Source organism: Pectobacterium sp. 1950-15, assembly GCF_037136835.1.
In the GTDB taxonomy this organism is placed as follows: Bacteria; Pseudomonadota; Gammaproteobacteria; order Enterobacterales; family Enterobacteriaceae; genus Pectobacterium.
Window position 1 is genome coordinate 172357 of record NZ_JBBBQR010000009.1, and the last position, 46200, is coordinate 218556.

A 46200-nucleotide genomic window follows, 5' to 3' on the forward strand; every position below is an offset into this window, starting at 1 on the left:
GAGCATCTGCTTAATCGCAGAAGAAGGCGCCGACAGTGGCGCCTTATCTTCTCTGGCAGCGCGCTGGGGGCTGGTGTCCGATCCCGATGCGGTCATGGCGCTGGTGCTGACCGCGGAACGTCTGGAACTGCGCAAGCAGGATGAACCGAAGCTCGGGGCTATCTTCGTCGATTTCGTTGCCGGAACCATGGCGCACCGTCGTCGCTTTGGCGGCGGACGCGGCGAGGCTGTCGCTAAAGCGGTGGGGATCAAAAAAGATTACCTGCCGGATGTCGTGGATGCGACGGCCGGGCTAGGGCGCGATGCCTTTGTGCTGGCGGCATTAGGCTGTCGGGTACGCATGGTGGAGCGCAATCCGGTGGTTGCGGCACTGTTGGACGACGGGTTGCAGCGTGGCTATCGGGACGCAGAAATTGGCCCGTGGCTACAAGCGCGGCTGACGCTACTGCACGCGTCGAGCATGACCGCGCTACGCGATATCACGCCGCCGCCGGATGTGGTTTATCTCGATCCAATGTTCCCGCATAAACAAAAGAGCGCGCTGGTGAAGAAAGAGATGCGCGTGTTTCAGTCGCTGGTTGGCGCAGATGACGACGCCGACGCGCTGCTGGAACCTGCCCGCGCACTGGCGAAAAAACGTGTCGTGGTCAAACGACCAGACTATGCGCCGCCGCTGGCGGGCGTACCGGCACAGTCCATGCTGGAAACCAAAAGCCACCGCTTCGATTTCTATCTCCCCGCCTGATCCCTCGCCGCTGTGCCGCTACACGCGTCAGCGGCTAAAAACTTAGCCTGCTTCGCATTTCCTATGCTGTATTTGCAAAGTCTGTAGCACAAATGAGAAGCAAATCGCATAATCCCGCGCATCACCTTTTATGACACTAAGATGACATAATGAAAAAAACACTTCTGTCACTTCTGCTTTGTTTGAGTGCTTCTGCTATGGCCGCTCAAGAACCCGTCAATATTACGATTCTGGGGACATCCGACCTGCACGGTACCTTTGTTCCCTGGGATTACGCCACCGATACCGCCAACATGGCGGGCAGCCTGAGCCAGATCGCCACGCAGGTGCATAAGGTTCGCGCACAGCAGCCGAATGTGATTCTGGTTGATGCGGGCGATACGATTCAGGGCAACTTTGTCGAAACCTTCAAAAATGACAAAACCAGCCCGATGATCCTCGGTTTTAACGCCCTGAATTATGACGTTTGGGTGCTGGGCAACCACGAGTTCGATTTCGGCCTGAACGTGCTTTCCACCTCGCTTGACCAGTTCAAAGGCACCGCACTGGCGGGCAACATTTTTTGGGAGAGCGGTAAACCTTACTTACCCGCCTATAAAATTGTCGAACGACAGGGCGTGAAGATTGGCATCATCGGGATGGATACGCCGATGACAGCGGAATTCGCCAAAGGCACTGACCGCGTGAAAGGGCTGAACTTCATCGATCCCGTCGGGGCAGTAAAAACCGTGATCCAGCAAATCCACGATAAGGTCGACGCCATCGTGCTGGTTGCCCATATGGGCATCGATAACGAGAACCAGCGGCCGGGCACCGGCGTGGGCGACATTGCTCGCGCGAACCCTGAGCTAGCCGCTATTGTCGCGGGCCATATGCACGTAAAAGTGGATAAAGAGGTGATAAATGGCGTGATCGTCACCGAACCAGACAAATACGGCCGCGCACTCTCGCGCATCGATTTGCAGTTTGAACAACAGAACGGCAAATACGTGCTAATCAATAAGGACAGCTATACCTATTCAATTAAGGACGTGGATTCTGACCGCAAGATGGAAGATATCTACGAGCCTTATCACAATACCCTGCGCGCCAACGCCAACCGTCCGATTGCGCAGCTCCTCGGGCACGATCTGGTGCCGCAAGATGCCGTGAAAGGCATTCCTCAGGTACACGTACAGGACACGGGTATCAGCGCCCTGTTCCAGGAAGCCAGCCGCCATTACGCCCCTAAAGCGCAGGTGATCGCGCTGCAAATTGATAACGATCGGCCCAAGCTGAACGTCGGCACCATCTCCGCCAAGGATATTGCCTTTAACTATCAATATGCTGGCGGTGAAATCACGGTTTATCAGCTCACCGGAAAAGAACTGAAGAAATACATGGAATGGTCAGCGGGTTATTTCAACCAGCTACAGGACGGCGATGTGACTTACAGTTTCAATCCGCAGCGCCGCGCGTCCAAATATTCCACCAATGATTTCTTCGACGGCGTGACCTACACCATCGACCTGACAAAACCTGCCGGGCAACGCATTACCGACCTGAAAATGAATAACGGCACGCCGGTTACCGACGACATGCCGATTCGTCTGGGTATGAATAGCTACCGTATGGGCCACCTGACGCAAAAAGGCGGCGTGCTGGAAGGTAAGCAGTTCCCGGTACTGTCAGACACCAAAGCGGAATATGGCGAAGAGGCGGGTACGATTCGTAACCTGACCATCCGCTATCTAACCGAGGTGAAAAAAGGCCAATACGAGGGTACGGTACCGCAGCGCTGGAAGCTGGCTGGATTGCAGGGCTATGAGCGCGAACGCCACATCGTCGAATCGCTGCTCAACAGCGGAAAAATCAGCGTGCCGACGTCAGACGACGGTCGCTACAGCAATGTGCAATCCATCAATGTAAAAGCACTGCTGCTGCCGGATGCCGCGCAGAGGGAGAAACGCGTGGCGGAGCTGACGCAACAGCGCGACAGCGCCACCGACGCGTTGACCAAACAGCGGCTGAACGATCAACTGACGATTATCGCGGCCATTAACTAACCGACGCTTCGCGGGAAGCCGAAATGGCTGACCGCGTGTGTCGAGCGCTGATAATGGAGAGATCGTAGAGATATTGCCTGCCATTGGCAGGCAGTATTATCTCTCGCTGCGGGCTTTCCAGCGTTCGCTCGTCAGGTAACCGTTCACCCCTACATCCAGGAAAGGGCGTGGCGGCAGGTAGTTCGCCTGCCCGAGCGATTGCATATCGCCAATCAGCGGGTTGTCTTCACCCAGCGCCAAATCCGCCAGAATATGTCCGGCAGCGGTTTGCTTCGACAGACCTGCCCCGTTACAGCCTGCGGACGCGTACACATTGTCGCTTAGCTGTCCCCAAATTGGCGCCCCGTTGCGCGTGACGCTAATCAGCCCTGACCAGGTATGCGCCATTTTCACATCACTCAACTGTGGGAACATGCGGGCAAAAATAGCCGCATGACGCCGCGCGTGGCGTCCGGTTTCTACCGCACTATTGACCAGTTCCGGGGCAAATTTCACATGCTCCCGAATCAGGAAACGATGATCACGCGTATAGCGCAGCGTCGCGCTGGCGAGCGCATTGACCGGTGTCAGCCCCCAGTCCGGCATGTCGCCCATACGTGCTATCTGTTCCGCATTCAACGGCTCCGTCAGCGTCGCGAACGTCGCCACGGCAAACACCCGACCATTGAACAGCGGCAGGCCGCGCGCCGCACTGTTAATCGCCATCATCAGCTTATCTGCCTGAATCTCGCCATAGGGCGTTTCCACGCGAATGCGCGAACCTGTCTCGATATTCAGTGCCGGAGAATGGGCATAAACCGTCACGTTCTTTGGCAGATTCGCCACCAATCCGACCACCAGCGCCGCCGGGTTTAGCAGAATGCAATTGGGGGTATACACGGCGCGATGATAGAAAGACGTGCCGAGGCGACGAGCAAGCTCGTCTTTTTCCACCACCTGATAGGATTCACCCAGGTCGTTCAATTCACGGACATAGGTATCGATCAGGCCGTTGAACGTCGAACTGACCGCGCAGTGATATTTCCCCGCCACGCTCCAGTCACACGCGATAGCATGGCGCTCCACCTTCTCTTTCAGATGCGCCACGCCGGACTGCAACAGACGGCGATAAGCCGCCGCTTTTTCCAGCTCAGCCGTCGAGCTGCCGATGTTGTGCGGCAAATCGATGACAAAACCAGAATTACGCCCAGAGGCATTGTCGCCAATCTCGCCCGCATCCAGCAGGATAATGTGTTTATCCGGACGCTGTTCAGCCAGACGCTGTGCAAAGGCGATCCCCGCATAGCCTGCGCCGATCACCAGCCAGTCCGCGGTTATTTTTCCACGCTGCTGTGGGTAATTCGGTTTATCGATAAGATCTGCCGACCAGCCATTACGATTCTGATCGAAAGGAAGATGTTTGATTTTCACAATGGTGTAAGCCTTGAAGAGAACGGGTTGTACCGGAGGTCAGGAACAGAAACCCGACGATACGCAATGCTGATTAAGATAAAGAAAGGCAGGAAGCGGTGTCCAGCAAGAAATGTCGCTAAAACTTAGATAAATAAGTGAAAAGTCAAAGCGCCTGCGAATACAGGCGCTCAAAAGGACTAAGGCGTTACACCACGCCCTGCGCCAGCATCGCGTCGGCCACTTTTACAAAGCCCGCCACGTTGGCACCGCGCACGTAGTTAGTCTGGTTGCCTTCGCCGCCGTACTGCACACATGCAGTGTGAATATCCAGCATGATGTGATGCAGGCGCGCATCCACCTTCTCGGCTTTCCAGCCCAAACGTGCTGCGTTCTGCGCCATTTCCAGCCCGGATGTCGCTACGCCGCCAGCGTTAGCCGCTTTGCCCGGCGCAAACAGCACGCCCGCATCCAGGAACGCATCGGTCGCCGGGATCGTGGTTGGCATGTTGGCACCTTCTGCCACAGCTTTCACACCGTTAGCAATCAGCGTCTGCGCCGCTGGCAGATCCAGCTCATTCTGCGTGGCGCACGGCAGCGCGATATCTACCGGCACTTCCCACGGCGTTTTACCTGCAAGGTAAGTCAGTTTCGCTTCACGCGCATAATCTTCCACGCGGCCATAGCGTTTATTTTTGATCTCTTCCAGCAGCGCCAGTTTCTCTGGGGTAAACCCGTTTTCATCCACCACCGTGCCGTTAGAATCCGATGCTGTGACCACACGCGCACCCAGCTCCATCGCTTTTTCAATCGCATACTGTGCCACATTGCCGGAACCGGACACCGCAACACGCATGCCTTCAAAGCCCAGACCGTGGCGTTTCAGCATCGCTTCCGTGAAGTAGATCAGGCCGTAGCCCGTCGCTTCAGGGCGAATCAGACTGCCGCCGAACGACAGCCCTTTACCGGTGAAGACGCACGCGGTGTTGTTGGTCAGCTTCTTCATCATGCCGGTCATGAAACCGACTTCGCGGCCCCCCACGCCGATGTCGCCCGCCGGAACGTCGGTGTCCGCCCCCAGATGACGATACAGTTCCGTCATCAACGCCTGACAGAAACGCATGATTTCGCCCTGACTTTTCCCTTTCGGGTTAAAGTCCGAACCGCCTTTACCACCGCCCATTGGCAGCGTCGTCAGCGCATTCTTGAACGTCTGCTCGAACCCGAGGAATTTCAGAATCGACAGGTTAACGGACGGGTGGAAACGCATACCGCCTTTGTACGGCCCGATCGCGGAGCTGAACTGGACACGCCAGGCGCGGTTCACCTGTACCTGACCTTTGTCGTCCGTCCACGCGACGCGAAACTGAATCACACGTTCCGGTTCGACCAATCGCTCCAGCAGGCTGTAATCCGCATAGTGAGGGTTCTGCTCCAGAAAAGGCCACAGAGTGGAAAGCACTTCATTAACGGCCTGTAGGAATTCAGGCTGATGCGGATCGCGTTGTTGAACAGAATCAAGAAAACTCGCCAGAGATACGATTTGTGCCATGAACAGCTCCTGATTGAACGAATAAGCTCCCTTCTGCTTCTTTATTTTTAGACACGCAGAAGCTTGTGGGATCGGTGAAAATGATGTTGTGTCCTCTGGACTATAACACTGGCGATGGATATTTAAGCAAGCGTTTTCTTTTCAGATAAACGTTAGAATCCAATGAGATAGGAAGGGTTTTTCGGCGATTTAGGAAGGGAAATTTGCCATAAGTTTTTGTTATATAACAAAAGGCACAGCCTGAAGGCCGTGCCTTTCGTCACTGAAAAAAAATGCAAAAAAAGCTAATTTTTATTCGTCTTCATCATCACGCAGCGGCACGATGAGCATGTCGACATGCACGGTATTAATCAGCTGGCGCGCCGAAGACATCAATTTGCTCCAGAAGTCCTGATGGTGGCCGCACAGCACCAGATCGGCGTCGTATTTCTTAATCGCATCAACCAGCACTTGCCCTAAATCGCCGCTGCCGCTCAGCGTCTCGCTGATGGGGTAGCCTGCGCTCTGTGACAGTTCGGTCAACGCGTTCTGGGTTTCTTCAGAGATACGCTGTTGCATGTCACCCAGATTGACGTCGATAAGCCCCGTGTAGAGATCGGAGTAGTTCACATCGACGTGGATTAACGAGACTTTCGCATTGTACGGTCTTGCCATTGAAACGGCTTTTTCCACTAACACTTTGCTTTCTGGAGAAAGGTCAACAGCAATAAGGATGTGTTTGTAAGCCATAATAAGACTCCTTCCGTAAAGACTAATTAAGGGTTAGCAGCTATTTCTCCTGCCAATCTGATACTTAACAGCGGATTATAGGATAGCACTCATCCGCGGTATCGGACTGTTCAGTCGATCACAACCCGTTTTCAAACCTGTTAATTCTATTAATAAGTGTAGTAGAAACCGCTCCTTTTCACAGTTAAATCGCGCAGCTTCTCCTTTCAGAAAGGGCATTATCTCGCCGAAAATCGTCCTTCATGCCGATTGCGCCTGCCCCTCTGGCACAAAAGAACATTCTTCTTCTACACTACAAGTAGGGGGCGGTGCGCCTGTCCGCCGCCCTCTGGGATGAAAAACGAGAACGGGGCTAGCCGTGATGCTGTTGGCTATCCAAAATGACAATAAAATCGTGCGTAAGCACGTGGCATAACTATTCGTCGTCGAAAAACATCGCAGAAAAATGTCGTAGATAAGCGTCGCTGGTCATCGTAACGCTTGTCATCGGTCACAGGTGGGCAACGGGAATGTGTGGCCATCGAATCTGACGAATAGAACGACCGGGAGGGAAGCATGATTAGTACATTTGCGCTTTTCTGGGCTTTATGTATCGTCTGCATCATTAATATGGCGAGGTACTACTCTTCATTGCGCGTGTTACTGCTGGTTTTGCGTGACTGTGACCCGCTGCTTTACCAATATGTTGACGGAGGGGGATTCTTTACCTCGCACGGCCAGCCAAGCAAGCAAATCAGGCTGGTAGGCTATATCTACGCACAACGCTATCTTGATCATCACGACCCTGAGTTTATTCGCCGCTGCGAGCGGGTGCGGGGACAATTCCTGCTCACGACCGCCCTGTGTGGCCTCATTGTCATCAGCCTGATTGCCATGATGATATGGTATTAAAACATCGTACTTATATAATTATTGGTACTTACACTCTCTGGTATTAACACCATGAACGTCGATAAAAAGTAAAAAGGCGATTCCCCACAGAATCGCCTTTTTTTATGACGAACATCCTTGTCCGTCCCCCCTACGGGCCGCCGCAAGCGGCGTTGAAAAACGTTCCCTACGTTTTTTTATGCGTGATGAATGACCGCAGTTAGATCAGCTTCAACGCCAGCCAGTACAGCGTACCGGACATCAGCATTGAGATTGGCAGCGTCAACACCCAGGCCAGCAGAATGCTTCTTATCGTTTTGCCCTGTACGCCACCACCGTCAGCAATCATCGTCCCGGCAACCGCCGAGGACAATACGTGCGTAGTGGAAACCGGCATACCGGTGTAGCTGGCAACGCCAATCGACAGAGCCGCCGTCACCTGCGCCGAAACGCCCTGTGCGTAGGTCATGCCTTTCTTACCAATCTTCTCACCGATGGTCACAGCCACGCGTTTCCAACCCACCATCGTGCCCAGAGACAGCGCCAATGCGACAGCGACGATAATCCAGAGAGGCGCATACTCAACCGTCTGCAGCATGTCTTTACGCAGGTTGCTCAGGTAGCGTGTATCTTCACCCGACGTTTCTGGCAGCTTGATCACCCGATCCATCGTATCCGAGATACACATCAGCAAGCGACGCACTCTGCTACGATCTTCAGGACTCAACTGGTCGTAACTTTTCAGGTTATTCAGCAGGCCCTGTGTACGTTCAATCGCAATCATCACGCGTGAACTGTCACAGTGAAACTCTTTCTGGCCGTTGCCGGGAATCGTGTTTTCCGGCGCAGGAATCACAGGCGGAGACAGATCGATAACGTGCGTCAACGCGTCGCCGTGCTGCTTGTAATATTCCTGCAAATTGACAACAGCATCGCGGGTACGACTGATGTCATAGCCAGAGGCGTTCATGTTGACAATGAACCCGGCTGGCGCGACGCCAATCAGCACCAGCATAATCAAGCCGATACCTTTCTGACCGTCGTTTGCCCCGTGAGAGAAGCTCACCCCAATCGCCGATAGAATCAGCGCGGTACGCGTCCAGAATGGCGGCTTACGTTTGCCGTCCTGCTTTTCGCGATCGACAGGCGTCAGGTGCACACGTTTACGCTTTTTACTGTTGTTCCAGAACCGACGCAGCACCAGCAGCATCAGGCCCGCAACCACCATCCCCACAATCGGCGATAGCAACAGCGACAGGAAAATGCTGATCATTTTTGGCACGTTCAACGCATCCACGACGGAGGTATTCGTCAGCAGCGCGTTAGTCAAACCAATACCGATAATAGAACCGATCAGCGTGTGAGAACTGGAGGCAGGAATACCGAAATACCAGGTACCCAGATTCCAGATAATGGCGGCCAGCAGCATGGAAAACACCATTGCCAAGCCGTGCGCCGAACTCACGTTCAGCAGTAAATCCGTGGGGAGAAGGTGAACAATCGCATAGGCTACGCTCAGGCCGCCCAGCAATACACCAAAGAAGTTAAAGATACCCGCCATAACAACGGCAAACTCTGCGCGCATAGCGCGGGTATAAATAACAGTGGCAACGGCATTCGCAGTATCGTGAAAACCGTTAATGGCTTCATACATGAGTACAAACAACAAAGCCAATATCAACATCAGGCCGGTGTAGTAATCCAGTCCGGCAAATAAATGTAGCATAAACGTTAGGCCATTTAGTGGTCATGAACGCGGCGCATTATCGGCGACAAGCAGGGGTCGGGAAAAGCAAAATATGACATTTTTTTGACTTAATATGTGATGGGGATCGACGGAAAAATCACTTAATCAATAAAAATCAAATAATTATATATTTTTACTAAAATACGCAAATTGTTACGCTGGTATCGAACAAAAACCAACACTACAATTTGCCGCCCCGCAGCTTATGCCTGCGGCCATCCAAGAAGATCGATTCACTCATCGGAGAAATGCATTGTGGAACAGTTTGACGCTGTCATCATCGGTGCCGGTGCAGCAGGCATGTTTTGTGCAGCACAGGCAGGACAACGCGGACTGCGTGTGCTACTGCTCGATAACGGCAAGAAGGCTGGCCGGAAAATATTGATGTCCGGCGGCGGTCGCTGCAACTTTACCAATATGTATGCAGAACCGGCGGCGTACCTGTCCCACAATCCTCACTTTTGCAAATCGGCACTGGCGCGTTATACCCAATGGGATTTCATCAGTCTGGTCAACAGCCACCGCATCGCTTACCACGAGAAAACGCTCGGTCAGCTATTCTGCGATGATTCCGCACAGCAAATCGTGGACATGCTGGTAACTGAGTGTGAACGGGCTAACGTCACTCTCCGTCTGCGCAGTGAAGTCACCTCGGTAGAGAAATCAGACGATCGGTTCACCATCCAGCTAAACAACGGTACATCATTCCAGAGCGCATCGCTGGTCGTTGCCAGCGGCGGCCTGTCGATGCCTGGTCTGGGCGCGACACCGCTCGGTTACCAACTCGCTGCACAGTTCGGGATCAACGTGCTCCCCACTCGCGCCGCGCTGGTACCCTTTACGCTGCACAAGCCGCTGCTCGAACAGCTGCAAACGCTCTCCGGCGTTTCTGTGCCTACCGTCGTCACCGCAGAAAACGGCGTGACGTTCCGTGAAAATATCCTGTTTACGCACCGTGGGCTTTCTGGCCCGGCTATTTTGCAGATCTCCAGCTACTGGCAAGCGGGTGAATTCGTCACCATCAATCTGCTGCCCGACCGCGATCTCACCCAGCTCATTAATGACGAACGCACCGCTCACCCAAACCAAAGTCTGAAAAACACGCTGGCGCAGTGGCTGCCTAAACGACTGGTTGAATGTCTGCAAGCGTTAGGACAGCTGCCGGACGTCACACTGAAACAGCTCAACAGCGCACAGCAAACGCAGATGGAACAGAGCCTGCAACAGTGGCGCGTACAGCCAAACGGCACGGAAGGCTATCGCACGGCCGAAGTGACCATCGGCGGCGTTGACACCCGCGCGCTGTCCTCCAAAACCCTGGAAGCCAACGCGGTACCGGGGCTGTATTTCATCGGCGAAGTGGTCGATGTGACCGGCTGGCTCGGCGGCTATAACTTCCAATGGGCATGGAGCTCAGCATGGGCATGCGCGCAGGCGCTGCCTTTTAGTAAATAGGCACTATAATAACCATTCAGCGATCTCCTTTAATGCATCGACACGGAGAAAAGGACGTCTCTATATAGGCCTCTGCTGCCAGAAAGGAGATGTGGATGAGCCCCAGACGTAGTAAACATAACATCAATCTATTACAGCTACTGATTGCAGGCATGTTGCCGCTGCTGCTTGGATTGCTGTTCACTTTTGTTGAATCCAGATTAATGGTAAAGCGTGATTTGGAATCCACTGCGCAAATCGCGATGAATCATGCCGAGAATATTTCGACACAGGCATGGAATATGGTGGATCGCCTCCAGCGCTTTCATGGCCAGCCCTGCGACGTCATCGGCGATGAGTTGCGACGTCTTGGTTCCGTCTTTTCTTACTTTCGTGCTATCGGCGTTATCCATAATACCAACGTCTATTGCTCTTCAACGTTCGGCAACACGGTGACGCCAATAAGTCGCATCATTCAACAGCCGTTGCCAGAGAGCTATTCTGAACGCTGGAGCCTGTCAATTGCAGGCTCCGACAACGTGAAAGAACGCCCGGCGCTGATCTTCGTCCAGATGCCTCTTACGGGTTACGGCGCTTACGCCATGGTCGATGCGCAGAATCTGATCGACCTCATGATTGCGATAAGCAAAATTCGCGGCTACCAGCTTATCCTGCAAATGGATAACGGCCACCCGCTTCAAACTGGCCCGGCGATTACGCCCCGCACCGGCCTATTTTCTACCTCTGCGCTTGAAATCAAATCGAATCGCTTCCCGATTACCCTCAATGTCACTGCCCCCGCTTCTCAAGAAATAACCAACTGGAAGCAGGCATTCTTCACGTTTCTGCCACTGGCGATTATTCTCTCTCTGCTTTTCACTACGGCGATGTGGTACTGGCAAAAACGTAAATTATTATTCCGTGACGAAATCCGTAAGGGCATCGCTAACGGCGAGTTTTCCGTCTATTACCAGCCCATCTATGATGCAGAAGCGCGAACCTGCACCGGCGTTGAGACATTGCTGCGTTGGCGACGCAGCAACGGGAAGTGGATCAGGCCCGATATATTTATCTCTGCCGCCGAAGCAGAAAGTATGATTATTCCCATCACCCGGCATTTATTTGATCTGGTCGCGTCAGATATTGCCAGTTGGCAGGTAAAACCGGGGTTTCATCTGGGGCTAAACGTTGCAGCCGAGCACTTGCATCATCCCAATTTTGTCTCAGACGTACACCGCTTCGCCGAGAAGGTCGCCTCTCATTCATTAAGCATTACGCTGGAACTGACAGAACGTAACCTCATCAGCAACGGTCCTGAAATCATACAGCGCCTGCATCAGCTGCGTGAAGATGGCTTTATGATTGCCATTGATGACTTTGGCACCGGACACTGTTCACTCTCTTATCTGCAAAACTTCCCGCTGGATTGCCTAAAAATAGATCAGGGATTCGTTAGCGCCATTTCATCACCGGATGAAGAAGCACCTATTCTTGATGCGATTATTAATTTGAGCCATCGCATCAATCTTCAATCCGTCGCGGAAGGCGTAGAAACCGAGCAGCAGTTCATGTATTTACAGCGGCGCGGCGTCAAATATATTCAGGGATTTCTTTACGCTAAGCCGATGAACAATGAATCGTTTCTCGTCTGGCTTCACTACAATCGCAATAAATCGATAGAAAGTTTTATGAAAAAAAATAAAGAAGGGGAAAAGTAGTAATCACCGGCAGAGGCCTGTCCACCGGTATTCAATAATAGGCAAATCAGAAACGATAACCGACGCCAATATTAAAACCGTCTACGCGCATTTCATAAATTTTCGTGCCTTCGTAGCCAATATCAATCGCCCAGTTTGCTACTGGCGTAATTTGAATACCAGCGCCGTAAGCAAAGCTGGATTTACTTTCGCTACCAGATTGGCGGAAAGTATCCCCGTCTTCTTCCCAACTGGATTTACCACGGCCAATACCCGCCAAACCATAAACGCTGACATAGTCGTTAAAGCGGTAGGATGGACCAGCCATGAGTGAATAGTATTTCAGCTTATAAACATCACTGCTTGAATTCTGATAATACTCAGTTTTTTCCGCGCTCACATAAGTGAAAGAACCGATAATGCCAAGCGCGGAATCACCCTGATAATGGTATTTGGCCGTAATCCCTTTTGGATCTTTGAAGTCATCGACTTTCGCCTGAGCATAACCCAAAGATACCGTTTGTGTTGCCTGAGCAACAGACATTCCCATGGCACAAGCAATCAGAGTGGAAAGCAGCAGTGTTGTTTTTTTCATGATATAAACATCTTCCATGTTTGAATAAAAAGACGATTTCAACAAAGCGGATATATAAATATCGCGAATGTTGGCCGCACATAAACTTACATTTAAATACGGTGAGGTAAAGTCAGTATTATTTTTAAACAACTGGAATGTTTTTTATTTTATTCATTAAAAAACAAAAGGATAAATAATATAAAGGATAATGAACACCCAATTTTCTGTCCGGTTTTTGGGAACATTCTGAACTAAAAGCAAGGAAAATATGGCAATGAGCGACGCCAGAAAAGGTCGAGATAAAACCCTATTTTTATAAAGGACTGATGTGACAAAGGACGATTTTTATAAGCGAACAGTTTTATAAACGAGTAGTGTGAATAGACAATGTTACAAGGGGAGACGAGTGAAGAACGATTGATTTACTAAGGAAGAAAATTGGTCGGCGAGAGAGGATTCGAACCTCCGACCCACTGGTCCCAAACCAGTTGCGCTACCAAGCTGCGCTACTCGCCGAATGCGGGCGCATCTTACTGCTACCCTATTGGAGCGTCAATACCTTTTTAGCAAAAGGATTTCGGCTGCCGCTAAAGTGTCCATCTCTTGCATTGACAGCCTGAAACCGACGTCCTTGTCCGTGATTCATGTCAATTATACCCGTCATACTTCAAGTTGCATGTGTGTTGGCTGCGTTCACTCACCCGAATCACTTACTTAAGTAAGCTCATCGGGATTCCTTCCCTTGCCGCCTTCCTGAAACTCGAATTATTTAGGGTATAGCAGGTTTCTGACACCAGTTATTTTTAGGGTTAATACCGCCGTCAGGCGATGTGTATCCCAGGCATCCAAGAATCGTATCAAACAGCTCTTCATGGCGATGTGTTTTGCCAACGCGTTGCTGAGCTTTCAACTGTTCAAACGCATGCAGGTTATCGGTGTCAGCCAGAAACTTATCCGACGTCCATACCATCATCGGTGAACGGAACTGCTCCGGCGGCGCCATCTGACGCGGCGTGCCGTGCAAATGATAGTTCTCATCAATCGATTCACCGTGATCGGAAGCATAAAACACGATCGCCTTCTTATCCCGAACTTGATCGATCACGCTATCAATAAAGCTATCGGTATAGAGCACGCTATTATCGAAAGCATTAATCAACTGTTCACGCGTACAGGAAGCATCAACGCCCATACACTCAGGCTGATAGCGCGCGTAGCTGCGAGGATAGCGCATGGAATACAGGTAGTGAGAACCCTTGGTATGCAGCACAATCAGGTGCTTGCCTTTGGGATAACGTGCCAGCGACTCCTTGACCTCATCAACCAGCAACATATCCTGCACCGATTTACCGTCATTGTGCTTCTCTGACGCAATCATTTCGCGGAAAGAGTAGTTGTTCGCCTCAATGCTATTGTAGAACCACACCTCACTTTGCATGGCAAACAGCTCGGAGGTAAAGCCCAGTTCTTTCAGTACGGCAAAGATATTCTGCTCTTTCAGCGTTCGCTGCGGGTTGTCTTCCGTCCCACCTTCTCGCACAAACATACAGCGCATGGAAAGCTTGGTGGAGGTATCACATGACTGACCACGGAATGCGACCAGATTTTTTTCTTTCGAAAGCTTTGGCGTCGTATCCCGCTCGTAGCCTAATAACCCCATATGATCCCAGCGGGTTGTTTCACCGATAATGAAAATCACGTAGGTATCATCAATGCCTTTCGGTGGGACATAGGTAAAGTGCTGAGCCGGATCGAAAAGATTGGAAGAGTCCTGACTCTCGTCATACTTGGTGTAGGCAAATAACCCTAACGCAGACAACCAGTTAGAAGGCAGATACGAGTGAGCGACTACGCCGCCATAGCTGGGCAAATCCACATTAGATTCCCGTTCGGACACCGACTGAATGTTGTCCATATAGCGAAGCGGCACCCAAACCAGCGCAACGACGGCAACAAGAACCAGAAGAGGAATTAAACGCTTTCCCGGCGATTTAAGCTGTTCGATTAGCGTATGGCGCAGTGAATTCTTCCAGATCAAAAACAGCGGTAGCGCACTCACCGCCAGCATCCACAGGAAAAAACGAAAACCAATAACTTCTTTGGAAAGATCAATATCTGTGGTCATAACCGCAGCAATGATGCCATAGCCGATCACGACATTAAAAAACGTCATGTAATAGCTGGCGGCAACGGAAATCAGCACCAGGAGAGAAGCAATAATTCGATAAAAACGACGTCCCCCAAGTGAAATAATTCTCATCAGGAAAAAGGTAAATAAGATACTCGCCGTCAATTCGACAAGAGCGGGAATAAACGTTGGAACCTGGTTACCAGCAGAGAGTGAAAAATAATCAAAGCGGCGATAATACACTGAGATATTGAGAAAAAGACCAATATAGATTGCCAGGATAAACGATAATTTGGGTTGCGAAAAAGATGCTACAAACTTCATTATGACAAGTGCTCCAACAAACCTTTCTTATTATCTGAAGCTATACGACAACATCCGTATGCCTGAGTTCAACGGAAATAATCAGACTCACAGGCATTTCTATATCGCAAAACAGCAAATAGGCGCAGACCTTTAATTCGTAAATTTTACTTATGATTAAGTAGGGAGAACAGAAAAAAAGACCCTTTTATGTGAATGAATCCACGAAAAAATAAAAAGCACAATCTCAACCTATCCTGAAAAATCATCACCGCTTATCTATTTATGCCTTCACGAGCTAATCGGGCAATTAATTCCACCACGATAGGGTGCTTCAGGAACGCCATAATCTCTTCAGCCCGTCGTTCTCCAATACCGGAGAACTGTCGCCACTGTTGCGCCGTCCATTGCTGTAACGCTAGCCAATCCACATGATCTAATGCGCTAATTGCAGAACGGGGAACAGGAATACCCAGCGCAAGTAGCCAGCGAGATAGTGGCATCTGCCGTGCCGACTGCAAGCTCTTATAGATATCTCGTGCCCGCTTATCGCCCATGCCATTAACCGCATTAAGCTGTGCCTCCGTCAGAAACAGCCATGACAGCACATCTTCCAGTAAATCATGCTGCATCAAGCGCAGCCACATCCCGTCGCGCACCCCCGCCAGATTTAACCCATGCTCTCCACTCAACCAGACCAAGCGCGCCAGAAATTGTTGCTGGCAAACCACGCTATACCGAAAACAGCTAAAAGCATGGAAATCATGTTCATTGGGGGAAACGATGGCAGGCCGTTCAGTCCCCCGCCATACCACATTATCCAGACGTGGAATCCCCTGTCCTGCCAGACTGACACTCACCCGATCGCCGGGCAACACGTCCCATTGTTTCCAACGAGACAGCGAACCGACATTCACCCGACTGACCGATTTGTCATCCAGTTGCAGAGGATTAAGTTTTAACACCACGGCGATCTTACCCGTCCGCCCGACAGAAAACGCCACATCAGTGACTTCCGCAACCTGATGAACAGGCGGATATTTCCATGCGATCGCCCAGTCGGCCGCAGTATTACGCCAATATCGCCCCTGCGGCTCTTTAGTCTGGCGAATCACCACGCCATCCGTCACGAAGGGCAGCGGGTTGTGATACCAGTGATGACGCCATTTTTCAGCATCGGCAAATGACCCAATAGCATGGGTATAGGCCGCCGTCATGGCAAACCCCATGCCCTTCAATTTCTCCAGACGTTCGGGCATCGTTTTTGGGCCATCCGGCCATTCCCAGACAAACAGACCAATCTGCGACAGCATGGGAGAGGGTTGATGACGACGCATTTCACCCGCCACCATCGAACGGGCATTCACACCACCCTGAATACGCTGCCGATGATCGGTCATCTTCAGGAAAAGCTCGCCTTGTAATACCACGGAGGAAGGTGCATCGGTCAATAAATGAGGGATTCCCGGAATCAGACGAACTTTTTCCGTCCAGTCTTCACCTTGCAGGCCGTTACCCCGACTAACCGCAGAGACAAGCTTGCCGTGCTGATAAACCAGCGTAACGGCCACACCATCGACTTTTGGCTGAACCCATACATCCTCACGCAGGGCGATCCATTGCACCAACTGCCCGCGATCGGACAATTTTTTCAATCCCGTATGGGCAACAGGATGTGGTTGCTTACCGCTATCAGGTAATCGTGCAGGAATGGCGTTTTGGGGCTGGAAACAGCCTAACCACTGATTTAACTGGTCCCGCAGTTGATCGTAAACGTCATCTTCTATCGGGCTTTTCCCTTCGGTGTAATACACGTCATCCCACCGTTCTAACTGATGACGTAATGCATCCATTTCTTTGCTGGAACGCGTGTTATCCCAATCCGGGCAGACTTGGGCCGCTGCCGCAAAACCGCAGAGATCCCCGACAACGATGATGATCAAAAATGCGCCGATCCTGAGCCACATAATCCCTCCAGCCATCCATTAGCGAATGGCCGCAGTACATAGCAATGGAGGGGAAAATACGAGGCACAAAAAAGAGAAATGCCAAACGCGCCGCAAGATGATTTATCGTTTGCAACGCAGGTAAAAAAGACAGGAACACACATCGCAATCTCAAAAAGGCACGTTGGCAAAAAGATTTGCCCGATGGCATAACGAAAAACAGTCGGCGGAGAATTTACGCAACGCGACTGATGACATATTGGCGTGTATAATGCGGGGATATGCGCATCTTCTTGTCGCATATCTACATTCACCATCGTAACCATGAATAAAACTTCATTATGGCTCAAGGCACGTTATATATCGTTTCTGCTCCCAGTGGGGCCGGGAAATCCAGCCTGATTCAGGCGTTATTAAAAACTCAGCCGCTTTACGACACTCAGGTATCGATTTCGCATACCACTCGGGCTAAACGACCGGGAGAAAACCACGGCGAACACTATTTCTTCGTCGAAGTCGATGAATTTAAGCGTATGATTCAGGATAACGAGTTTCTGGAGCACGCTGAAGTCTTCGGTAATTACTACGGTACATCCCGACCGGCAATTGAGCAGGTATTAGCGACTGGCGTTGATGTTTTTCTGGATATCGATTGGCAAGGAGCCAAGCAAATCCGCGCCCAGATGCCGTACGCGCGCAGTATTTTCATTCTGCCGCCGTCAAAAGAAGAGTTGGCTCGCCGACTACGCGGCCGTGGACAAGACAGCGATGAGGTCATTGCCCGCCGTATGTCTCAAGCAGTGGCTGAAATGACGCACTACGGCGAGTATGATTACCTGATTGTGAATGATGATTTCGATCTGGCGTTACTCGATCTGAAAACCATTATTCGCGCCGAACGTCTGCGTTTGAGCAGACAACAGGTTCGGCATGATGCATTAATCACCAAACTATTGGCAGACTGACGCCTCTTTCAGTATGATGCGCAGTCATTTTATTTCCTGTGGAGTAGCACATTATGGCACGCGTAACTGTTCAAGACGCTGTAGAGAAAATTGGTAACCGTTTTGACCTGGTGTTGGTCGCTGCTCGTCGCGCCCGTCAAATCCAGACTGGCGGCAAAGATCCGCTGGTTCCTGAAGAAAACGATAAGTACACCGTGATCGCACTGCGTGAGATCGAAGAAGGTCTGATCAACAACCAGATTCTGGATGTTCGTGACCGTCAGGAACAGCAAGAGCAGGAAGCCGCAGAGATTCAGGCGGTTACCGCGATTGCTGAAGGCCGTCGTTAATCACACCACGAGTCGCCCTTGTACATTTTTGAAAGCCTTAATCTGCTGATTCAACGTTATCTGCCAGAAGATCAGATCAAACGTTTACAGCAGGCTTACTTAGTTGCACGTGATGCTCACGAGGGGCAGACTCGCTCCAGCGGTGAACCCTATATCACACACCCTGTTGCCGTCGCCTGTATTCTGGCGGAGATGCGTCTCGATTACGAAACGCTGATGGCAGCACTGCTGCATGATGTCATAGAGGACACCCCCGCCACCTATCAGGACATGGAACAGCTTTTCGGTAAAAGCGTTGCTGAACTGGTGGAAGGCGTCTCCAAGCTGGACAAACTGAAGTTCCGCGATAAGAAAGAAGCGCAGGCTGAAAACTTTCGCAAAATGATCATGGCGATGGTGCAAGATATTCGCGTCATCCTGATCAAACTCGCAGACCGTACCCATAACATGCGCACGCTGGGCTCATTGCGCCCGGATAAGCGCCGCCGCATTGCCCGCGAAACGCTGGAAATATACAGTCCGCTGGCACATCGGCTGGGTATCCATCACCTCAAAACCGAGCTGGAAGAACTGGGTTTTGAGGCGCTGTATCCGAACCGTTATCGTGTCATTAAAGAGGTCGTCAAGGCCGCACGCGGTAACCGCAAGGAAATGATTCAGAAAATCCTGTCGGAAATCGAAGGACGTTTGACGGAAGCTGGGATTGCCTGCCGCGTCAGCGGCCGCGAAAAACACCTGTACTCCATCTACTGCAAAATGCACCTGAAAGAGCAGCGTTTTCATTCCATCATGGATATCTACGCGTTTCGGGTCATCGTCAAAGAGCTGGACACCTGCTATCGCGTGCTCGGTCAGGTTCACAGCCTGTATAAGCCGCGCCCGGGCCGGGTGAAAGACTATATCGCTATTCCCAAAGCCAACGGCTACCAATCGCTGCACACGTCGCTGATTGGTCCGCACGGCGTGCCGGTTGAAGTACAAATTCGCACCGACGATATGGATCAAATGGCGGAAATGGGTGTCGCCGCGCACTGGGCTTATAAAGAAGGCGAGAGCAGTACTACTGCTCAAGTACGCGCCCAACGCTGGATGCAAAGCCTGTTGGAACTCCAGCAAAGTGCGGGTAGCTCATTTGAATTTATCGAAAGCGTGAAGTCCGATCTCTTCCCTGATGAGATGTACGTCTTCACGCCGGAAGGCCGTATTGTGGAACTCCCCGCAGGCGCGACGCCCGTCGATTTCGCCTACGCGGTACACACCGATATCGGCCATGCATGCGTCGGCGCACGCGTCGATCGTCAGCCTTACCCGCTATCACAGTCGCTCACCAGCGGCCAAACCGTTGAAATCATCACCGCACCAGGCGCCAGACCAAACGCCGCATGGCTTAACTTTGTCGTGAGCTCCAGAGCGCGTTCTAAAATCCGCCAGATGCTGAAAAACCTCAAGCGTGATGATTCCGTGAGCCTCGGCCGCCGTTTACTGAACCACGCTCTGGGCAATGGTCGTAAACTTTCCGACATCCCTGAGAAATCTATTCAGCTTGAGCTCGATCGCATGAAGCTCGCTACGCTGGATGATCTGATGGCGGAAATTGGTATGGGTAATGCCATGAGCGTCGTCGTGGCGAAAAATCTGTTGAATGAACAGTCAGAGCTGGGAACTACCGGGCTGCGCAAGCTGCCGATCAAAGGCGCAGATGGCGTCATGATCTCATTTGCCAAGTGCTGCCGCCCTATCCCCGGCGACCCGATTATTGCCCACGTCAGCCCCGGTAAAGGGCTGGTTATCCACCATGAATCCTGTCGCAACATTCGCGGCTATCAGAAAGAACCTGAAAAATTCATGGCGGTAGAGTGGGATAAGGTGACAGAACAAGAGTTCATCGCCGAAATCAAAGTCGATATGTTCAACCATCAGGGCGCGTTGGCGAACCTGACGGCAGCAATCAACGCCGCGAATTCCAATATTCAGAGCATCAACACGGAAGAGAGAGACGGCCGCGTATACAGCGCCTTTATCCGTCTCACCACCCTCGATCGCGTTCATCTGGCTAATATTATGCGTAAAATCCGCGTGATGCCGGACGTCATCAAAGTTAACCGTAACCGAAATTAATCGTCATGACCCCTCAACGTTATGCACGCATAAAAGAAATGCTCAACTGCCGTCAGCCCGATCTGACGATTTGCATGGAGCAGGTGCATAAGCCCCACAACATTTCTGCCGTTATCCGTACCGCGGATGCCGTCGGTGTGCATCAGGTTCATGCGATTTGGCCCACCAGCCGGATGAAAACGCTGGTTTCCTCCGCCGCAGGCAGCAATAGCTGGGTTCAGGTGAAAACTCATCGCAATATCGGTGATGCAGTCGGCCATCTGAAAGCAGAAGGCATGCAGGTTCTGGCGACCAATTTGTCTGAGCACGCGGTCGATTTTCGGGAGATTGATTACACCCGCCCGACCTGCATTCTGCTCGGACAGGAAAAAACCGGGATTACTGCCGAAGCGCTCAAGCTGGCCGATCGGGACATCATTATTCCGATGACTGGTATGGTGCAATCGCTGAATGTCTCCGTAGCCTCGGCGTTGATCCTGTATGAAGCGCAACGTCAGCGCCAAATCGCCGGCATGTACCAGCGTGAAGACAGCCCGCTGAATGAAGAAGAGCAGCAGCGTCTGCTTTTTGAAGGGGGCTATCCGGTACTGGCGCGCGTCGCAAAACGTAAAGGGCTCCCTCGTCCTTATATTGACCATCAGGGTCAGATTGTAGCGGATACCCCGTGGTGGGCCGCGATGCAATCGTCGGAGTGCTGATGAAAGGCCGCCTGCTAAACACCCAACCGCTGAGCACACTCGCTGGCGTGGGTGCCAGTCAGGCAGCGAAACTCGCGCGACTCGGGCTCGAAACCGTGCAGGATCTCCTGCTGCATCTGCCTTTACGCTACGAAGACCGCACGCACCTTTACCCCATTGGCGACCTCCTTCCCGGCATGTATGCCACCGTGGAAGGTGAAATCCTACGCAACGACATCACCTTTGGCAGCCGTCGCATGTTGACCTGCCAAATCAGCGATGGCAGCGGTATGCTGACCATGCGCTTCTTCAATTTCAATGCGGCGATGAAAAACAGTCTCGCGCCAGGACAACGCGTTACGGCTTATGGCGAAATCAAGCGCGGCAAAATCGGCGCGGAAATCATCCATCCTGAATACCGTGTTCAAGGGGATAATACGCAGGTTGAGCTACAGGAATCACTCACGCCGGTTTATCCCTCCACGGAAGGTATTCGTCAGGCAACGCTACGCAAACTCACCGATCAGGCGCTGGAGTTGCTCGCCGCCAACCACATCGATGAGTTACTGCCTGAATCCCTGAGCCGTTCCCTCATTAGCCTGCCGGATGCGCTGCGCACGTTACATCGTCCCCCACCGGATATGCAGCTCAGCGAGCTGGAACACGGTAAGCACCCAGCGCAGCAGCGGCTGATTATGGAAGAATTGCTGGCGCATAACCTGAGTATGCTCGCCGTACGGGCCGGGGAGCAGCGACATAAAGCCTCGCCGCTACAGGCTCAAGACGCCCTGAAGCAACGCCTGCTCGCCGCGCTGCCGTTCAACCCCACTCAGGCGCAAGAACGTGTCGTGGCCGAGATTGAAGCGGATATGGCAAAAGACTTCCCAATGATGCGTCTGGTGCAGGGCGATGTGGGCTCAGGGAAAACGCTGGTCGCCGCGCTGGCTGCCTTGCGTGCCATTGCTAACGGCAAACAGGTCGCGCTGATGGCGCCCACAGAGCTATTGGCCGAACAGCACGCCCATAATTTCCGCCAGTGGTTTGAACCGCTGGGGCTTGAAGTGGGCTGGCTGGCTGGCAAACAGAAAGGAAAAGCGCGTCAGGCACAGCAGGACGCTATCGCTAACGGCCAGGTTTCCATGGTGGTCGGGACGCACGCCATTTTCCAGCAGCAGGTGAAATTCAACGGGCTAGCACTGGTTATCATTGACGAACAGCACCGCTTTGGCGTGCATCAACGCCTTGCGCTGTGGGAAAAAGGCGAAGAACAGGGCTTTCACCCTCATCAATTGATTATGACCGCCACACCGATTCCCCGCACGCTGGCGATGACGGCCTACGCCGATCTGGATACGTCCGTCATTGATGAACTGCCGCCGGGCAGAACGCCCGTCACCACGGTCGCCATACCGGATTCACGCCGCAGCGATATCATCGAGCGCGTGAATAGCGCCTGCCAGCAGGAAGGTCGGCAGGCCTATTGGGTGTGTACGCTGATCGAAGAATCCGATCTACTGGAAGCGCAGGCGGCAGAGGCCACCAGTGAAGAGTTAAAGGCTGCGCTGCCGAATCTCAAGGTCGGATTGGTTCACGGCCGCATGAAAGCGCAGGAAAAGCAGGCGGTGATGCAGGCTTTCAAACAGGGCGAGCTGCAACTGCTGGTGGCGACCACCGTCATCGAAGTGGGTGTGGATGTACCGAATGCCAGCCTGATGATCATCGAGAACCCGGAACGTTTGGGTCTGGCACAACTGCACCAGTTGCGTGGGCGCGTCGGACGCGGCGCAGTAGCGTCTCACTGTGTACTGCTCTACAAAACGCCAATGAGCAAAACCGCACAGAAACGGCTTCAGGTTCTACGCGATAGCAACGATGGCTTTGTGATCGCTCAGCGCGATCTGGAAATTCGCGGGCCGGGCGAGTTATTAGGTACGCGGCAAACCGGTAATGCCGAGTTCAAAGTAGCCGACCTCCTGCGCGATCAGGATCTGATTCCGCAGGTGCAGCGCGTTGCGCGCCATCTCCACGAGCACTACCCCGAACATGCCATTGCGCTAATCGAACGCTGGCTACCCGAGCGCGTACGCTACACCAACGCCTAATCGCAGCAGCGCATTCTTCATTTTCCCTAAAAGTATCCCGTTAAATAATAAGGCTTTGCTTATCAGACAAAATTCATATCGAAAAGATGAGTTGGCAAACGTTTGCTTTCGACAAAGAGATCATTAAAATGCGCTCTTTGTCGTTTCAGGAACGCCAACTTACATCATGACTACCACCACGGAAACGCCCCAAACAGAAGCCGCTACCGCACCTCAGCGCAGTGAACTCATCTATCGTCTTGAAGACAGGCCGCCGCTGCCGCAAACGCTGTTCGCCGCCAGCCAGCACCTGCTGGCCATGTTTGTTGCGGTGATTACCCCCGCGCTACTGATCTGTCAGGCATTAGGTTTACCCGCTCAGGATACGCAGCGCATCATCAGCATGTCGCTTTTCGCTTCCGGTCTGGCCTCTATTCTACAAATTAAAACCTGGGGCCCTGTCGGTTCTGGTCTGCTATCTATTCAGGGCACCAGCTTTAACTTCGTGACGCCACTGATTATGGGTGGACTGGCACTGAAGAATGGTGGTGCAGATGTTCCCACCATGATGGCGGCGCTGTTCGGTACGCTGATGGTCGCATCCTTCACCGAAATCATTCTTTCACGCTTCCTGCATTTAACCCGCCGCATCATTACCCCACTGGTTTCCGGCATTGTGGTGATGATCATTGGTCTGTCGCTGATTCAGGTCGGCCTGACCTCTATCGGCGGCGGCTATGCTGCGATGGGCAATAACACCTTCGGTGCGCCTAAGAACTTATTGCTGGCAGGTGTGGTGCTGCTGGTTATTATTCTGCTGAACCGCCAGCGTAACCCCTACCTGCGCGTCGCCTCGCTGGTCATCGCCATGGCGGTGGGTTATCTGGGTGCCTGGCTGATGGGCATGCTGCCGGAAAACACATCCTCGCAACACGATACGGCCATCATGGTGCCAACACCGCTGTATTACGGTTTAGGCTTTGACTGGAACCTGCTGATCCCACTGATGCTGGTCTTTATGGTGACGTCGTTAGAAACCATCGGTGACATCACCGCGACCTCCGACGTGTCTGAGCAGCCAGTCAGAGGCCCACTGTACATGAAGCGCTTAAAAGGCGGCGTGCTGGCAAACGGTCTGAACTCTTGCCTTTCCGCCGTATTCAATACCTTCCCTAACTCTTGCTTTGGCCAGAATAACGGCGTCATCCAGCTTACCGGTGTTGCCAGCCGCTATGTGGGCTTCGTGGTTTCACTGATGCTGATAGCACTGGGGCTGTTCCCTGCCGTTAGCGGATTTGTACAGCATATTCCAGAGCCGGTTCTGGGCGGTGCCACTATCGTGATGTTTGGTACGATCGCCGCGTCCGGTGTGCGCATTGTGTCCCGTGAGCCGTTGAACCGTCGCGCAATCATGATTATTGCGCTGTCGCTGGCCGTTGGCCTTGGCGTATCGCAGCAGCCGCTGATTCTGCAATTTGCGCCGGATTGGATTAAAACGTTACTGTCTTCCGGTATTGCCGCTGGCGGGATTACCGCAATCGTGCTGAATTTGGTTTTCCCTCACGAAGAAAAATAGCGCCAGCCCGCAATAATTTCTGTTCAGTTCATGTAAAAGCGAGCGGTGATGCAACACCGCTCGCTTTTTACTGTCTGTAACAGCATTACCTATTGAGCCTTCAGGGAAATTGCGGCATAAGAACAGTTCTCCCTGACGATTGGCATGGACTGACACGATGAAATTTATCGGGAAATTATTGCTGACCCTACTGCTACTGGCCTTTTTAGCGCTGGTAGTCGTGTACGTATTACTGCAAACCAGTTGGGCGGCAGGCTGGGTAAGTAATTGGGTAAACCAGAACACCGACTACCAGTTGTCACTGGGCAAAATCAATCATGACTGGTCAACAGCCGATCATATCCAACTCACCGATGTCAGTTTTGGTCAGAAAAACCAGCCGCCGACGCTCACCGCCAAGCAGGTTTCAGCCGGCTTTAGCGTGCGTCAGATTACCGAACCACATCATTTCGCCAGCCTGGAACTGGAAGGTGGTACGTTAAATCTTTCCTCACAGGCCGCCACACTCCCTATCGAAGCCGATGTGCTACAGCTGCGTACGATGGCACTGCAGGCAAAGGACGGCGATTGGCGTCTGAATGGCCAACAAATCAACGGCGGCATCATGCCGTGGCAACCCGAGGCGGGCTATCTACTGGGCAAGCAGGGGCAGTTCCAGCTCAGCGCTCGTTCACTCGAACTTAACGACATTCCTGCCAGCCAGGTCTTGGTTCAGGGCGAAATCAACCATAATCAGCTGATTTTGAGCAACTTCGGCGCCGATGTTGCTCAAGGGCAGCTAACGGGCAACGCCAGCCGCGCAGAAGACGGAAGTTGGCAGATCGGTAACCTGCGACTCAGCAATGTCCGTTTGCAAACACAGAGAACGCCGGAAGCCTTCTGGCAGCCCGTGACCGAGCTGCCTTCTGTTACGGTCAACCGCTTTGATCTGATTGATGCCCGTATTGAAGGGCCGGGATGGGCGTTTATCGACCTGGATGTTGCCCTGCAAAATGTCACGTTTAAGCAGAATGACTGGCAGAGCGAAGGCGGAACGCTGTCGTTCAATGCAACCGACATTGTGAACGGCAACATGCACCTTATCGACCCTATCGTGAATCTGGATTTGTCACCGGCAGGCGTTAACATCAAACAGTTTTCCACACGCTGGGAAGGCGGTTTACTGCGAACCAACGGCAACTGGCAACGTAGTAATCGACGCTTACAGCTGAACGAATTTGTTGTCGCCGGGATGGAGTACACACTCCCCGGCGACTGGCGTCAGCGGTGGCAAGCGACGCTGCCATCATGGCTGGAAGAAGTGAATGTGCGAAAATTCACGGCCAATCGCAACCTGCTGATCGATATCAACCCGGATTTCCCGTTCCAGCTCACTGCGCTGGATGGCTACGGCAGTGATTTGCTGTTAGCACGTGACCACCAGTGGGGAGTCTGGACAGGATCGTTGAATCTTAATGCCAGCGACGCGACGTTCAATAAAGTCGATGTGCGCCGCCCTTCACTGGCACTGGTAGCCAACGATAGCCAGATCGCCATTAACGAACTCAGCGCATTTACGCAAAATGGCATGCTGGAGGCTAAGGCGACCATCAGCCAGCAACCGGCACGCAATGTCTCCCTGTCGCTGACGGGGCGCGCTGTGCCACTGGATATTCTGATTCGCTGGGGATGGCCAGAACCCGCAACCGCACCGACAGGCAACACGAATCTGCAATTGCAGTTGAATGGGCGGCTTGCTGCCGATACACCACTGAAGCCGACGCTAACTGGCATGCTACAAGGTGTGGATAGCAACGACCATCCGATAAGGCAACAAATGCATCAGGGGGCTGTGACAGAAACGCAATAACGATTACGTTTTCAAAACACGGACGGGCAAAACAGACGCAGCAACATAGCGTGCTGAAACGACAGGGTAACCCCCGTGAAAATCATGGGGGTTACTATGACAAGATGCGGGTATCACGAGGTGCTGCTGGCTGGTGCCGAGGGTGATTTACTAACAGAAAGCGCGTCATACAACTCAACCATGAATTAGTCCGCTTCCGACCCGCCTGCTTCCAGTGGCGCATCCGGTTGAGCTGGCAGCACAATATAGACCCCTTCAAATAGCGCCCCTTTATTGTCATCACCGAACAACTCGACGTTTAACTGCACGCGCGCCTTACGCCCACGCGCCAGACGATCCAGATCGCCACTCAGCGACCCTAAGTCGGCAATAGCACTCGGCCGACCACTCACCGGCGTGCTGTAACGAATGTGCGCATCCGCCAGAATAATCGTTCCGCCGAGGTGCCGCTCACGCAGCAGCAGCCAGATCAGTCCCCAACCGGTGAGCGTAGCGAGAGAAAACATGCTGCCGGCAAAAAGCGTATGGTGCGGGTTCTGATTGCCCGTTTCAGGCATGGTGGTGATAAATTTCTTCCCGGTGTACTGGCTTATCCGCACCCCCATCTTTTCACTCAGAGGGATGTGCTCATACCAGGCCTGTTGCAACTGTCCGCACCAGTCAGGGCGGTGCAAAATATCATCCAGCGTCGCCACTGGTTTGATCATCAGAAAGTGCCGCACAGGCGTTGTTTGTGGCGCAGTGATTTCGCCCTGGTTAACAAAACCCAGCTTGGAGAAGAAATCCATTGCGTCTTCACGGGCGCTACAGACCACGCGTTTGACGCCTTCCTGACGCGCCACGGACTCCAGGGTAATCGCAAGCAACGTGCCTAACCCTTTCCCCCGCACATCCGGGTGAACCGCTAAAAAGCGGATTGCCGCTTCATTATCCGCGTTAATGGAAAGACGGCCTATCGCGACCAGCCTTCCCTGCTCATCCACCACGGTTTGGTGATGTGCCAGAGCATCATAGGCATCGCGCTCGGAGCCTAACGGCTGGCGCAAAGGTTTACGCAGCATTTCCCAGCGGAATTGATAGTACGCATCCAGTTCTTCTGCGCTTTCAGGTACTCTCAGATGATACATAACCCTTCCTCTATACCGAGATGCCTTATTGCATCAGGGTTCATAAGATCAGACCGCTGACAAACGGATACACAGCGCGATAGCGGCAACGGTGCCTGCAACATTATGTCTGTAGCCAGAACGTCACCGGACCGTCATTCACTAATGCCACTTTCATATCCGCCGCAAACTGCCCAGTTTCTGTGTGAACGCCCTGCTCACGACACTGTCCGACAAAATACTGATAGAGGCGATCGGCCTCCGAGGGATGTGCACCGCGAGAAAACCCAGGCCGCATGCCACGCTGCGTATCAGCCACCAGCGTAAATTGCGAAACCACCAGCACGTTGCCGCCAGCCTGACGAACATTGAGATTCATTTTCCCGTCATCGTCACCGAATATGCGGTAACCCAACACACGCTCGCAGAGTCGCGTGGCTTTTTGTTCGTCATCGCCCTGCTCAACGCCCAGCAAGATCAGCAAACCTTTATCGATTTCCCCAACCACACTGCCTTCTACCGTAACGCTGGCGCTGGATACTCGCTGAATTAGCGCAATCATAAAACCCAACTACTCCTGATGTCATCATTCCCAATAGAGGCCGTGTCCGCCCCTGCGATATAAATCATGCTTTAGCTGTCGTTGCCTGCATGGCAAAAAAATCCGGCACCACCTGACGATCGGTCACCAGAATGCTGTGAATGCCCAAACTCTGTGCGGCATCGACGTTCGCGGCATTATCGTCAAAAAAGACAGCCTGCGCTGGCGTAACGCCTTCCTGCGTCAGGACATACTGATAAATCGCCAATTCTGGCTTACGTAATCCAATGTCTTGTGACAGATAGACCCTGTCAGCCGCTGCCCCCACTTCCGGGAACAATGCCGGCCAGTGTGAACAATGGAGGCGATTAGTATTCGACAAAATCACCACGCGGTGTCCTTCTTGACGCAGGCGCTGCATGATGTCGATAACCTCAGGGCGCAACGCCACAAAAATAGCCAGCCAGCCAGCGGTGAATTGCTCGAAGCTCAGGGCGATGCCCATTTCCTGACACAGCCTGGTCGCAAATTCCTCATCGCTGATCTCGCCCCGCTCATGCTGTTCAAACGCTTCGCCCATGACGAAACGTTCTTGCAACGTCGCGAGTGGCGCACTGCTCAGATTACTCCAGACGCCTAATACTCTTTTGAAATCAATATCGATGACGACATTACCCAAATCAAAGATATACAGCATGGCAGCCACCTCCTGACGTAATCGTAGGATTTTCACTGTAGCGGGAAATGGCGAAACTGAACAGGGAGGAAATATAAGGAAAGGTTAAAGTGGAAGAAAGCGCATAAAATTCAGGGCACCCGAAGGTGCCCTGTTGCGTAACATACAAATCCGTCTGAAATTAGACGTCTTTGCTGCCGCGGCTAGCGCGTTTACGATCGTTTTCGGTCAGGTGACGCTTACGAATACGGATAGACTGTGGCGTAACTTCAACCAGTTCGTCGTCATCAATGAACTCCAGCGCTTGTTCCAGAGACATTTTGATCGCCGGAACCAGCGTGGTTGCTTCGTCAGTACCTGATGCACGCATGTTGGTCAGTTTCTTACCGGTCAGACAGTTTACTGTCAGATCGTTAGAACGTGAGTGAATACCGATGATCTGGCCTTCATACACTTCTGCACCGTGTCCGAGGAACAGCTTACCGCGATCTTGCAGGCTGAACAGCGCAAACGCGACGGCTTTACCCTGACCGTTAGAGATCAGTACGCCGTTCTGACGCTGGCCGATTTCACCCGGACGCACGTCATCGTAGTGGCTGAACGTGGAGTACAGCAGACCTGTACCAGACGTCATGGTCATGAATTCGGTACGGAAACCGATCAGACCACGAGCAGGAATCAGGTAATCCAGACGGATACGACCCTTGCCATCTGGAATCATGTCTTTCACATCACCTTTACGCTCACCCATGGCTTGCATGACTGAACCCTGGTGCTGTTCTTCGATGTCCAGCGTCACGTTTTCAAACGGCTCTTGGTTACGGCCGTCGATAACGCGGTTGATAACTTTCGGACGTGATACAGCCAGTTCAAAACCTTCACGACGCATGTTTTCGATCAGAACCGACAGGTGCAATTCACCACGGCCAGAAACGCGGAACGCATCGGCATCTTCGGTTTCGTCAACGCGCAGGGCAACGTTGTGTACCAGCTCTTTGTTCAGACGCTCCAGAATCTGGCGCGACGTAACATACTTACCTTCTTTACCGCAGAATGGTGAAGTATTGACGTTGAAGAACATGGTAACGGTAGGTTCATCGACGCTCAGTGCTGGCAGCGCTTCGACATTCTGCGGATCGCAGATGGTGTCGGAAATGTTCAGCTCGCCCAGACCAGTGATCGCGATGATATCGCCTGCTTCCGCTTCAGCCGCGTCGATACGCTCCAGACCCAGGTGAGTCAGAACTTTACCGACTTTACCGTTACGGGTTTTGCCTTCGCTATCAACAATAGTCACTTGTTGGTTAGGCTTAACTTTACCGCGCTTGATACGGCCGATACCGATAACGCCAACATAGTTGTTGTAGTCCAGCTGAGAGATCTGCATCTGGAACGGCGCATCCATCTCAACCTGAGGAGGAGACACGTGATCGACAATCGCCTGATACAGCGGGGTCATATCTTCCGCCATGTCGGTATGGTCGAGACCCGCGATACCATTCAGCGCAGAAGCATAAATGATCGGGAAATCCAACTGCTCGTCAGTCGCATCCAGGTTCACGAACAGGTCGAATACCTGATCGACAACCCAGTCAGGACGCGCGCCAGGACGGTCAACTTTGTTGATAACCACAATAGGTTTCAGACCGTTGGCAAATGCTTTTTTGGTCACGAAACGCGTTTGCGGCATCGGGCCATCCATCGCATCAACAACCAGCAGTACCGAGTCAACCATCGACATTACACGCTCAACCTCGCCGCCGAAGTCGGCGTGTCCCGGGGTATCTACGATGTTAATGCGGTAGTCTTTCCAATTAATGGCGGTATTTTTTGCGAGGATGGTAATTCCACGCTCTTTCTCCAAATCGTTGGAGTCCATTACACGCTCGGTTGCTTCGACACGTTCACCGAACGTTCCGGATTGTTGCAACAGCTTGTCAACCAGGGTGGTTTTCCCATGGTCAACGTGCGCAATAATGGCGATGTTACGCAAATTTTCGATCACAGCTTTGCCTCAGGCATTTAGAAATAGCGCGCTATTGTACACGTATTAATCGAGGGACTAAACAAGATCACAAGCATCTATGATAAACAACCTAGAGCTGCCTGCTTTGTGATCCCTTTCACGGTGCAAAAGCGCTACAAGCGAACACGAATGCACTAAATAAGTGCAATAATTCACATATGGAGCACCATTTTGGTGCTTTAGACTATAATGGTGCAGTGGATTTCCGTGAGAAAGCCCCAAGTAGCAACACATTGCACACATTTAAAAAGTTGGCACACTTTTAGCTTTAGTCTACTCACGGCAACAACATCAATCCACAACGATATTCGTTCCACGACGATAAATGACCAATCGGGAGAACCAAGTATGTCCGCAGAACATGTTTTGACGATGCTGAATGAGCACGAAGTGAAGTTTGTTGATTTACGCTTCACGGATACTAAAGGTAAAGAGCAGCACGTCACCATTCCGGCTCATCAAGTCAATGCCGACTTCTTCGAAGAAGGTAAAATGTTTGATGGTTCCTCGATTGGCGGCTGGAAAGGTATCAACGAGTCAGACATGGTTCTGATGCCCGATGCCAGCACCGCGATGATCGATCCGTTCTTCGAAGATTCTACGCTGATCATTCGTTGTGACATCCTCGAGCCAGGCACGATGCAAGGTTATGACCGCGACCCGCGTTCTATCGCGAAACGTGCGGAAGATTTCCTGCGCTCTTCTGGCATTGCCGACACCGTACTGTTCGGGCCAGAGCCAGAATTCTTCCTGTTCGATGACATCCGTTTCGGCAGCAGCACTTCCGGTTCTCACGTTGCGATCGACGACGTCGAAGCTTACTGGAACTCCGGTAAAGAATACGAAGGCGGTAACAAAGGTCACCGTCCAGGTCTGAAAGGCGGCTACTTCCCAGTTCCACCTGTCGACTCAGCACAGGACATCCGTTCTGCTATGTGTTTGACCATGGAGCAAATGGGCCTGGTTGTTGAAGCTCACCACCACGAAGTGGCAACTGCTGGTCAGAACGAAGTGGCTACCCGCTTCAACACTATGACCAAAAAAGCTGACGAAATTCAGATCTACAAATATGTCGTGCATAACGTAGCTCACGCTTACGGTAAAACTGCGACCTTCATGCCAAAACCTATGTTCGGTGATAACGGTTCTGGTATGCACTGCCACATGTCTCTGTCCAAAGACGGTACTAACCTGTTCGCTGGCGACAAATACGGCGGCCTGTCTGAACTGGCTCTGTTCTACATCGGCGGTGTTATCAAGCACGCTAAAGCTATCAACGCCCTGGCGAACCCAACCACCAACTCCTACAAGCGTCTGGTCCCAGGCTACGAAGCCCCAGTTATGCTGGCTTACTCTGCCCGTAACCGTTCTGCTTCAATCCGTATCCCAGTGGTTGCCAGCCCGAAAGCACGTCGTATCGAAGCGCGCTTCCCGGATCCAGCAGCGAACCCATACCTGTGCTTCGCCGCACTGCTGATGGCCGGCCTTGACGGTATCATCAACAAAATTCACCCTGGCGATGCGATGGACAAAAACCTGTACGACCTGCCGCCGGAAGAAGAAGCAGAGATTCCAAAAGTTGCAGGTTCTCTGGACGAGGCCTTGGCTGCACTGAACGAAGACCGCGAGTTCCTGACCCGTGGTGGCGTGTTCACCGACGACGCTATCGAAGCGTATATCGAACTGCGTAAATCTGAGATTGACCGCGTTCGCATGACGCCGCACCCAGTTGAGTTCGAACTGTACTACAGCGTTTAATAACGACAGCGTTTAATCTACTTCGGTGTGGTTGGGTGTGCTGATACCCGACCATGACCGATAAACAACAGAATACTAATAATTTTGTTTTTGTTGCCGTGGAAACGCTTCAGCCCATCTTCGGATGGGCTTTTTTCACCATCGGCATTGGCCGTTGCGACGTAACATCCATCATTCACACTACAATGCACCACGACGGTGCGGGAGTCTGCGTTATGGCAACAGGCACGCTGCCCGATGCTGGGCAGATCCTAAATTCTCTGATAAACAGCATCTTATTGCTGGATAACGATCTAGCGATTCACTATTCCAACCCGGCAGCACAGCAATTACTGGCACAAAGCTCGCGTAAATTATCCGGCACACCGCTGCCCGATTTGCTGGGATACTTTTCTCTGAATATCGATTTACTGCGTGAAAGTCTGGATTCAGGGCAAGGTTTTACGGATAACGAAGTCACCCTCGTTGTGGATGGTAAAGCGCACATCATGTCGCTCACCGCTCAGCGGGTACAAAACGATTTTATCCTACTGGAAATGGCGCCGATGGATAACCAGCGCCGCCTCAGCCAGGAACAGCTTCAACATGCACAGCAGCAGGCCGCCCGTGATTTAGTCCGGGGCTTAGCGCATGAGATAAAAAATCCGCTTGGCGGATTACGTGGAGCCGCACAGCTGCTCGCGAAAGCCTTGCCCGATCCGGCGTTGACAGAATATACCAAGGTCATCATCGAACAAGCGGATCGCCTGCGTAATCTGGTCGATCGCCTGCTCGGGCCACAGCAGCCCGGCCTGCACGTCACACAAAGCATTCATCAGGTCGCCGAACGCGTTTGCCAGCTCGTTTCACTGGAAAAGCCAGATAACGTGACGCTGGTGAAAGACTATGACCCCAGTCTGCCAGAGCTGACGCACGACCCTGACCAGATTGAACAGGTACTGCTGAATATTACCCGTAATGCGCTACAGGCGCTGGGTGAGGAAGGCGGGACGATTACGATACGTACCCGCACAGCTTTTCAGCTCACGTTACACGGCGTGCGTTATCGCCTCGCCGCCCGTATTGACGTAGAAGATGACGGCCCCGGCGTACCCGCTCAACTACAAGACACCCTGTTTTACCCGATGGTAAGCGGGCGCGAAGGGGGAACCGGTTTAGGGCTTTCCATCGCCCGCAGTCTTATCGACCAGCACTCCGGTAAAATTGAATTTAACAGTTGGCCAGGACATACCGAATTCTCGGTTTACCTGCCCATTCGCCAGTGAGGTTCACAATGCAACGAGGGATAGTCTGGATTGTCGATGACGATAGCTCCATCCGTTGGGTGCTTGAGCGCGCGCTTGCTGGTGCGGGTTTAACCTGCGCGACGTTTGAGAACGGAAATCAGGTATTGCATGCGCTGGCGACACAAACCCCCGACGTTTTGCTGTCCGACATCCGCATGCCGGGGATGGATGGATTAGCGCTCTTACAGCAAATCAAGCAGCGCCACCCGATGCTCCCGGTCATCATTATGACGGCGCATTCCGATTTGGATGCCGCCGTCAGTGCTTATCAACAGGGTGCGTTCGACTATTTGCCGAAGCCGTTCGATATTGATGAAGCCGTTGCGCTGGTTGAGCGCGCGATCAGTCATTATCTGGAACAGCAGCAGCCAGTACGCAGCCAACCGATCAATGGCCCGACAACGGATATTATCGGCGAAGCGCCCGCGATGCAGGATGTCTTTCGCATCATTGGCCGCCTGTCTCGCTCGTCAATCAGCGTGCTGATTAACGGTGAATCGGGAACCGGTAAAGAGCTGGTGGCACACGCCCTGCATCGCCACAGCCCGCGTACCAAAGCCCCTTTTATCGCGCTGAATATGGCCGCCATACCCAAAGATCTGATCGAATCAGAACTGTTCGGCCATGAAAAAGGCGCGTTTACAGGCGCAAACCAGATTCGTCAGGGCCGCTTTGAACAGGCCGATGGCGGAACACTATTTTTGGATGAAATTGGCGACATGCCGCTAGACGTACAAACACGTCTGTTGCGCGTATTGGCAGACGGACAGTTTTACCGTGTCGGCGGCTATGCAGCGGTGAAAGTGGATGTCCGTATTATCGCGGCAACGCACCAAAATCTTGAGCAGCGCGTGCAGGAAGGCAAGTTCCGTGAGGATCTATTCCACCGCCTGAACGTGATCCGGGTTCATTTGCCACCGCTGCGTGAGCGTCGGGAAGATATCCCCCGTCTGGCGCGTTATTTCTTGCAGGCTACCGCCAAAGAACTGGGCGTCGAACCGAAGAATCTGCATCCAGAAGCGGAAACAGCACTAACCCGTTTACCGTGGCCCGGCAACGTGCGCCAATTGGAAAATACCTGCCGCTGGTTGACGGTCATGGCCGCTGGTCAGGAAGTGCTGATTCAGGATCTGCCGCCTGAACTGTTCGAGACCACCGCGCCGGATTCCACCGTGCATATTCTGCCGGACAGTTGGGCCACGCTGTTGGCACAATGGGCCGATCGCGCGCTGCGCTCCGGTCATCAAAACCTGCTGGCGGAGGCCCAACCGGAAATGGAAAGGACGTTGCTGACAACGGCACTGCGACATACGCAGGGGCATAAACAGGAAGCGGCAAGATTGTTGGGATGGGGTAGAAATACTCTGACGCGTAAACTAAAAGAGCTGGGAATGGAGTAGCAAGATTGCTTTTTTATTGCTCAATTGTTAACAAGCAAACTGGTGATAAAAAATACAATCTGGCGCACGAAATTGTCATTAATTTGTCCTTTACTTGCCTCGAGTCAGCAGTATGATCGTGTCGCTGATTCGGGAGGAACACCATGCTGGACTCATTGATTTCCGCGGCAACACTTTCAGTTGCAACACATGGCGCTGAAATTGGCTCCGCGGCAAGCCACTCGCCGCAGGCTGCTATTGCTGCCGTTTTGTGTGCCGCACTGATTAACTTTTTTAGTTAATCCTATAAACGTTCAAGAACAGCCAGTCGGAGATAATATCGACTGGCTGTTTTTTATTTACGTTTTTCAGCGTCCACATCAGCTGGCATGCCAGCCACTTTCAGGTCAGGATGCATCGCTTCAATTTCTTTAATCAGCTTATCGAATACGTCCACAATCCCATTACCTACAATGCCACGAAATTTCTTGTGCTCGTCTTCAGGCACTTTGCCCTGTAATGCCTTAACCTCGTTATACATGAGGTTAGCGAGGCTAAGTGCCTTATCCCTATATTCTCTGGCAATCTCTTTATCTGAAAACATGCGATCTCCTTGTCATTAAAGCCTTTTCTCCTCCCGGAATAGCCACATATCTCCAGTAAGGCGCTTTCAGGAGCTAAATCACGCGGGAAAACTGCTGCGTTCTGAGCTTGCTACGCAGATAGACGTCAAAGCACATACAGATATTGCGGATCAGCAAACGTCCTTTCGGCGTCACCACCAACCCATCTTCCTGACTCTCCACCAACCCATCAGCCACCAGCGGAGCCAGCAACGCTAAATCCTGCTCAAAGTAGGTTTTAAAATCGATCGCATATTCTGCTTCAATCGGCGCATAGCTAAGCTGGAAATTACAAATGAGCGTCTTAATCACATCGCGGCGAAGGCAGTCGTCACGCGTCAATTGTAACCCGCGCCACAGGCCATTTCCTTTGTCTTTGACCTGCGCATAATACTGCTTCAGCTCTTTCTGGTTCTGAGCATAGCTATCACCGATCATACTAATCGCTGACACACCCATCCCAAGCAGATCGCTATCGCCCTGCGTCGTATAGCCCTGGAAATTGCGATGCAGTTTCCCTTCTCGCTGTGCTACCGCCAGCTCATCGTCCGGGCGGGCAAAGTGATCCATGCCGATAAACTGATAGCCCGATTGCGTCAGCGATCCAATCGTCTGTTGCAGAATATCCAGCTTTTGCTCGGCGCTCGGTAAATCCGCTTCTTTAATCTTGCGCTGCGCGGCGAACAGGCTGGGTAAATGCGCATAGTTAAAGACGCTCAGCCGGTGCGGGCTTAATTCCGCAACGCGCTGTAGCGTAAAGGCGAAACTTTCCGGCGTTTGCTTCGGCAGGCCGTAAATTAAATCGATATTGGTTGAGGTGAAGCCCAACGCCTTTGCCCGCTCAATAAGAGCAAAAATAAAGTCTTCATCCTGCTCGCGATTGACCAGCTTCTGCACGTCTTTATTAAAATCCTGCACACCCATGCTCAGGCGGTTAAACCCTTCGGCACGCAAATGATCGAGGACGTCCAGCTCAATTTCTCGCGGATCGACTTCAAGCGACAGCTCTGCCTGCGCGGAAAAAGAGAACAGCTCACGCAGCAGCGACATCAGTCTACTGATTTGTGCTTTATTCAGGTAGGTTGGCGTACCGCCGCCCCAATGCAATTGCGTCACCGTTCGTCCGGCGAATAGCGGCGCACGCTGGCGAATTTCCTGCTCCAGCACATCAAGGTATTCATCCGCTTTATGCTGCTGACGCGTAACCAGCTTATTACAGCCGCAGAAATAGCACAGCCGATGGCAAAAAGGGATATGGATGTACAGCGACAGCGGTCGCTGAGGATAACGGGCGATGGCCTGCTGAAACGCCGGCTCATCGTAAGCTTCACTGAATTCTAACGCTGTGGGATAAGATGTATAACGCGGCCCAGAATAGTTATATTTTTGAATCAGGGCCAGATCCCAGTCAACGGACGGTATCGACATATTCGCTCACTCCTTCCAGTTTTTACTCGGTGGGTTATCCTTCCCCTCCTTCAGATCGCCAAAAATGGCGCTCAAAAACGTTTCCTACGTTTTGCTACTCGTCTCATCCTTGAGACTCGCCCTAAAGGGCCGTCACGTTGTGACGTTCAAAAACGCTCCCGGCGTTTTTGTCTTGGGCGTAGGCGTCGCATCGGGTTCATGCGCCCGTTAAACAGGGCGCGGTGCAACCGGTGCTTACGCTTCGATAATAGCCATAGTTTACTGAACAGATAGAGCAGATAAAACGCAACCAGCAATATCAGGAGCAGAAACAGCCATTTCATTGATTAGAACGCGTCTTTTGGGTTATTACGTTTCAAAAGCTGCAACATATCTTCCTGTTGCTCTTCTTCGTCATCATCACCCAGCTCAATGCCAAGCTCTTCCATCAGGATATCGATACGATCCAGCGTTTCATCAACCCATGACTGATCTTTGGCGCTCAGCGTTTCACCGCTATCCAGACGATCCAATAAGGCATCCAGACGTGAATCGTTTTCTAACATTTCCAGCTCTTCTTCCGGAGACATTGTCGGTTTGGCAGCAACCACTTTCTCCACAGGCGCAGAAGGCTTCGACTTAGGCTTAGGTTTCGCAACGGCGCTGTCTAACACGCCAAGCTGTACCGGCTTCTTACTACCAATACGCGGATCGGCTACTTTACGCTGACCAGAACGCTGATCGGTGGATGCTTTTTCCTGAGTTCGGCTGCCTGCCGCGTGACCACGATGCTTTTTATCTTTCTTACGCTCACGCGCTTCGCGCTCTAACTCTTCGCGAGTCTTTCTTTTTACTTTGGGTTTTCCTGCCTTATCGGCAGCCCCTTTGACAGGTCGGTTCATAATGTTGTTCTCAGGTACACAGATATAAGGGAAGTGCGGCGGAATCTAGCAGAAAGCCCAAGAATAAAAAAGCGTCCACATCAGACGGCTGAGCTTTGAGGCAGATAAACCCGCCTTTATTGTCAGTTACAGGTATAATCCCCAACCAGACAGAGATCCAGATAGAGATAACCATCGTGACCCAGCAATATAACTACCACATGACGCGTTTTATCATCAGCGCCCCGGATATTCGCCATCTGGCAACAGATAGCGGTATTGAAGTGGCCTTTGCTGGGCGCTCTAACGCCGGAAAATCCAGCGCGCTGAACACGCTGACCAACCAGAAGAACCTGGCTCGAACCAGTAAAACACCGGGCCGTACCCAGTTGATCAACCTGTTCGAGGTGACCGACGGCGTGCGTTTGGTCGATCTCCCCGGCTATGGCTATGCCGAAGTGCCGGAGCAAATGAAGATCAAATGGCAACGTGCGCTCGGTGAATACCTGCAAAAGCGCAACAGCCTGAAAGGTCTGGTTGTGCTAATGGATATTCGCCATCCGCTGAAAGATCTCGATCAGCAAATGATTCAGTGGGCAGTCGATGTCGAGCTTCCAGTCTTAGTGCTGCTGACCAAAGCCGATAAGCTGGCCTCTGGCGCACGTAAGGCACAGTTGAATATGGTTCGCGAGGCTGTCTTGCCATTTATGGGTGATATTCAGGTCGAAGCGTTTTCATCACTGAAAAAACTCGGTGTCGATAAACTACGGCAGAAGTTAGACAACTGGTTCAGCACGTTGGAACACGCTGAAGAAGAACAAGAAGCAGAATAATCCTTTCGCGTGGTGCAGAGTATCATCTGCTCGCATCACGCCCCACTTTCCCGCAATGATCGCCCACCAGAGACGTTCTTTTCACACTCGAATTCGTGAAGACACCTTGCTACCCGTCACATAGCTATCGCCGTTTTGAGGGTAAAAAACCTGGATAAGGCCCATAAAAAACGCCCCGCTCAAAACTGAGCGGGGCGGCTAATATTCAGCCAAATCCGATTACGTGAAGTAAAAGGTCTGAAAGATAGAACATCTTACCTCTGTACCCTACGTCTTTAACTCTACCCTATTTTTTCACGGGAACAAAGGATTTTTTGTTGTTTACTTTCATAGAAAATGGTTATCGATTACACAAAGTTAAACCAGGTCACACAATACTGTTATTTAATTACAGAAATAGCACAAGAATCGGCCATTAATGTGCTTCATCCCAGTTCATGCCCGTACCAATGTCAACCTGCAGCGGGACATTCAATTCCATACAACCTTCCATTAATGCTTTGATTTTACTAATGGATTCTTCAATGACCGAATCGTGGATCTCGAAAACCAGTTCATCGTGAACCTGCATGATCATTTTCACCTGCGGCGCGTCTTTCTGTAGCCAATCGTCAATCGCGATCATCGCTTTCTTAATAATGTCAGCAGCAGTGCCCTGCATCGGGGCGTTAATCGCTGCACGCTCCGCACCTTTACGCGCCATCGCATTACGAGAATGGATGTCTGGCAGGTAGAGACGGCGACCATCCAATGTAGACACATAGCCATGTTCCGCGGCCTGTTGGCGTGTACGCTCCATGTAATCCTGCACACCTGGGTAGCGCTCAAAATACAGGTTCATGTATTTCTGCGATTCGCTACGGGGAATATTCAACTGACGCGACAGACCAAACGCGCTCATGCCGTAGATCAAACCAAAGTTGATCGCTTTCGCACTGCGACGCTGTTCTGATGTCACCTTATCCAGCGCAGTGCCAAACACTTCTGACGCCGTTGCCCGGTGGATATCCAGTCCGTTCGCAAACGCGTTCAACAGCCCTTTATCACCGGATAAGTGCGCCATGATACGCAGTTCGATTTGCGAGTAGTCCGCCGCCACAATGCTGTAGCCCTTCGGCGCAATGAATGCCTGACGAATACGGCGCCCTTCGTCATTACGCACCGGGATGTTTTGCAGGTTAGGATCGCTGGAAGACAAACGCCCGGTCGCAGTGACAGCCTGGTGATAAGACGTATGCACACGCTTCGTCGCCGGATTGATCATCAGCGGTAGCTTATCGGTGTAAGTAGATTTCAGCTTGGCCAAGCCACGATATTCCAGGATCAGCTTCGGCAGAGGGTAATCCAGCGCCAGTTCGGCCAGCACTTCTTCATTAGTTGACGGGGCGCCTTTTGGCGTTTTCTTCAGAATCGGCAGCTTTTGCTTTTCATACAGAATACCCTGTAGCTGCTTGGTCGATGAGAGATTGAACTCTTCGCCCGCCAGCTCATACGCTTGTGTTTCCAGCTCCGCCAAACGGGTTGTCAGCTCTTTTGAGTGCTCCGCCAGAATCGCAGGATCGATCAGCACGCCTGTACGCTCGATGCGGGATAAAACCGGCACCAGCGGCATATCGATAGTCTGGAAGACCTGACACAGGTCGACATGCGGCTGCAGTTTCCCCCACAGCTTCTGATGCAGATGCAGCGTGACGTCCGCATCCTCGGCCGCATAAGGCCCAGCCTGTTCCAGTGCGATCTGATTAAACGTCAGCTGATTTTTCCCCTTACCCGCGATCTCTTCAAAGGTAATGGTTTTGTGGTTCAGATAGCGTTCGGCCAGACTATCCATATCGTGGCGACCCGCCACACTGTCGAGTACGTAGGATTCCAACATGGTGTCAAACGCGATACCGCGCAAATCAATGTCGTACCGCTGCATCACGCCTTTATCAAATTTGAGATTCTGACCAATCTTAAGCAGCTTCTCATCTTCCAGTAGCGGCTTGAACAAGGCCAGTACCTTGGCGCGCTCCAACTGTTCCGGCGCATCCAGATAGTCATGCGCTAATGGCAAATAAGCCGCTTCACCTGGCTTAATCGCAAATGACAAACCAATCAGATTGGCGGTGAGCGTATCCAGCCCATCGGTTTCCGTATCAAAAGCGAAAACCTCAGCCTGTTTTAGACGCTCAATCCAATCGAGCAGCGTTTTCTCATCAAGAATCGTGACATAACCGTCGGCAGAAAGCGCAGGAGCATCACCCTCTTCAGCAGCCTGCTCAACCACCGTCTTGCTCACAGCCTGGACAGGCTGGCTGCTTTTTTTACCTTCCAGCCAGGTACCGGATTCAACATCTGATAACCAGCGTTTAAATTCATAACGGGAGAAGAGACGATGCAGCTCATCCACGTCCGGCTCATTAACGGTAAGCTGCTCGCTGCTAAGATCCAGCTCAACATCCGTTTTAATGGTGGCGAGCTGATAAGAGAGGTAGGCCACGTCTTTATGCTGTTCCAGCTTCGGCGCCATGGTTTTCGCACCACGGAAAGAAAGCTCGGCAATTTTATCCAGATTGGCATACAACGAATCCAGCCCACCGATCCCTTGTAACAGCGCCTGTGCCGTTTTTTCACCCACGCCGGGTACGCCGGGAATGTTATCCGACGCATCTCCCATCAGCGCAAGGAAATCGATAATCAGCTCAGGGGGAATACCGTATTTATCACACACTTCCTGTGGGCCAAGAATGGTGTTATTCATGGTATTAATGAGCGTCACGCTTGGCGTCACCAGCTGTGCCATATCTTTATCGCCGGTACTGATCAGCACTGGCTTACCTGCTTTTTCTGCCTGAACGGCGAGCGTGCCGATTACATCGTCCGCTTCTACACCGGAAACGGCCAAAAGCGGCAGCCCCATCGCTTTCACCATGTTATGCAGAGGCTCTATCTGTTCGCGCAGATCCTCCGGCATAGGTGGGCGATGAGCCTTATAGTTTTCGAACAGCTCATCGCGAAACGTTTTCCCTTTCGCATCAAAAACAACGGCAACATGGCTGGGCTGATATTGCAGCAGCAAACTGCGTAGCATATTCAGTACGCCATACATTGCACCGGTTGCTTCTCCCGCACTATTTGTTAGCGGTGGAAAAGCGTGATAAGCACGATACAAATAGGATGAACCGTCTACCAGTATTAAAGGGTTTTCTGCAATCTGAGCCATAGCCTGCCGTGATCGTTGTTGTCTGTCATGGCGCTAAGCATGCCATAGGTCAGGGAAAGAGACGATCCTTAACGTAAGATATTGGCTGATTTTGCATGGATCCTCGCACGATCTTCCTGTGGATAACTTTGTGAATAGTTTTATCCCGTTAATTATTAATTTCTTCTGTTATCTTACGGTGTTTTTTTATATTCATTAATTTCATGTAGTTATAATATAAATTGTTTATTTTTGAGACATGACAAACCGTCATCCAATTTGTGGATATAAATAAACAGATAAATAGCTATTGTAGGTTAGGGAGATATAAAGATAAGAAGGTGAACAGCAAAAAGGTATACAGTCATGCGGTTTTACCCGCATGACTTATTAAATAATTACTTTTTAGTAAGGAGGAAATTCACAACGTCAGCATACTGTTTGGCATAATTATCCATTGAACTGGTATCAAGGCCATCGCTTTTTATCATGTATTTGCCGTTCACAAACACAGCCGGAACGCCTCGCAATTGCAAATCGGCAGCCGCTTTTTCCTGTTGTGCAACCAGAGATTTCACCACAAAACTATTCAATGCACTGTCGTAGTCTTCCGCTTTTACACCCGCAGCGACAAAAACCTGACGAATGTCTTGAGGTTGTTTCACCGTCTGAGTTTTTTGGACAGCATCAAACATCAGTGGAGAGACTTTGTCTTCTACTCCCAAGGCAATTGCCACCGCCCAAGCCTGGGTCAATTCCTTACCTAACTGCCCCAGAAAATCGACATGGTACTTTGTTAATTTCGCATCAGCCGGAAGGGATTTCTGAATAGTATCAGGAATATGGTAAACCTGAGAAAACTGGTAACAATGTGGACAATAGAATGAGAAGAACTCCAACACCTGAGGGGATTGAGTAGCAGGTTTATCCAACGTAACATACTGCTTACCATCAGAAAAATCAGCAGCAGACGCACTAAACGCAAACACAATGCCAGCAAGCACAAGCCATAATTTTTTCATAAATTTAACTCTCTCCATTTAATTTCAGTACATTGGCATTAGCTGCAAAGGAGGTTCCTGTAACAGCTGAGTTTGCCCAATAAATATTGCCGTTTGCTTCAACCAAAAATCAGCATCCGTCATCCAGGGGAAATTTTTTGGAAAAGCAGGATCTTCCCAGCGACGAGCCACCCAGGCTAAATAATAAATCTGTCGCATCGCACGAAGCGGTTCAATCAGTGCGAGCTCTTTCTCATGAAATTCCGCAAATTCGCTATAGGCTTCTAACAAGATATCCAGTTGAATACGTTGTTCACGACGGTCACCGTGCAACAGCATCCATAAATCCTGTATTGCCGGGCCATTGCGGGCATCATCCAAATCTACAAATAGCGGACCATCACGCCACAGAATATTTCCTGGGTGACAATCCCCATGCAAACGCAGTGGTCGCCAATCGCTGTGCCAATAAGTTTCAACTGTATCAATCAGTTGACGAGTTGCCTGTAAAAAATCATGTCGATGTATTTGCGGTATGAGCGGACATGTTTCCAACAGCCGATAAGGTTCATGCAGATATTCATTTACCCCAATCGTCGGGCGCTCGGTGAATAACGCTTTCTGCCCCGTCTGGTGAATCCGGCCAAGAAAACGCCCGACCCACTCAAGTTGGTCTTCATTATCCATTTCATACTGCCGACCACCCACGCTGGGGAATACGGCAAAATGAAATCCTTCATAGACGTTCAGAGTCTGACCATTAAGCAAAATGGGCGCGACAATAGGGACTTCATCTTCTGCCAACTGCTGGGCAAAAATGTGCTCTTCCTGAATCTGCGCTGTGCTCCACCGTTCCGGGCGATAAAATTTCACCACGAAGCGTTTACGATCTTCATCCGCAAACTGATACACCCGATTTTCATAGCTGTTTAGCGCCGTCAGGCCGGAATCAACACGCAGCCCTACATCCAGCAAGGCATCCATGATCAGATCAGGGAACAGCGTCTGGAAATTAAATACCGAACTATTCATCACAGCCACAACGGGTCAGAGACAACATAAAAGATACGCGTGCAATAGTTAGCATCATGAACGTGTTATTCCTTTCCACTAGTCTTTAATCACTCCCCGGGCACGAAGCAAAGCGGTCTTAAAATCCTCTTCATAGTCTTTCTTCAAACCAGGAATGACTTGTTCTTTATCTGCATCACGCATTTTTAGATGGTAAATAAGGATATCATCAGTCAGTTCATTTAACTGCCCCTCGAACCCCGCCTCCTGTGCAAGGTTTTGTAAAAATTGCACTAGATTTAAATCGGGTTCTTTTTGCCAGGCTGGGTGCAGTAACTCAATCAACTCATTAACGCGATGACATTTCATTTTTTTCTCCTTAAAAACGATTTGTACTCAATAAATTTCAATATGCAGAAAGCTACTTAAGCGATATTGAGCATATAGTGATAAAAATAACAGCCTTGTGTACATGAGGAAAGAACTTGGTCTTCTGCGAAAGTTTTCAGAGAATAGCGTGGAACTTATCCCTCAAAAGCTTTCAGAATAAAGAAAAGTGGGTATAGATACTTGGAAAGTAAAATGATTACAGGCGTTATTCTCGCAGGCGGACGTGCAACGCGTATGGGCGGAAACGATAAGGGGCTGATAACACTGAATGGTCGGCCGCTATATCAACACGTTCTCTCTCGGCTTAAAGCACAGGTCGACGAGGTTATTATCAGTGCCAACCGCAATCAGGCTATCTATGCACAAAGTGGATGCCAAATTATTCACGACTTTGATACAAGCTTTCCTGGCCCACTGGCAGGTATTCTAAGCGGATTACATGCCTCTATGTCCGAATGGGTAGTATTCGTCCCCTGCGATGTACCAACTTTCCCTCTCGATTTAGTACACCGTTTGTGGCAAGCGCGAGGGGAAGCCAATGCGGCTTATGCCACTGACGGAGAGCGTCCACATCCCACATTACTCTTAATCAATAAAAATCTTATTGAAATACTAGAAACCTATCTGCATGTCGGAAATCGTAAGCTGATGCTATTTATGGAACAGGTTGGAGCAAAAGCCGTTTCATTTAACGATCAGCCTGAGGCCTTTCGTAATCTGAATTCACCTCAAGACTTATCCAATTGGGAGGATCAACACAGTGGTTTCTAATCATCTCCCTTTACTTGCTGTTGCTGCTTATAGCGGTACAGGTAAAACAACATTACTTAAACACGTCATCCCTTTGCTGATTAATCATGGCGTTAGAATCGGATTAATTAAGCACACGCATCACCAAATGGATATTGATACACCAGGTAAAGATAGCTATGAACTGCGTAAAGCAGGCGCGGCGCAAACCATCGTTGCCAGCAATCAAAGATGGGCATTAATGACGGAGACCCCAGAACAGGAAGAACCCAATATTTACGAGTTGGTGGGGAAAATGGATGCCTCGACCCTCGATCTGATACTGGTTGAGGGCTTTAAACATGAAAAGATCGCTAAAATAGCCTTATTTCGCCAATCGTTGGGCAGAGAATTAAGTGACTTGATCGATGAATATGTTATCGCGATCGCAGCGGATACAGAGATAGACACCATACTTCCGGTACTTGATATCAATCAGCCGGAACAGGTTGCTAATTTTATTCACCAATGGCTTCAAAATGGCCGTAGATAACCTGCTGCGCGCGCAACACCTTATCACCAGTCTGTTACCCAAAACACACCAAATTTCCC

39 protein-coding genes and 1 tRNA gene (2 of these 40 cut by a window edge) are annotated in these 46200 nt (G+C 51.4%); 20 read left to right on the forward strand and 20 right to left on the reverse strand.

Features of this window, described 5'->3' with window-relative positions:
* Nucleotides 1-2 carry a 2-nt sliver of an oligopeptidase A gene (prlC, locus tag WCT94_RS12400; protein ID WP_336869795.1) on the forward strand. The gene continues 2041 nt to the left of window position 1, outside the view, so only 2 of the gene's 2043 nt are visible here; its start codon lies off the left edge, out of view; the stop codon is cut by the window's left edge — 2 of its three bases fall inside, at nt 1-2.
* Nucleotides 1-745, forward strand: the 3' portion of a protein-coding gene (gene rsmJ / locus WCT94_RS12405; RefSeq protein WP_015842281.1) for a 16S rRNA (guanine(1516)-N(2))-methyltransferase RsmJ. It extends 2 nt beyond the left edge of the window; the window shows 745 of its 747 coding nt (coding positions 3-747); the start codon is cut by the window's left edge — 1 of its three bases falls inside, at nt 1; the stop codon is at nt 743-745. Before prlC ends, rsmJ begins: the two co-directional genes overlap by 4 nt.
* Before the next feature lie 149 nt (nt 746-894).
* A complete protein-coding gene (locus WCT94_RS12410; protein WP_336869796.1) occupies nt 895-2790 on the forward strand; it encodes a bifunctional metallophosphatase/5'-nucleotidase in 1896 nt (631 codons plus the stop codon).
* A gap of 96 nt (nt 2791-2886) precedes the next feature.
* Here WCT94_RS12410 and WCT94_RS12415 read toward each other — a convergent pair whose 3' ends face one another.
* From WCT94_RS12415 to uspA, 3 genes are all read right to left on the reverse strand, one after another.
* Entirely contained in the window at nt 2887-4200 is a 1314-nt protein-coding gene (locus WCT94_RS12415; protein ID WP_336869797.1) for an NAD(P)/FAD-dependent oxidoreductase, read from the reverse strand.
* 187 nt (nt 4201-4387) lie between these two features.
* Nucleotides 4388-5731: an NADP-specific glutamate dehydrogenase gene (gdhA, locus tag WCT94_RS12420; RefSeq protein ID WP_336869798.1), complete on the reverse strand. Its 1344-nt coding sequence runs from the start codon at nt 5729-5731 to the stop codon at nt 4388-4390.
* A gap of 291 nt (nt 5732-6022) precedes the next feature.
* Nucleotides 6023-6460 (reverse strand): universal stress protein UspA, encoded by a 438-nt coding sequence (gene uspA / locus WCT94_RS12425; RefSeq protein WP_180742131.1) that lies wholly within the window; start codon nt 6458-6460, stop codon nt 6023-6025.
* Between the two features lie 555 nt (nt 6461-7015).
* Here uspA and uspB point away from each other — a divergent pair.
* Nucleotides 7016-7351, forward strand: a complete 336-nt coding sequence (gene uspB, locus WCT94_RS12430; protein ID WP_014913651.1) for a universal stress protein UspB — start codon at nt 7016-7018, stop codon at nt 7349-7351.
* A 199-nt stretch (nt 7352-7550) separates the two neighbouring features.
* On the opposite strand, the gene pitA is transcribed toward uspB, so the two are convergent.
* Complete coding sequence (gene pitA, locus WCT94_RS12435; RefSeq protein WP_336869799.1) at nt 7551-9056, reverse strand: inorganic phosphate transporter PitA; 1506 nt, start codon at nt 9054-9056, stop codon at nt 7551-7553.
* 276 nt (nt 9057-9332) lie between these two features.
* On the opposite strand from pitA, the gene WCT94_RS12440 reads away from it, so the two are divergent.
* On the forward strand, nt 9333-10532 hold the full coding sequence (locus WCT94_RS12440) for an NAD(P)/FAD-dependent oxidoreductase (RefSeq protein ID WP_336869800.1): 1200 nt from the start codon (nt 9333-9335) through the stop codon (nt 10530-10532).
* A 95-nt stretch (nt 10533-10627) separates the two neighbouring features.
* On the forward strand, nt 10628-12229 hold the full coding sequence (locus tag WCT94_RS12445; RefSeq protein ID WP_336869801.1) for an EAL domain-containing protein: 1602 nt from the start codon (nt 10628-10630) through the stop codon (nt 12227-12229).
* A 46-nt stretch (nt 12230-12275) separates the two neighbouring features.
* Here WCT94_RS12445 and WCT94_RS12450 read toward each other — a convergent pair whose 3' ends face one another.
* From WCT94_RS12450 to ligB, 4 genes are all read right to left on the reverse strand, one after another.
* On the reverse strand, nt 12276-12803 hold the full coding sequence (locus WCT94_RS12450) for an Ail/Lom family outer membrane beta-barrel protein (protein WP_336869802.1): 528 nt from the start codon (nt 12801-12803) through the stop codon (nt 12276-12278).
* Nucleotides 12804-13224: 421 nt separating this feature from the next.
* Nucleotides 13225-13301 (reverse strand) — tRNA-Pro (locus tag WCT94_RS12455).
* A 253-nt stretch (nt 13302-13554) separates the two neighbouring features.
* Nucleotides 13555-15237 (reverse strand): kdo(2)-lipid A phosphoethanolamine 7''-transferase, encoded by a 1683-nt coding sequence (gene eptB, locus WCT94_RS12460; RefSeq protein WP_336869803.1) that lies wholly within the window; start codon nt 15235-15237, stop codon nt 13555-13557.
* Between the two features lie 254 nt (nt 15238-15491).
* On the reverse strand, nt 15492-17183 hold the full coding sequence (ligB, locus tag WCT94_RS12465) for an NAD-dependent DNA ligase LigB (protein WP_336869804.1): 1692 nt from the start codon (nt 17181-17183) through the stop codon (nt 15492-15494).
* 320 nt (nt 17184-17503) lie between these two features.
* Here ligB and gmk point away from each other — a divergent pair, with 320 nt between their 5' ends.
* From gmk to WCT94_RS12500, 7 genes are all read left to right on the forward strand, one after another.
* Nucleotides 17504-18127, forward strand: a complete 624-nt coding sequence (gmk, locus tag WCT94_RS12470; RefSeq protein ID WP_263058375.1) for a guanylate kinase — start codon at nt 17504-17506, stop codon at nt 18125-18127.
* Nucleotides 18128-18180: 53 nt separating this feature from the next.
* The gene (rpoZ, locus tag WCT94_RS12475) at nt 18181-18456 is read left to right on the forward strand and encodes a DNA-directed RNA polymerase subunit omega (protein WP_005968230.1); all 276 of its coding nucleotides are present in this window, start codon (nt 18181-18183) and stop codon (nt 18454-18456) included.
* An 18-nt stretch (nt 18457-18474) separates the two neighbouring features.
* A complete protein-coding gene (gene spoT / locus WCT94_RS12480) occupies nt 18475-20574 on the forward strand; it encodes a bifunctional GTP diphosphokinase/guanosine-3',5'-bis pyrophosphate 3'-pyrophosphohydrolase (protein ID WP_015842293.1) in 2100 nt (699 codons plus the stop codon).
* Nucleotides 20575-20579: 5 nt separating this feature from the next.
* On the forward strand, nt 20580-21272 hold the full coding sequence (gene trmH / locus WCT94_RS12485; RefSeq protein WP_336869805.1) for a tRNA (guanosine(18)-2'-O)-methyltransferase TrmH: 693 nt from the start codon (nt 20580-20582) through the stop codon (nt 21270-21272).
* Complete coding sequence (recG, locus tag WCT94_RS12490; protein WP_336869827.1) at nt 21272-23353, forward strand: ATP-dependent DNA helicase RecG; 2082 nt, start codon at nt 21272-21274, stop codon at nt 23351-23353. The genes trmH and recG overlap by 1 nt, the downstream gene beginning before the upstream one ends.
* 166 nt (nt 23354-23519) lie before the next feature.
* Nucleotides 23520-24908: a nucleobase:cation symporter-2 family protein gene (locus WCT94_RS12495; protein WP_336869806.1), complete on the forward strand. Its 1389-nt coding sequence runs from the start codon at nt 23520-23522 to the stop codon at nt 24906-24908.
* Nucleotides 24909-25065: 157 nt separating this feature from the next.
* A complete protein-coding gene (locus tag WCT94_RS12500) occupies nt 25066-26757 on the forward strand; it encodes an AsmA family protein (RefSeq protein ID WP_336869807.1) in 1692 nt (563 codons plus the stop codon).
* Between the two features lie 185 nt (nt 26758-26942).
* Here the strand turns inward: WCT94_RS12500 and fabY are convergent, their stop codons facing one another.
* The 4 genes from fabY to typA all read right to left on the reverse strand — a co-directional run bounded on the left by fabY (nt 26943) and on the right by typA (nt 31085).
* Nucleotides 26943-27884, reverse strand: coding sequence for a fatty acid biosynthesis protein FabY (gene fabY / locus WCT94_RS12505; protein WP_336869808.1), 942 nt, complete (start codon nt 27882-27884; stop codon nt 26943-26945).
* 103 nt (nt 27885-27987) lie between these two features.
* Nucleotides 27988-28425 (reverse strand): D-aminoacyl-tRNA deacylase, encoded by a 438-nt coding sequence (gene dtd / locus WCT94_RS12510; protein ID WP_010281657.1) that lies wholly within the window; start codon nt 28423-28425, stop codon nt 27988-27990.
* Nucleotides 28426-28489: 64 nt separating this feature from the next.
* The gene (gene yihX / locus WCT94_RS12515; RefSeq protein WP_336869809.1) at nt 28490-29101 is read right to left on the reverse strand and encodes a glucose-1-phosphatase; all 612 of its coding nucleotides are present in this window, start codon (nt 29099-29101) and stop codon (nt 28490-28492) included.
* 160 nt (nt 29102-29261) lie between these two features.
* Nucleotides 29262-31085: a ribosome-dependent GTPase TypA gene (gene typA, locus WCT94_RS12520; RefSeq protein ID WP_039349771.1), complete on the reverse strand. Its 1824-nt coding sequence runs from the start codon at nt 31083-31085 to the stop codon at nt 29262-29264.
* A gap of 369 nt (nt 31086-31454) precedes the next feature.
* On the opposite strand from typA, the gene glnA reads away from it, so the two are divergent.
* The 4 genes from glnA to WCT94_RS12540 all read left to right on the forward strand — a co-directional run bounded on the left by glnA (nt 31455) and on the right by WCT94_RS12540 (nt 35831).
* On the forward strand, nt 31455-32864 hold the full coding sequence (gene glnA, locus WCT94_RS12525; RefSeq protein ID WP_336869810.1) for a glutamate--ammonia ligase: 1410 nt from the start codon (nt 31455-31457) through the stop codon (nt 32862-32864).
* Nucleotides 32865-33079: 215 nt separating this feature from the next.
* Nucleotides 33080-34129 (forward strand): nitrogen regulation protein NR(II), encoded by a 1050-nt coding sequence (gene glnL, locus WCT94_RS12530; protein ID WP_005968247.1) that lies wholly within the window; start codon nt 33080-33082, stop codon nt 34127-34129.
* A gap of 8 nt (nt 34130-34137) precedes the next feature.
* A complete protein-coding gene (glnG, locus tag WCT94_RS12535; protein WP_010281648.1) occupies nt 34138-35550 on the forward strand; it encodes a nitrogen regulation protein NR(I) in 1413 nt (470 codons plus the stop codon).
* A 143-nt stretch (nt 35551-35693) separates the two neighbouring features.
* Nucleotides 35694-35831 carry a YshB family small membrane protein gene (locus WCT94_RS12540; protein ID WP_010281646.1) on the forward strand — a complete coding sequence of 46 codons (138 nt, stop codon included), beginning with the start codon at nt 35694-35696 and terminating at the stop codon, nt 35829-35831.
* 53 nt (nt 35832-35884) lie between these two features.
* Here the strand turns inward: WCT94_RS12540 and WCT94_RS12545 are convergent, their stop codons facing one another.
* The 3 genes from WCT94_RS12545 to yihI form a co-directional block, all read right to left on the reverse strand.
* Nucleotides 35885-36133 (reverse strand): hypothetical protein, encoded by a 249-nt coding sequence (locus WCT94_RS12545; RefSeq protein WP_336869811.1) that lies wholly within the window; start codon nt 36131-36133, stop codon nt 35885-35887.
* Between the two features lie 73 nt (nt 36134-36206).
* Complete coding sequence (gene hemN, locus WCT94_RS12550; RefSeq protein WP_336869812.1) at nt 36207-37580, reverse strand: oxygen-independent coproporphyrinogen III oxidase; 1374 nt, start codon at nt 37578-37580, stop codon at nt 36207-36209.
* Nucleotides 37581-37906: 326 nt separating this feature from the next.
* Nucleotides 37907-38461 (reverse strand): Der GTPase-activating protein YihI, encoded by a 555-nt coding sequence (gene yihI, locus WCT94_RS12555; protein ID WP_336869813.1) that lies wholly within the window; start codon nt 38459-38461, stop codon nt 37907-37909.
* Between the two features lie 176 nt (nt 38462-38637).
* On the opposite strand from yihI, the gene yihA reads away from it, so the two are divergent.
* Nucleotides 38638-39273 carry a ribosome biogenesis GTP-binding protein YihA/YsxC gene (gene yihA, locus WCT94_RS12560; RefSeq protein WP_015842306.1) on the forward strand — a complete coding sequence of 212 codons (636 nt, stop codon included), beginning with the start codon at nt 38638-38640 and terminating at the stop codon, nt 39271-39273.
* Nucleotides 39274-39478: 205 nt separating this feature from the next.
* On the opposite strand, the gene WCT94_RS20830 is transcribed toward yihA, so the two are convergent.
* The 5 genes from WCT94_RS20830 to WCT94_RS12580 form a co-directional block, all read right to left on the reverse strand.
* Complete coding sequence (locus WCT94_RS20830) at nt 39479-39526, reverse strand: spot 42 RNA, inhibition of DNA synthesis (RefSeq protein ID WP_071892919.1); 48 nt, start codon at nt 39524-39526, stop codon at nt 39479-39481.
* Nucleotides 39527-39688: 162 nt separating this feature from the next.
* Complete coding sequence (gene polA, locus WCT94_RS12565; protein WP_336869814.1) at nt 39689-42478, reverse strand: DNA polymerase I; 2790 nt, start codon at nt 42476-42478, stop codon at nt 39689-39691.
* Between the two features lie 377 nt (nt 42479-42855).
* Entirely contained in the window at nt 42856-43479 is a 624-nt protein-coding gene (dsbA, locus tag WCT94_RS12570) for a thiol:disulfide interchange protein DsbA (RefSeq protein ID WP_336869815.1), read from the reverse strand.
* Between the two features lie 24 nt (nt 43480-43503).
* The gene (locus WCT94_RS12575) at nt 43504-44490 is read right to left on the reverse strand and encodes a serine/threonine protein kinase (protein WP_336869816.1); all 987 of its coding nucleotides are present in this window, start codon (nt 44488-44490) and stop codon (nt 43504-43506) included.
* A 78-nt stretch (nt 44491-44568) separates the two neighbouring features.
* The gene (locus tag WCT94_RS12580) at nt 44569-44838 is read right to left on the reverse strand and encodes a YihD family protein (protein WP_005968263.1); all 270 of its coding nucleotides are present in this window, start codon (nt 44836-44838) and stop codon (nt 44569-44571) included.
* 213 nt (nt 44839-45051) lie between these two features.
* Here WCT94_RS12580 and mobA point away from each other — a divergent pair, with 213 nt between their 5' ends.
* On the forward strand, nt 45052-45630 hold the full coding sequence (gene mobA / locus WCT94_RS12585) for a molybdenum cofactor guanylyltransferase MobA (RefSeq protein WP_336869817.1): 579 nt from the start codon (nt 45052-45054) through the stop codon (nt 45628-45630).
* The gene (gene mobB / locus WCT94_RS12590; protein WP_336869818.1) at nt 45620-46141 is read left to right on the forward strand and encodes a molybdopterin-guanine dinucleotide biosynthesis protein MobB; all 522 of its coding nucleotides are present in this window, start codon (nt 45620-45622) and stop codon (nt 46139-46141) included. Before mobA ends, mobB begins: the two co-directional genes overlap by 11 nt.
* Nucleotides 46142-46200 lie beyond the last annotated feature (59 nt).

Bases quoted from the DNA above. Each gene is read 5' to 3' on its own strand.
- WCT94_RS12410 (WP_336869796.1), top strand. From the start codon at position 895: ATGAAAAAAACACTTCTGTCACTTCTGCTTTGTTTGAGTGCTTCTGCT.
- gdhA (WP_336869798.1), bottom strand. From the start codon at position 5,731: ATGGCACAAATCGTATCTCTGGCGAGTTTTCTTGATTCTGTTCAACAA.
- uspA (WP_180742131.1), bottom strand. From the start codon at position 6,460: ATGGCTTACAAACACATCCTTATTGCTGTTGACCTTTCTCCAGAAAGC.
- uspB (WP_014913651.1), top strand. From the start codon at position 7,016: ATGATTAGTACATTTGCGCTTTTCTGGGCTTTATGTATCGTCTGCATC.
- pitA (WP_336869799.1), bottom strand. From the start codon at position 9,056: ATGCTACATTTATTTGCCGGACTGGATTACTACACCGGCCTGATGTTG.
- WCT94_RS12445 (WP_336869801.1), top strand. From the start codon at position 10,628: ATGAGCCCCAGACGTAGTAAACATAACATCAATCTATTACAGCTACTG.
- WCT94_RS12450 (WP_336869802.1), bottom strand. From the start codon at position 12,803: ATGAAAAAAACAACACTGCTGCTTTCCACTCTGATTGCTTGTGCCATG.
- eptB (WP_336869803.1), bottom strand. From the start codon at position 15,237: ATGAAGTTTGTAGCATCTTTTTCGCAACCCAAATTATCGTTTATCCTG.
- ligB (WP_336869804.1), bottom strand. From the start codon at position 17,183: ATGTGGCTCAGGATCGGCGCATTTTTGATCATCATCGTTGTCGGGGAT.
- gmk (WP_263058375.1), top strand. From the start codon at position 17,504: ATGGCTCAAGGCACGTTATATATCGTTTCTGCTCCCAGTGGGGCCGGG.
- rpoZ (WP_005968230.1), top strand. From the start codon at position 18,181: ATGGCACGCGTAACTGTTCAAGACGCTGTAGAGAAAATTGGTAACCGT.
- trmH (WP_336869805.1), top strand. From the start codon at position 20,580: ATGACCCCTCAACGTTATGCACGCATAAAAGAAATGCTCAACTGCCGT.
- recG (WP_336869827.1), top strand. From the start codon at position 21,272: ATGAAAGGCCGCCTGCTAAACACCCAACCGCTGAGCACACTCGCTGGC.
- WCT94_RS12495 (WP_336869806.1), top strand. From the start codon at position 23,520: ATGACTACCACCACGGAAACGCCCCAAACAGAAGCCGCTACCGCACCT.
- WCT94_RS12500 (WP_336869807.1), top strand. From the start codon at position 25,066: ATGAAATTTATCGGGAAATTATTGCTGACCCTACTGCTACTGGCCTTT.
- fabY (WP_336869808.1), bottom strand. From the start codon at position 27,884: ATGTATCATCTGAGAGTACCTGAAAGCGCAGAAGAACTGGATGCGTAC.
- dtd (WP_010281657.1), bottom strand. From the start codon at position 28,425: ATGATTGCGCTAATTCAGCGAGTATCCAGCGCCAGCGTTACGGTAGAA.
- yihX (WP_336869809.1), bottom strand. From the start codon at position 29,101: ATGCTGTATATCTTTGATTTGGGTAATGTCGTCATCGATATTGATTTC.
- glnA (WP_336869810.1), top strand. From the start codon at position 31,455: ATGTCCGCAGAACATGTTTTGACGATGCTGAATGAGCACGAAGTGAAG.
- glnL (WP_005968247.1), top strand. From the start codon at position 33,080: ATGGCAACAGGCACGCTGCCCGATGCTGGGCAGATCCTAAATTCTCTG.
- glnG (WP_010281648.1), top strand. From the start codon at position 34,138: ATGCAACGAGGGATAGTCTGGATTGTCGATGACGATAGCTCCATCCGT.
- WCT94_RS12540 (WP_010281646.1), top strand. From the start codon at position 35,694: ATGCTGGACTCATTGATTTCCGCGGCAACACTTTCAGTTGCAACACAT.
- WCT94_RS12545 (WP_336869811.1), bottom strand. From the start codon at position 36,133: ATGTTTTCAGATAAAGAGATTGCCAGAGAATATAGGGATAAGGCACTT.
- hemN (WP_336869812.1), bottom strand. From the start codon at position 37,580: ATGTCGATACCGTCCGTTGACTGGGATCTGGCCCTGATTCAAAAATAT.
- yihI (WP_336869813.1), bottom strand. From the start codon at position 38,461: ATGAACCGACCTGTCAAAGGGGCTGCCGATAAGGCAGGAAAACCCAAA.
- polA (WP_336869814.1), bottom strand. From the start codon at position 42,478: ATGGCTCAGATTGCAGAAAACCCTTTAATACTGGTAGACGGTTCATCC.
- dsbA (WP_336869815.1), bottom strand. From the start codon at position 43,479: ATGAAAAAATTATGGCTTGTGCTTGCTGGCATTGTGTTTGCGTTTAGT.
- WCT94_RS12575 (WP_336869816.1), bottom strand. From the start codon at position 44,490: ATGAATAGTTCGGTATTTAATTTCCAGACGCTGTTCCCTGATCTGATC.
- WCT94_RS12580 (WP_005968263.1), bottom strand. From the start codon at position 44,838: ATGAAATGTCATCGCGTTAATGAGTTGATTGAGTTACTGCACCCAGCC.
- mobA (WP_336869817.1), top strand. From the start codon at position 45,052: ATGATTACAGGCGTTATTCTCGCAGGCGGACGTGCAACGCGTATGGGC.